Origin of the sequence: Streptomyces sp. A1277 (assembly GCF_004795015.1) — a bacterium.
Taxonomy (GTDB): Bacteria; Actinomycetota; Actinomycetes; order Streptomycetales; family Streptomycetaceae; genus Streptomyces.
The window spans coordinates 1-56,738 of sequence record NZ_SSBI01000039.1 but is presented as its reverse complement, the minus strand read 5'-3'; the positions used below and the strand labels follow the sequence as shown (position 1 = coordinate 56,738).

At 72.0% G+C, this 56,738-nt stretch carries 46 protein-coding genes, 2 pseudogenes and 1 riboswitch; of the genes and pseudogenes, 23 read left to right on the top strand and 25 right to left on the bottom strand.

Annotation, left to right across the window (positions count from 1 at the left end):
- Positions 1–81 precede the first annotated feature (81 nt).
- Positions 82–1,503 (top strand): amino acid permease, encoded by a 1,422-nt coding sequence (locus E6R18_RS24030; protein ID WP_136318984.1) that lies wholly within the window; start codon positions 82–84, stop codon positions 1,501–1,503.
- A 13-nt stretch (positions 1,504–1,516) separates the two neighbouring features.
- Here E6R18_RS24030 and E6R18_RS24025 read toward each other — a convergent pair whose 3' ends face one another.
- On the bottom strand, positions 1,517–1,936 hold the full coding sequence (locus E6R18_RS24025) for an ATP-binding protein (protein ID WP_136318983.1): 420 nt from the start codon (positions 1,934–1,936) through the stop codon (positions 1,517–1,519).
- 47 nt (positions 1,937–1,983) lie between these two features.
- Here E6R18_RS24025 and E6R18_RS24020 point away from each other — a divergent pair, with 47 nt between their 5' ends.
- A complete protein-coding gene (locus E6R18_RS24020) occupies positions 1,984–2,328 on the top strand; it encodes a RidA family protein (RefSeq protein WP_240799838.1) in 345 nt (114 codons plus the stop codon).
- A 116-nt stretch (positions 2,329–2,444) separates the two neighbouring features.
- On the opposite strand, the gene E6R18_RS24015 is transcribed toward E6R18_RS24020, so the two are convergent.
- The 5 genes from E6R18_RS24015 to E6R18_RS23995 are packed head-to-tail and all read right to left on the bottom strand — an operon-like array spanning position 2,445 to position 7,872.
- Positions 2,445–3,578: an FAD-dependent monooxygenase gene (locus E6R18_RS24015; protein WP_136318981.1), complete on the bottom strand. Its 1,134-nt coding sequence runs from the start codon at positions 3,576–3,578 to the stop codon at positions 2,445–2,447.
- Positions 3,579–3,635: 57 nt separating this feature from the next.
- Positions 3,636–4,205 carry an ATP/GTP-binding protein gene (locus tag E6R18_RS24010; protein ID WP_136318980.1) on the bottom strand — a complete coding sequence of 190 codons (570 nt, stop codon included), beginning with the start codon at positions 4,203–4,205 and terminating at the stop codon, positions 3,636–3,638.
- Between the two features lie 6 nt (positions 4,206–4,211).
- Entirely contained in the window at positions 4,212–4,631 is a 420-nt protein-coding gene (locus E6R18_RS24005; RefSeq protein ID WP_136318979.1) for a DUF742 domain-containing protein, read from the bottom strand.
- Entirely contained in the window at positions 4,628–5,065 is a 438-nt protein-coding gene (locus E6R18_RS24000; RefSeq protein ID WP_136318978.1) for a roadblock/LC7 domain-containing protein, read from the bottom strand. Before E6R18_RS24000 ends, E6R18_RS24005 begins: the two co-directional genes overlap by 4 nt.
- Positions 5,062–7,872, bottom strand: a complete 2,811-nt coding sequence (locus E6R18_RS23995) for a nitrate- and nitrite sensing domain-containing protein (RefSeq protein WP_136318977.1) — start codon at positions 7,870–7,872, stop codon at positions 5,062–5,064. Before E6R18_RS23995 ends, E6R18_RS24000 begins: the two co-directional genes overlap by 4 nt.
- Positions 7,873–8,281: 409 nt before the next feature.
- Here E6R18_RS23995 and E6R18_RS23990 point away from each other — a divergent pair, with 409 nt between their 5' ends.
- From E6R18_RS23990 to mnhG, 6 genes are read left to right on the top strand one after another with little or no spacing between them, the layout of a single operon-like run.
- Positions 8,282–11,197 carry a Na+/H+ antiporter subunit A gene (locus E6R18_RS23990; protein WP_136318976.1) on the top strand — a complete coding sequence of 972 codons (2,916 nt, stop codon included), beginning with the start codon at positions 8,282–8,284 and terminating at the stop codon, positions 11,195–11,197.
- The gene (locus E6R18_RS23985; protein ID WP_136318975.1) at positions 11,194–11,877 is read left to right on the top strand and encodes a Na(+)/H(+) antiporter subunit C; all 684 of its coding nucleotides are present in this window, start codon (positions 11,194–11,196) and stop codon (positions 11,875–11,877) included. Before E6R18_RS23990 ends, E6R18_RS23985 begins: the two co-directional genes overlap by 4 nt.
- On the top strand, positions 11,874–13,529 hold the full coding sequence (locus E6R18_RS23980) for a Na+/H+ antiporter subunit D (protein ID WP_136318974.1): 1,656 nt from the start codon (positions 11,874–11,876) through the stop codon (positions 13,527–13,529). The genes E6R18_RS23985 and E6R18_RS23980 overlap by 4 nt, the downstream gene beginning before the upstream one ends.
- Positions 13,526–14,161, top strand: coding sequence for a Na+/H+ antiporter subunit E (locus E6R18_RS23975; RefSeq protein WP_136318973.1), 636 nt, complete (start codon positions 13,526–13,528; stop codon positions 14,159–14,161). Before E6R18_RS23980 ends, E6R18_RS23975 begins: the two co-directional genes overlap by 4 nt.
- Positions 14,158–14,493 (top strand): MrpF/PhaF family protein, encoded by a 336-nt coding sequence (locus E6R18_RS23970; protein WP_136318972.1) that lies wholly within the window; start codon positions 14,158–14,160, stop codon positions 14,491–14,493. Before E6R18_RS23975 ends, E6R18_RS23970 begins: the two co-directional genes overlap by 4 nt.
- Positions 14,490–14,843 carry a monovalent cation/H(+) antiporter subunit G gene (gene mnhG, locus E6R18_RS23965; RefSeq protein ID WP_136318971.1) on the top strand — a complete coding sequence of 118 codons (354 nt, stop codon included), beginning with the start codon at positions 14,490–14,492 and terminating at the stop codon, positions 14,841–14,843. The genes E6R18_RS23970 and mnhG overlap by 4 nt, the downstream gene beginning before the upstream one ends.
- Before the next feature lie 24 nt (positions 14,844–14,867).
- Here mnhG and E6R18_RS23960 read toward each other — a convergent pair whose 3' ends face one another.
- Complete coding sequence (locus E6R18_RS23960) at positions 14,868–15,425, bottom strand: MarR family transcriptional regulator (RefSeq protein WP_206308387.1); 558 nt, start codon at positions 15,423–15,425, stop codon at positions 14,868–14,870.
- Positions 15,426–15,503: 78 nt separating this feature from the next.
- On the opposite strand from E6R18_RS23960, the gene E6R18_RS23955 reads away from it, so the two are divergent.
- Entirely contained in the window at positions 15,504–16,787 is a 1,284-nt protein-coding gene (locus E6R18_RS23955; RefSeq protein ID WP_136318970.1) for a multidrug effflux MFS transporter, read from the top strand.
- Positions 16,788–16,843: 56 nt separating this feature from the next.
- Here the strand turns inward: E6R18_RS23955 and E6R18_RS23950 are convergent, their stop codons facing one another.
- The 3 genes from E6R18_RS23950 to E6R18_RS23940 form a co-directional block, all read right to left on the bottom strand.
- Positions 16,844–17,527 carry a hypothetical protein gene (locus E6R18_RS23950; RefSeq protein WP_136318969.1) on the bottom strand — a complete coding sequence of 228 codons (684 nt, stop codon included), beginning with the start codon at positions 17,525–17,527 and terminating at the stop codon, positions 16,844–16,846.
- Between the two features lie 66 nt (positions 17,528–17,593).
- The gene (locus E6R18_RS23945; protein WP_206308378.1) at positions 17,594–18,880 is read right to left on the bottom strand and encodes a glycoside hydrolase family 16 protein; all 1,287 of its coding nucleotides are present in this window, start codon (positions 18,878–18,880) and stop codon (positions 17,594–17,596) included.
- Positions 18,881–19,115: 235 nt separating this feature from the next.
- The gene (locus tag E6R18_RS23940; protein WP_168712422.1) at positions 19,116–20,264 is read right to left on the bottom strand and encodes an ROK family protein; all 1,149 of its coding nucleotides are present in this window, start codon (positions 20,262–20,264) and stop codon (positions 19,116–19,118) included.
- Positions 20,265–20,424: 160 nt separating this feature from the next.
- On the opposite strand from E6R18_RS23940, the gene E6R18_RS23935 reads away from it, so the two are divergent.
- The 4 genes from E6R18_RS23935 to E6R18_RS23920 are packed head-to-tail and all read left to right on the top strand — an operon-like array spanning position 20,425 to position 24,747.
- On the top strand, positions 20,425–21,729 hold the full coding sequence (locus E6R18_RS23935) for an extracellular solute-binding protein (protein ID WP_168712421.1): 1,305 nt from the start codon (positions 20,425–20,427) through the stop codon (positions 21,727–21,729).
- The gene (locus tag E6R18_RS23930; protein WP_136318966.1) at positions 21,722–22,648 is read left to right on the top strand and encodes a sugar ABC transporter permease; all 927 of its coding nucleotides are present in this window, start codon (positions 21,722–21,724) and stop codon (positions 22,646–22,648) included. Before E6R18_RS23935 ends, E6R18_RS23930 begins: the two co-directional genes overlap by 8 nt.
- 32 nt (positions 22,649–22,680) lie before the next feature.
- Positions 22,681–23,487: a carbohydrate ABC transporter permease gene (locus E6R18_RS23925; RefSeq protein ID WP_136318965.1), complete on the top strand. Its 807-nt coding sequence runs from the start codon at positions 22,681–22,683 to the stop codon at positions 23,485–23,487.
- A 12-nt stretch (positions 23,488–23,499) separates the two neighbouring features.
- The gene (locus E6R18_RS23920) at positions 23,500–24,747 is read left to right on the top strand and encodes a Gfo/Idh/MocA family oxidoreductase (protein ID WP_136318964.1); all 1,248 of its coding nucleotides are present in this window, start codon (positions 23,500–23,502) and stop codon (positions 24,745–24,747) included.
- Between the two features lie 178 nt (positions 24,748–24,925).
- On the opposite strand, the gene E6R18_RS23915 is transcribed toward E6R18_RS23920, so the two are convergent.
- Positions 24,926–26,863: an ABC transporter permease gene (locus tag E6R18_RS23915; RefSeq protein WP_136318963.1), complete on the bottom strand. Its 1,938-nt coding sequence runs from the start codon at positions 26,861–26,863 to the stop codon at positions 24,926–24,928.
- A gap of 65 nt (positions 26,864–26,928) precedes the next feature.
- A complete protein-coding gene (gene modA, locus E6R18_RS23910; RefSeq protein ID WP_136318962.1) occupies positions 26,929–27,747 on the bottom strand; it encodes a molybdate ABC transporter substrate-binding protein in 819 nt (272 codons plus the stop codon).
- A gap of 315 nt (positions 27,748–28,062) precedes the next feature.
- Here modA and cbiE point away from each other — a divergent pair, with 315 nt between their 5' ends.
- Entirely contained in the window at positions 28,063–29,346 is a 1,284-nt protein-coding gene (gene cbiE / locus E6R18_RS23905; RefSeq protein WP_136318961.1) for a precorrin-6y C5,15-methyltransferase (decarboxylating) subunit CbiE, read from the top strand.
- Positions 29,343–30,092 (top strand): precorrin-4 C(11)-methyltransferase, encoded by a 750-nt coding sequence (gene cobM / locus E6R18_RS23900; RefSeq protein WP_136318960.1) that lies wholly within the window; start codon positions 29,343–29,345, stop codon positions 30,090–30,092. The genes cbiE and cobM overlap by 4 nt, the downstream gene beginning before the upstream one ends.
- A gap of 28 nt (positions 30,093–30,120) precedes the next feature.
- Here cobM and E6R18_RS23895 read toward each other — a convergent pair whose 3' ends face one another.
- On the bottom strand, positions 30,121–31,236 hold the full coding sequence (locus E6R18_RS23895; protein ID WP_136318959.1) for a cobalt-precorrin-5B (C(1))-methyltransferase: 1,116 nt from the start codon (positions 31,234–31,236) through the stop codon (positions 30,121–30,123).
- 11 nt (positions 31,237–31,247) lie between these two features.
- Here E6R18_RS23895 and E6R18_RS23890 point away from each other — a divergent pair, with 11 nt between their 5' ends.
- Positions 31,248–31,994: a cobalt-precorrin-6A reductase gene (locus tag E6R18_RS23890; RefSeq protein ID WP_136318958.1), complete on the top strand. Its 747-nt coding sequence runs from the start codon at positions 31,248–31,250 to the stop codon at positions 31,992–31,994.
- On the opposite strand, the gene E6R18_RS23885 is transcribed toward E6R18_RS23890, so the two are convergent.
- The 3 genes from E6R18_RS23885 to cobG form a co-directional block, all read right to left on the bottom strand.
- On the bottom strand, positions 31,984–33,507 hold the full coding sequence (locus E6R18_RS23885) for a precorrin-2 C(20)-methyltransferase (RefSeq protein WP_136318957.1): 1,524 nt from the start codon (positions 33,505–33,507) through the stop codon (positions 31,984–31,986). The genes E6R18_RS23890 and E6R18_RS23885 overlap by 11 nt on opposite strands.
- Positions 33,504–34,130: a precorrin-8X methylmutase gene (locus E6R18_RS23880; protein WP_136318956.1), complete on the bottom strand. Its 627-nt coding sequence runs from the start codon at positions 34,128–34,130 to the stop codon at positions 33,504–33,506. Before E6R18_RS23880 ends, E6R18_RS23885 begins: the two co-directional genes overlap by 4 nt.
- Positions 34,131–34,222: 92 nt before the next feature.
- On the bottom strand, positions 34,223–35,569 hold the full coding sequence (gene cobG / locus E6R18_RS23875; RefSeq protein WP_206308391.1) for a precorrin-3B synthase: 1,347 nt from the start codon (positions 35,567–35,569) through the stop codon (positions 34,223–34,225).
- A 104-nt stretch (positions 35,570–35,673) separates the two neighbouring features.
- A riboswitch (cobalamin riboswitch) is annotated at positions 35,674–35,750 on the top strand.
- Between the two features lie 90 nt (positions 35,751–35,840).
- Between cobG and cobN the strand changes: the two genes are divergently transcribed.
- Positions 35,841–39,557 carry a cobaltochelatase subunit CobN gene (gene cobN, locus E6R18_RS23870; protein WP_136318954.1) on the top strand — a complete coding sequence of 1,239 codons (3,717 nt, stop codon included), beginning with the start codon at positions 35,841–35,843 and terminating at the stop codon, positions 39,555–39,557.
- Positions 39,558–39,647: 90 nt separating this feature from the next.
- On the opposite strand, the gene E6R18_RS23865 is transcribed toward cobN, so the two are convergent.
- Positions 39,648–40,703: a ThuA domain-containing protein gene (locus E6R18_RS23865; protein ID WP_136318953.1), complete on the bottom strand. Its 1,056-nt coding sequence runs from the start codon at positions 40,701–40,703 to the stop codon at positions 39,648–39,650.
- Positions 40,704–41,173: 470 nt separating this feature from the next.
- On the opposite strand from E6R18_RS23865, the gene E6R18_RS23860 reads away from it, so the two are divergent.
- A complete protein-coding gene (locus E6R18_RS23860) occupies positions 41,174–43,312 on the top strand; it encodes an RICIN domain-containing protein (protein WP_136319004.1) in 2,139 nt (712 codons plus the stop codon).
- Between the two features lie 14 nt (positions 43,313–43,326).
- Positions 43,327–44,715 (top strand): chitinase, encoded by a 1,389-nt coding sequence (locus E6R18_RS23855; protein ID WP_136318952.1) that lies wholly within the window; start codon positions 43,327–43,329, stop codon positions 44,713–44,715.
- A 63-nt stretch (positions 44,716–44,778) separates the two neighbouring features.
- Here E6R18_RS23855 and E6R18_RS23850 read toward each other — a convergent pair whose 3' ends face one another.
- Entirely contained in the window at positions 44,779–45,774 is a 996-nt protein-coding gene (locus E6R18_RS23850; protein WP_136318951.1) for an aminoglycoside phosphotransferase family protein, read from the bottom strand.
- 322 nt (positions 45,775–46,096) lie between these two features.
- On the opposite strand from E6R18_RS23850, the gene E6R18_RS23845 reads away from it, so the two are divergent.
- Complete coding sequence (locus E6R18_RS23845; RefSeq protein ID WP_136318950.1) at positions 46,097–46,888, top strand: class I SAM-dependent methyltransferase; 792 nt, start codon at positions 46,097–46,099, stop codon at positions 46,886–46,888.
- Here the strand turns inward: E6R18_RS23845 and E6R18_RS35405 are convergent.
- Positions 46,853–47,017 (bottom strand): annotated as a pseudogene (locus E6R18_RS35405) (transposase); the annotation flags it as partial. The gene E6R18_RS23845 and the pseudogene E6R18_RS35405 overlap by 36 nt on opposite strands.
- 240 nt (positions 47,018–47,257) lie before the next feature.
- On the opposite strand from E6R18_RS35405, the gene E6R18_RS23835 reads away from it, so the two are divergent.
- Positions 47,258–47,530 carry a hypothetical protein gene (locus E6R18_RS23835; protein ID WP_136318949.1) on the top strand — a complete coding sequence of 91 codons (273 nt, stop codon included), beginning with the start codon at positions 47,258–47,260 and terminating at the stop codon, positions 47,528–47,530.
- Between the two features lie 25 nt (positions 47,531–47,555).
- Positions 47,556–47,753 (top strand): hypothetical protein, encoded by a 198-nt coding sequence (locus E6R18_RS23830; protein WP_136318948.1) that lies wholly within the window; start codon positions 47,556–47,558, stop codon positions 47,751–47,753.
- A 123-nt stretch (positions 47,754–47,876) separates the two neighbouring features.
- Here the strand turns inward: E6R18_RS23830 and E6R18_RS23825 are convergent, their stop codons facing one another.
- Entirely contained in the window at positions 47,877–50,267 is a 2,391-nt protein-coding gene (locus tag E6R18_RS23825; RefSeq protein WP_136318947.1) for a UvrD-helicase domain-containing protein, read from the bottom strand.
- Complete coding sequence (locus E6R18_RS23820; RefSeq protein ID WP_136318946.1) at positions 50,267–53,722, bottom strand: DUF1998 domain-containing protein; 3,456 nt, start codon at positions 53,720–53,722, stop codon at positions 50,267–50,269. The genes E6R18_RS23825 and E6R18_RS23820 overlap by 1 nt, the downstream gene beginning before the upstream one ends.
- Positions 53,723–53,746: 24 nt before the next feature.
- On the opposite strand from E6R18_RS23820, the pseudogene E6R18_RS23815 reads away from it, so the two are divergent.
- Positions 53,747–54,983: pseudogene (locus tag E6R18_RS23815) on the top strand (IS3 family transposase).
- 1 nt (position 54,984) lies between these two features.
- Here E6R18_RS23815 and E6R18_RS23810 read toward each other — a convergent pair.
- From E6R18_RS23810 to E6R18_RS23795, 4 genes are all read right to left on the bottom strand, one after another.
- Positions 54,985–55,191, bottom strand: a complete 207-nt coding sequence (locus E6R18_RS23810) for a hypothetical protein (protein WP_136318945.1) — start codon at positions 55,189–55,191, stop codon at positions 54,985–54,987.
- 80 nt (positions 55,192–55,271) lie between these two features.
- Positions 55,272–55,703 carry a hypothetical protein gene (locus tag E6R18_RS23805; RefSeq protein WP_136318944.1) on the bottom strand — a complete coding sequence of 144 codons (432 nt, stop codon included), beginning with the start codon at positions 55,701–55,703 and terminating at the stop codon, positions 55,272–55,274.
- Entirely contained in the window at positions 55,700–55,891 is a 192-nt protein-coding gene (locus tag E6R18_RS23800; RefSeq protein ID WP_136318943.1) for a hypothetical protein, read from the bottom strand. Before E6R18_RS23800 ends, E6R18_RS23805 begins: the two co-directional genes overlap by 4 nt.
- The gene (locus E6R18_RS23795) at positions 55,888–56,262 is read right to left on the bottom strand and encodes a hypothetical protein (protein WP_136318942.1); all 375 of its coding nucleotides are present in this window, start codon (positions 56,260–56,262) and stop codon (positions 55,888–55,890) included. The genes E6R18_RS23800 and E6R18_RS23795 overlap by 4 nt, the downstream gene beginning before the upstream one ends.
- Positions 56,263–56,738: the final 476 nt, after the last annotated feature.

The following is a 56,738-nucleotide window of genomic DNA, read 5'->3' as shown; positions in this document are numbered from 1 at the left end:
CCCCCTTTTCGTGCGCGCGACGGCCCCCACCGCCCGAGCCGCACCACCCCCACGTGTTCCACCAGAGATGAGACCCCCGCCGTGAGCCCCCTGCGCCTCCCCGGCCCGCCCCACCGCGTCAAGGACCCCCACAGGCTGATCGCCGAATCGGGCGCCGACCTGGAGGGCCACGGCCTCAAGCGCACCATGGGCCTGTTCCAGCTGGTGTGCTTCGGGATCGGCGCCGTCGTCGGGACCGGCATCTTCGTGGGCCTGTCCGACAGCGTGGCCGAGGCCGGTCCCGCCGTCGTGGTCTCCTTCGTCCTCGCGGCGGTCACCTGCGTCTTCACCGCGTTCTCGTTCGCCGAGCTGGGCAGCGCGATCCCCGTCTCCGGCAGCTCGTACTCCTTCGCCTACGCCACGCTCGGCGAGCGCCTCGCCTTCCTCGTCGGCTGGTGCCTGCTCCTGGAGTACGGGGTCTCGGTCTCCGCCGTCGCGGTGGGCTGGAGCCAGTACGTCAACGAACTCCTCGACAGCCTCTTCGGGCACCAGCTGCCCGCCGCGCTCTCCGCAGGACCCGGTGACGGCGGCGTCGTCAACCTGCCCGCCGTGATCGTCGTCATGATGGCCGCCACCCTGCTGGTGCGCGGCGTCCGCGAGAGCGCCGGCGCCACCGCGGCGATGGCCGTCCTCAAGCTCACGGTCCTCGCCCTGTTCTGCGTCATCGCCTTCACCGCTTTCGAGCGCGGCCACCTCACCCCGTTCGCCGCCCAGGGCGCGGGCGGCGTCACGGCGGGCGCGTCCCTGGCGTTCTTCTCGTACATCGGCTTCGACGCGATCACCACCGCCGGCGAGGAGGTCAGGAACCCGCGTCGCAACATCCCCTTCGCGATCATGATCTGCCTCGGCCTGGTCACCCTGCTCTACTGCGCGGTCGCCCTCGCCGCGATCGGCGCGCTCGGCCCGGACGCCGTCTCCGGCAAGCCCGCCGCGCTCTCGCTGATCGTCGACCGGGCCACCGGCTCCTCCGTCGGCGGCGGCGTCATCGCCTTCGGCGCGGTCGTCGCCATCGCCTCAGTCGTCCTCGCGGTGATGTACGGACAGACCCGCATCCTGATGTCGATGTCCCGCGACGGCCTCGTGCCGAGGGTCTTCGAGCGGGTCTCGCCGCGCACCTCGACCCCGGTCGCCAACACCTGGATCGTCGCCGCCGTCTTCGCCGTCCCCGCGGCCTTCTCCTCGCTCGGCATGGTGGTGAACCTGACCACCATCGGGACGCTCGCCACCATGGTCGCCGTCAACACCGCCGTGCTCGTGCTGCGCCGCCGCAACCCCGAGGTGAAGGGCTCCTTCCGGGTCCCGCTCTACCCGCTCAGCCCGCTGCTGGGCGTCGGCTTCTGCGTCTACCTGATGTACGGGACCGGCTGGACGACCTGGGTGCAGTTCGCCCTCTTCCTCGCCGTCGGGGCCCTCGTGTACGCGGGCTACGGGCGCGGCCGCTCCAGGCTGGCGGCCGGTTCTTAGCGCCCGGCCAGGCTCACTTCGGCGGCAGGGTGAACCAGACCGCCTTGCCGCGCTCCGTCGTGCGGTGGCCGCAGGACGAGCTGAGCGTACGGATCAGGAGCAGCCCCCGGCCGTGCTCCTGCCACGGGTCCGGTACGTCGCCCGGCCCCGGGCGGGACAGATCCCCGGGCGGGGCCGGATCGCCGTCGTGCACCTCCACCTGGCAACCGCTGGCCAGCAACTCCACCACCAGCTCTATGGGCTCGTCACCGGGCGTGTGCTCCACGGCGTTGGCGACCAGCTCGGCGGTCAGCAGCTCGGCGGTGTCGCTGTCCGCGGGCGCGTCGATGTCCGCCAGGACCGTACGGATCAACGCGCGGGCGATCGGCACGGCGGCCGTGGAGTGCGGCAGGGTGATGCGCCAGGAGGGGGGTGGAGGGCCGCCGGGGGGCACGGGTTTCCGTTCGGGTGGGCGCGGGTGTCCTGGGCTCAGACGTTTCCGTGCTCAAGACTTCTTGGCCTCAACCTTACGGAGCCGCGCGACGCGGACAAGAGCCTGCCGGCCGGTACGAAGGGGACGGTGACACCCTGCCCGAACAGTTCGCGACCGCGCTGGGCAACCTCCTCACCGCCCTGCGCGCGGCCGGCGGCTCTCCGGCGGGCCTGGCCCGGGGCACGGTGTACGCCACCGATGTCGCCGACCACCGGGCGCACGCCGCCGGACTGGGCCGGATCTGGCGCCGGCTGGCGGGGCGCGACTACCCGGCCGTGGCCGTCATCGGGGCGGTGCGGCTCTGTGACGAACAGGCCCTGGTCGAGATCGACGGCATGGCGGTCCTGCCCTGAGCGGCGCGGACCGCACGGCGCCCGGGAGCGAAGCGGCCCCGGCCGGCCGGGAAGTCCGGGCCGGCCGGGGCGAGCGGCAGCGGGCGGTGCGGCTGTGCCGCGGGTGGAGCAGCGGATCAGTACGGCTGCACCAGCACGTGGGCCGCGCCCGGGATGCCCACCTTCAGCAGCTCATCCTCCTCGGGCGTGGTCTCTCCCCCCGTCTCCTGCTTGAGCACGGCGCGCGACATCGCCTGCACCCACATGGCACGGGGACGGCGCCGGGCCTCCCAGGCGGCGAGGGCGGCCGGGACGTCCGCCTCGGCGTCCAGCGACTCGGCGAGCACGAGAGCGTCCTCCACGGCCATCGCCGCGCCCTGCGCGATGTGCGGGGTGCTCGCGTGCGCGGCGTCACCGGCCAGGACCACCCGGCCGACGTGCCACGGTCCCTCGACGGTCACCTGGGAGATCCGCGAGTACACGACCGCCTCCGGACCGGTGACCGCGGCCAGCGCCTCGCCGACCGGACCGGAGAACATCACCAGCCGCTCCTTGAGCTGTTCGTGCGCCCTCGTAGGGTCCGGCCGGAAGTCCGCGGCCTCGGGGAACACCGTGCCCAGGTACATCAGCTCCTCCGTGATCGGGGTGAGCAGCGCCTTGGCGGCCTGGCCCGCGGTGCCCATCACGACGCCCCGCACCTGCTCCTGACGGGGCACGGTGACACGCCAGTTGGCGAAGCCGGTGTACTCGGGGACGTAGCGGTCGCCGTACAGCCGGGTGCGCAGCGGCGAGCCGATGCCGTCGAAGCCGACGACGAGGTCCCAGCGGCCGGCCGAACCGTCGGAGAGGGTGACGTCCACGCCCTCGCCGTCGTCGGTGAGCTCGGCGATGGTCGTACCGAAGCGGATCTTCGCACCGGCCGAGGTGGCCGCCGCGCCCAGCACCTGGGCGAGCGCCGGGCGGGGGATGCCGTTGTTGGACGGGACGTCGCCCATGCGGGGCTGGGGTATCGCGGCCAGGGTGTTGCCGGCCGGGTCCGCGATGGTCAGGACCTCCCACTCGAAGCCCGCCGCGAGGCAGTCGTCGAGCACCCCGATCTCGCGCATGACGTGCAGGGCGTTGGAGGGCTGGATGATGCCGACGCCCAGGGCGTCGAGCTCGTCGCGGAGTTCGGCGACCTCGACGGTGTGGCCGCGCCGGGCCAGAGCGGTGGCGAGCGTCAGCCCGCCGATGCCGCCGCCGTGGATCAGGACGCGCAGAGGTGTTGCCATGTCTGTGTCTCCAGAGCGAGAGGTAGGAGGAAGGCGAGGAATCGGACCGGCGCGGTTTCAGCCGGCTGCCACGGGCAGGCTCATCAGGTGGTCCACGAGGGCCAGCAGCACATCACGGCCGAAGGGCCGCTCGCGTACGTCACCGACCAGCAGCGGGACATGCGGGTCGAGGTCGAGAGCGGCCCGGATCTCCTCCGCGGTACGGGTGTTGTGGCCGTGGAAACAGTTGATCGCGACGACGAAGGGGATGTCCCGGCTCTCGAAGAAGTCGATCGAGGCGAAGCTGGTCTCCAGCCGCCGGGTGTCGGCGATCACGACACCGCCGAGGGCGCCGTTGACCAGGTCGTTCCACATGAACCAGAAGCGCTCCTGGCCCGGGGTGCCGAACAGGTAGACGACGAGCTCCGGACTGACCGTGATCCGGCCGAAGTCCAGGGCCACGGTGGTCGTGTCCTTCTGTCCGATGCCGGCCAGGTCGTCGACGCCGACGCTGGCCTGGGTGAGGAGCTCCTCGGTGCGCAGCGGAGCGACCTCGCTGACTGCGCCGACGAGGGTGGTCTTGCCGACGCCGAAGCCGCCGGCGATCAGGATCTTCACGGCGGTGGGCGCCGCCTGACTGGTGGTCATCTTGGCTCAGAGTCTCCGGAGTCCGTCGCGAACAGCGGCCAGTACGCTCATGTGGGCACCGCCGGACGCCCGGGCCACCGACAGCGGGGCCCGGGCGATCAGAAGGCCGGAGGCGACCAGGTCCGCCAGAAGGATCTTGGTCACCGAGACCGGCAGATCGAGGTCCGCCGATACCTCGGCGACCGCGGCGGGGCGCCGGCAGCGCTCCAGGATCAGCCGGTGCTCCGGCTGGAGCCGGCCCGGACGGACCGGCGCTCCGTGTGCGTCCCGCGGATCGTGCGCGGTCGTCAGCACGGTGATGAGGGTGAGGTCGTCCCGCTCGGGCGCGGTCCGGCCGTGGGTGATGGTGTACGGGCGCACCATCGTGCCCGCCCCGTCCTCCCCGTCGTCGAACTCGTCCTCGCGGTAGGGCCAGTGCGTGGTCACGCGCGCGGCCCGTTCCCGGTGCCGAAGGCGTCGAAGTCGCTGCGCGCCGGGGTACTGAGCTTCTGGCCGACCTGCAGGACGAGGTTGTGCATGGCGAGCGACATGACCTCGGCGTCCACCTCCTGCGAGGCGACGACGGCCAGGTGCGTGCCCTGGCCCGCCGAGATGATGAAGAGCCACAGGTCCGACAGCTCGACGATCACCTGGTGTACGCCGCCGCCGCCGAAGAGCTGGCCCACACCGCGGGCCAGGCTCTGCTGGCCGGTGCAGATCGCTGCCAGCCGTTCGGCGTCGGCCCGTTGGACGGTGCGCGAGTGGCTCACCACCAGGCCGTCGTCGGAGAGCAGCACGGCGTTCCGGGTCTCGGCCACCGAGTCCACCAGGCCGTCGAGCAGCCAGTCGAGGTCCTGGCGAGTGGCGGTTGTGCGTGTCATGTCCGTTCTTCTCTCGTGAAGAGGGGGGCGGAGGGATCGGGCTGCTTCGGCGGCTCGTCGGTCGCGCGCGCGGCGCGGGACCGGCGCTGGAATGCCCCGATGGCGGCACCGGCGCGGTGGGGGGCCGCGCGGGGCGGCGGGTTTTCGGAGCGGCTCGACGGTGGGGCCGCGCCGGCCGGGGCGGCCGGGGCGATCCGCAGTTCGTCCGCGAGGCTGGCCTGGCGGACCCGGCGCGGCAGCGGGGGCTCACCGGCGGGCGGAACCGGGCGGTCGGGTTCGGCCGGCGGCGGGCCGGCCTGTCCGGTGGCCGGTTCCGGCTGCCGGGGCCCGGGCAGCGGGAAGCCGGCCGCGTCCGAGGTGCCCGTCACATACGTGCCCGGGTAGGGCCGCTGGGGAGCCGCGAACGGATCTTCGGACTCCGGATACGGCTGGTGCGGCACCGGGTACTGGCCCTCGGCCGTCATGTACGGCTGCTCGGCGTCCGCGTACGCGTCGGCGTGGGAGCCGTAAGCGGTGCCGTCGTACGTGTCCTGGTGGCCGACGCCGTACCCGCTGTCGTCCTGGTGGCCGTACGCGCGGCCGTCCGTCCCGTCGTACGGGGAGTCGGCCGCGGTGTGGCCGTACGCACCGGCGTAGGACGGGTCCTGGTGCTCCAGGTCGCCGAACGGATGGTCGACGGGGGCCGGCGGCGTCTGCTCCTGCCGGTCGTGGGAGGGCTCCTCTGCCGCTGCGTGAGGCGGGCCGGCGGTCTCGAACGGCGCGCGCGGCGCGTGCAGGGCCGTGACCCCGGCGAGGGCCTGGCCGCGGCCCCGGCTGGGCAGGGCTTCGGTGTCGCGGAGCGGGGCGGGGGCCGGGGCGGTGTCCTCGGCCCCGGGGGACGGGACGGCCACCGGGCCGGAGTGCGGACCGGGGACGGTGAGCGCGTCGGGGACGAGCACGACGACCCGGGTTCCGCCGAAGGCCGAGTTGCGGAACTCCACCCGCAGGCCGTACTGGCCGGCGAGGCGCGCGATCACGTAGAGGCCCAGCCGGATGTCGTCGGCGTGCGCCAGCACGTCCATCCGGGGCGGCCGGCTCATCAGCTCGTTGGCCGCGGCGAGCTGGTCCTCCTCCATGCCGAGCCCGCGGTCCTCGACCTCGATGGCCAGGCCCCGGCTCACCCGGGCCGCCCTGACCTCGACGGGGCTGGGCGGCCCGGAGAAGGTGAGGGCGTTCTCGATCAGCTCAGCCAGCACGTGGGAGACCGGTCCCACGGCCCGCTCGGCGAGCCACGGGGAGCCGTCCAGGTCCAGCACCACGCGCCGGTAGTCCTGCACCTCGCCCTGGGCGGACCGCATGACGTCCAGCAGCGGTACGGGCTTGCGCCAGCGCCGGTGCGGGGAGCCGCCCGCGAGGATCACGAGGTTCTCCTCGTAGCGCCGGAGCCTGGCGGTGAGGTGGTCGAGGTCGAAGAGGCCGTCCAGCACCTCGGGGTCCTCGTGCTTGCGCTCCAGCTCGTCCAGCTTCTTCAGCTGCTGGCCGATCAGCTGCTGCGTGCGTCGCGCGATGCGTTGCAGCAGCCGCTCGAAGCCGCGGTGCTGGTCGGCCTGGTCGACGGCCGCCCGCAGGGCGCTGGTGCGGGCCAGGTCGAGCGCGTTGCCGAGCTGGGCCAGCTCGTCCGACGTACCGCTCCCGCCTTCCTGCCCGATGGCTCGGGCTTCGGCCTCGACGTCGATGCGTTCGCCCCTGCCGAGCCGCTCGACGACGTCGGGCAGCGCTCGCTCCAGCTCCTCGGCCCGCTCCTGGAGCCGGCTGATCCGGCGGCGCAGATTGCGGGAGAGACGCCAGGTGAACCAGATGACCGCGATGACGGCGGCGAGGCCGACGACCGTGGTGACGACGACCTTGATCAGCAGCGAGACGACACTGTCCTTGCCCTCCGCGACCACCCCGTCGGTGCGCTGCTCCATCAGCTTCACCAGCTGGGGCGTGACCTCGTCCATCGCTGCGCGCCAGTCCGCCTCCTTCGCGCCGAGGGGGACGAAGCCGGCGTCCGGGGCGGCCGGCCGCAGCACCTGGGTCTCCACCCGGGTCTTGGCCTTCCAGGCGGAGCTGTCGAAGACCTCCTGCCACCTGGCCTTCTCGTCCGCCGGAAGGTAGGGGACGATCTGGGTCGAGTACTGGAAGGACTGGGCGGAGACCGCCTGCCGGACCTCCTGGAGATCCGCGGTGCTCAGCTTGCCGCCGGCCCATCCGCGGGCGAGCAGGGCATCCGAGCGCGAGATCATCTCCTTCGCCCAGAAGAGGTCGACCAGCGGCTGCGAGACCGTGGTGACCCGGCCGTTGTCCACATGGCTGAGCGCGGTGAAGAGCTTCAGGTCCACGGCGATCAGGTCCGTGTAGTAGCCGTACACGGCCTTCTGCTGGTCGTTGTCGCCCTCGTCGACGAGGGTGCGCTGCGCCGGGAGTTGGGTGATCGCCGAACGGGCCTCACCGACCGCGTCCCGCACCTCGCCGGGGGCGTCGTCGGTGGCGATGTCGGAGAGGGACTGGAAGCCGGCGATCGCGTCGTCGGTCAGCTTGCGCTGCTTGCGCAGCGCGTCGGTGGCACCCCCGCCGCGGGCCAGCGCCTCGGCGCTGAGCCGCCGCTCCTCCTGCAGGTTGTAGTACACGATGTTGGACGGCTGGCCGGCCTTCTGGGCCAACTGCCCCTGGGCTGCCTGCTTCTGGAAGTCGAGCAGAGTCTGACCACTGGTGACGGCCCAGAGGGCGGCCAGGGCTACACCGGGGACGACGGCCAGTACGAGCAGGGCCGTCCTCAGTGACATGGTGGTCGAGCTGCTCCGCCGTGACACGCGCGTGCGCAGGGCATGCTCCTTGACGTGGTGCCAGCCTTACGACTGGTCAAATCCATTGAGAACTAGGACGGATAGATATTAGTCACAGTGCAAAAAGGGAATGAAAGTGGGCTCACATGTGCAACACCGGTCGAGCACACCATCATCACGCATGCGCGCATCCGCCGAGCGTGTGACTCCGTGACCCTTCGCTGCCGCACATGCGGTGCGCCGAGCGACCGCCCCGCCGGCCACCGCAACCGATCCAGCGGGCCGCCCGGGGTGCGGCGCGCCGTACGGGTGAAGCGGGCCCGGGGATATATCTGTATTTAGTGCTCCTTGTCCGCTCTGTAGTCCCGCGCACCCTGCCACCCGCCGCCGCGCCCCGCCTCCCTGCCGCATGACCGCGCTCATCGTCAGCCACTTCCTCCTCGCGGCCTGCGCGCGTCCGCTGGTGCGATGGCTGGGGACGCGCGCCTTCCTCGTCCTCGCGCTGCCGCCCGCCGCCACCACCTGCTGGGCCTTCACCCAGTGGGACACGGCCGCGTCCGGCGCCTCGGTCACCTGGTCGTGGGCGTGGATGCCCGACTACGGGGTCTCCGTGGACCTGCGCCTGGACGCCCTCGCCGAACTGATGGTGCTGCTCGCGGCCGGCGTCGGCACGCTCGTCCTGCTCTACTGCGCCTCCTACTTCAGCGACGACACCCCGCGGCTGGCCGGATTCGCCGGGAACCTGCTCGCCTTCGCCGGGGCCATGCTCGCCCTCGTCCTCAGCGACGACCTGATCTCGCTCTACGTCTTCTGGGAGCTGACCACCGTCTTCTCGTACCTGCTCATCGGGTACGACAGCGAGCAGCGGCACAGCCGCCGCTCCGCCCTCCAGGCGCTGACCGTCACCACACTCGGCGGGCTCGCCATGCTGATCGGCTTCCTGATCGTCGGTCAGGAGGCCGGTACCTACCGGATCTCCGCGATCCTGGCCGACCCGCCCCCGGCCGGCGCCGCCGTCGAGGCCGCCGTCCTGCTGATCCTGTGCGGGGCGCTGTCCAAGTCGGCGGTCTGGCCGTTCAGCCTCTGGCTCCCCAACGCCATGGCGGCCCCCACCCCCGTCAGCGCCTATCTGCACGCCGCCGCCATGGTGAAGGCCGGTGTCTACCTGGTCGCCCGGCTCGCCCCCGGCTTCGCCGACGTGCCCGCCTGGCGGCCCGTCGTGATGGTCCTCGGCGGCGCGACGATGCTGCTGGGCGGCTGGCGGGCGCTGCGGCTGAACGACCTGAAGATCGTCCTCGCCTACGGAACCGTCAGCCAGCTCGGCTTCCTCACCCTGCTCGCCGGCATCGGCAACCGCGACCTCGCGCTGGCCGCCGCCGCGATGATCCTCGGGCACGCCCTGTTCAAGGCCCCGCTCTTCCTCGTCACCGGCATCGTCGACCACGCGGCCGGCACCCGCGACCTGCGCAGACTCTCCGGCGTCGGACGCGCGCTGCCGCACGTCTGCGCCGTCGCCGTGCTCGCCGCCGCCTCCATGGCCGCGCTGCCCCCGCTGCTCGGCTTCGCCGCGAAGGAGGCGGCGTTCGAGGCGCTGCTGCACGGCGACGCGGCGGACCGCTGGGCGCTGGGCGTCGCGGTGGTGGGGTCGATGCTGACCGTCGCGTACACCGTCCGGTTCGTCTGGGGCGGCTTCCTGCGCAAGCCGGGCGTGCCCGACACCCCGGTCCACCGGATCGGCCCGGCCTTCCTCGCCCCGCCCGCCGTGCTCGCCCTGTGCGGGCTGGTGCTCGGGGCCGGCGCCGGCTGGACCGACCGGCTGCTGAGCGCCTACGCCGACGCCTTCCCCGCCTCCCACCACCCCTACCACCTCGCGCTCTGGCACGGCTGGGGCACCGCCCTGCTGCTCTCGGCCGTCGCCGTGGCCGGCGGCGCGCTCCTCTTCGCCGGACGCGACACGGTCACCCGGCTCTCCCGGCGCATCGCCTGGCCCACCGCCGACAGCGTCTTCGGCCATGTGCTCCTGGGCCTGGAACGCCTCTCCCTCCAGGTCACCGGCTTCGTCCAGCGCGGCTCGCTCTCCGTGTACCTCGCCACCACCCTGCTGGTGATGCTCGCAGGACAGCTCGCCGTGCTCGTCGCCGACCGCCCCTGGCACGGCGCGAGGGCCCCCCGGCTCTGGGACGTACCGCTGCAGGGCGCCGTCGCGGTGCTGACCTGCGCGGCGGCCCTGCTCTGCCTGACCGTCAGACGGCGCATGAAGGCCGTGGTGCTGGCCGGACTCACCGGATACGGCACCGCGCTGCTGTTCGTCGTCCAGGGCGGCCCGGACCTCGCGCTCACCCAGTTCTGCGTGGAGACCGTGTCCATGATCGTCTTCGTGCTGGTGCTGCGGCGGATGCCGGTGCACTTCCAGGAATCGGTCAGCTCCTGGCGGCGGGCCGTGCGCATCCCGGTTGCCCTCGCCGCCGCCGCGACCCTCGGCGTGGTCGTCTGGGTCGCGGGCGCCGCGCGCACCGCGCCCCCGGCGGGCGCCGCCATGGTCGAGGAGACCGCGCACCACGGCCTCAAGGACGTGGTCGCCACGATCCTGGTCGACCTGCGCGCCTGGGACACGATGGGCGAGTCAGCCGTCCTCGCCGCCGCCGCGATCGGCGTGACCAGCCTCATCTACCTGCACCGCCGCGCCGAGGGAACGGCGGCGCCCCAGGAGGTACGGGGGCGCACCGCCTGGTCGGTGACCGCCGCCCCGCTGACCGGGGTGCCCCGGGGCGACGAGGGGGCGCCCGAACGCGGCTGGCTGGCGGCCGGCGGCACCCTCGCACCCGAGCACCGGTCGGTCGTCTTCGAGGTGGTGACGCGGCTGCTGTTCCACCCGGTCCTGGTGCTCTCGGTGTACCTGCTGTTCTGCGCCGAGAACATGCCCGGCGGCGGTTTCGTCGGCGGCCTGGTCGCGGGCCTCGCCCTGATCACCCGGTACCTGGCCGGCGGCCGCTTCGAACTCGCCGAGGCCGCGCCCCTGCAACCCGGCCTGTTCACCGGCCTCGGCCTCTTCCTCTCCACCGGGGTGGCCCTGCTCGGCCTCACTGACGGAACGGTCCTGCACGCCTGGACCCACCACGGCCACCTGCCGCTGATCGGCGACTACGAGTTCGGTACGCCGGTGATCTTCGACTGCGGGGTCTATCTGCTGGTCCTGGGCGTCGTCCTCGACATCGTGCGGGCCCTCGGCGCGAAGATCGACCGCCAGATCGAGCGGGCGGCCGCCGAGAAGGCCGCGGGCCGCGCCGCCGGACCCGAGCACGGGACGGGGGAGGCCACCCCATGACCGTCAGCGCCTCGCTCCTCGCCACCGCCGCGGTCCTGTGCGCGGTCGGCGGCATCCTCATGCTCACCCGGCCCCTCACCCGCATCCTGCTCGGCGCGGTCATCGCGGGCAACGGCATCAACCTGCTCATCCTGTCCGCCACCGGGTCGGCCGGACGCGAACCGCTGCTCTACGGCGTCGACCTCGCCCGGGTCACCGACCCCCTGCCCCAGGCCATCGCCCTCACCGCGATCGTCATCACCCTCGCCACCACCGCGTTCCTCCTCGCCATGGCCTACCGCGCCCACCAGCTCACCGGCACCGACGAGGTCCACGACGACCTGGAGGACCGGCGCATCGTGCTGCGCGCCGAGGTGCTGGGGGAGCGCGACGAACTGCGCGAGCGCTTCCGGGCCGACGGCGACCGCTCGGCCGAGACCCGCCGCCGCTACCGCGAGGACCGCCGCAGGCTGCGGGCCCGGCTGCGCGCCGACCGCGCCCTCCAGGCCAGGGGCCGCGACGCCACCGGCGACCTGTGGCACGACGTCCTCGGCGCGGACCCGGAGGACTACGCCGAACGGGACGAGGGCCCGGCGCCCGACACTGAGAACGCGGCAGACCCCGGTGCCGGCAGCCCGGGTGACCCCGGTTCCGAGAACCCCGGAGACCCCGACTCCGAGAGCCCAGGAGGCACCGGATGAACGCGATCGTCCCGCTGCCGGTGCTGCTCCCGCTCTGCGCCACCGGGCTGAGCCTCGCCTTCGGCACCCGGCTCAAGCGGTTCCAGCGCTTCATCAGCGTCGCCGTGCTCACCGCCGTCCTCGGGCTCTCGGTCACCCTGATGATCGCCGCCGACACCGAGGGCCCGCTCTCCGTCCACCTCGGCGACTTCGCGCCGCCGCTCGGCATCACCCTCGTCGCGGACCGGCTCTCCGGCCTCATGCTGACGATCTCCTCGGCCGTCACCCTGTGCGTCCTCGTCTACTCCCTGGGCCAGGGCATGGCCGACCGCGACGAGGAGACACCCGTAGCGGTCTTCCACCCGGCCTACCTGATCCTGGTCGCCGGGGTGTCGTGCACCTTCCTCGCCGGCGACCTGGTCAACCTCTACGTCGGCTTCGAGATCATGCTCGTCGCCAGCTTCGTCCTGCTGACCCTCGGCGGCACGGGGCCCCGCATCCGGGCGGGCTCCACCTACGTGATCATCTCGCTGTTCTCCTCGATGCTCTTCCTCACCGCCATCGCCATGACGTACGCGGCGACCGGCACCGCCAACTTCGCCCAGCTCGCCGGGCGCCTCGCGGACCTCCCGCTGGGCGTCCAGACGCTGATCCAGGCCATGCTGCTGACGGTCTTCGCCATCAAGGCCGCCGTCTTCCCGCTCGCCGCCTGGCTCCCCGACTCCTACCCGACCGCTCCCGCCCCGGTCACCGCCGTCTTCGCCGGGCTGCTCACCAAGGTCGGCGTCTACTGCATGCTGCGCACCGAGACCCTGCTCTTCCCCGGCAACCGGCTCGGCGACCTGCTGATGGCGGCGGCGCTCGCCTCGATGGTCGTCGGCATCCTGGGGGCCGTCGCGCAGACCGACCTCAAGCGGCTGCTCTCCTTCACCCTCATCAGCCACATCGGCTACATGGTCTTCGGGATCGGCCTCGCCACCCGGGAGGCGTACGGCGGGGCGATCGTCTACGTCGTCCACCACATCACCGTCCAGACGACGCTGTTCCTGGTCGCCGGGCTGATCGAACGCCGGGGCGGCACCACCGAACTGACCCGCCTCGGCGGCATCGCCCGCGCGGCCCCCGCGCTCGCCGTCCTCTTCTTCGTCCCCGCGATGAACCTGGCAGGCATCCCGCCGCTCTCCGGCTTCATCGGCAAGCTCGGCCTGATGCGCGCGGGCATCGCCGACGGCGGGGTCTGGGCCTGGATCCTGGTCATCGGCGCCACCGCGACCAGCCTGCTGACGCTGTACGTCATGGCCAAGGTCTGGAACCTGGCCTTCTGGCGGGCCGCGCCCCCGGGCCAGGCCGCCGCCGGCACGGTCCTGGAGTCCGACGACGACAGCGACGACGACGACTCCGACGAGGGCCCCGACCGGATGCCCGGCACCGGCGACGAGGGCGTACGCGTGCGCCACCAGCCGGCCGGGCTCGCGGTCGCGGCGACCCTGCACGGCCGCGCCGTCACCACCACCAGTGTGCTGCCCCGCCCGATGACCTGGGCCACCGCCGCCGCGGTCGCGCTCGGGCTCGCCTTCACCGTGTTCGCCGGACCGCTGACCTCGTACACCGACCGCTCGGCCGCCGAACTCCTCGCCCGTACCCCCTACATCGAGGAGGTGCTCGGCCGGTGAGACGCCTCGTCACCTTCTCCTTCCGGAACAAGGACCTGCCGCCCTTCAGCGCCGCCTTCGGCCGTCGCCGGGTGCTCGACCTCCCGCTCGTCGCCTGGCTCACCGTCATCTGGGTGCTGCTCTGGTCCAGCCCGAACTGGGCCAACCTGCTCACCGGGGCCGTGGTCGCGGTGGCCGTCTGCCTGGCCTTCCCGCTGCCCAAGGTCGACCTCGGACTGCGGCTGCACCCCTGGGGCATCCTGCGGCTGAGCGGCTATCTGCTCTACGACATGTACACCTCCGGCGTGAAGGTGACCCGGCAGATCCACGGCCGGCACCCGCGCCGGGCGGCCGTCATCGCCGTACCGCTGCGCTGCCGCTCGGACCTGATGCTCACCGCGGTCGCCGTCGCGGTGTCCAACGTGCCCGACGGATCGGTCGTCGAGGTGCGCCGCGCCACCGCCACCGTCTTCGTGCACATCCTGGACGGCCGCCCCACCGAGCTGGCGGCGGCCAGGCGGTCCGTCTGGCGCATGGAGGAGCTGATCGTACGGGCCTTCGGCACCCGCGACGAGATCGAGCGGGTCGCCGCACCGCCCCCGGAACCGCAGCACACCGGCGAGCGGCCGGGAGACCAGGAGGAGGGCACATGAGCGCGCCGGAGACCGTGGACCGGGTGCTGCTCGTCGCAGCGGTCGTCGTGACCGTCGTCGCGGGCGCGGCCCTGCTGGCGCGCATCTGGCGCGGCCCCTCGATGCTGGACCGGGCCATCGCGCTGGACGTCTGCGCAGCCCTCATCATCGCCGGGCTCGGCGCCAAGTCGGCCTTCGCGCGCGACCCGTTCTACTTCCCGATCATGCTGGTGCTGGCCTTCCTCGGCTTCACCGGTTCGGTCGGCATCGCGCGCTTCATCGCCGTACGCGACCGGCCGCCGGGCCACCCGCACGGGGAGCGGGCCCGGCACGGCGGCGAGGAGCGGCCATGAGCGTCTGGCTCCAGATCCTCGACACGGCGGGTGCGGCACTGGTGCTGATCGGCGCCGCCATCTGCCTGCTCGGCGTGATCGGCATGCTGAAGCTGCCGGACGTACTCTCCCGCAGCCATGCCGCGACCAAACCGCAGGCCCTGGGCATGCTGATCGTCCTGGCCGGTGTGGCGCTGCGGCTGCGCAGCGGCATGGACCTCGCCACGCTCGCGCTCATCGGCTTCTTCCAGCTGATGACCGGACCGGTGGCGGCGCACCTGGTCGCGCGCTCCGCCTACCGGACCGGGCAGGTCGACCACGACGAGCTGCTCTTCGACGAACTCGACGAGCAGCTCACCGAGGAGCGCTGACCCGGCGCCCGGCTGCGACAGGGCCTACGGCGAACCGGCCGGGCGGATGTTGGCGAGCCCCAGTCCGAGGTCGCGCCCGGTACCGCGCACCCGGCGGGCCGTTCCGTCCTCCATCACCCGGGCGAGGAGGGCGAGCGCGTCGGCGACCCGGGCCCGGTCGTCGCCGAGCCCGGCCAGCAGCTCGGACTCGATGTCCACCTGGCGCGGGAAGATCGCGTCGATCGCCGCCTTGCCGGACTCCGTGATGGTCACCAGAGCGGCCCGCCGGTCGGCCGGGTTCGGGGTCCGCTCGATGTGGCCGCGCTTCTCCAGCTTGGCCAGCGTCTTGCTGACCCCGGCCCGCGACAACCCCATGTCGTCGGCCAGCCGGCGGGCGATGGCGGGCTCCGTGGCGTACCGCAGCGGAATGAGCAGGTCCGCCTCGGGGGCGGTCAGCGGGGCGCCCTCGTAGAGCGGTTCCAGGGCGCGGTCGAACAGCGCGGAGACCTGTTTGACCAGGGCCACGACCTCCATGGCGGAGACGTCTAGCCCGGGATTGTGGCTGACCCACGCATCGCGTACGCCGTCGGTATGGGGCTGCACCGGCACTCCTTCGTCGAGCGGCGAGCCTACCGAACCGCCACTTTGTCAACTAGTGAACCATCGGTTACCTTTTTCGTCATGCTCTCCCGTCCCCCCGCCTCCGACGAGGCGATACAGCAGCCCGCACCACCCGTGCCCCCCGGCCGGACCTCCGCCCTGATCGCCGTTCTCGGCGCGCTCACCGCCGTCGCCCCGCTCGCCACCGACATGTACGTGCCCGGCTTCCCCGCCATGGGCGACGCGCTGCACGCCGGCGGCTCGGCCGTACAGCTCACGCTCACCGCGTTCCTGGTCGGCATGGTCGTGGGCCAGCTGCTCATCGGCCCGGTCAGCGACGGCTGGGGCCGCCGCCGGCTCCTCATCGCCGGAGCGGGCGGCTTCGTCCTCTTCTCCCTGCTGTGCGCCGTAGCCCCGAACGTGGAACTGCTCACCGCGGCCCGCTTCCTCCAGGGCTTCGCGGGAGCCGCCGGCATGGTGCTCGCCCGCGCCGTGATCACCGACTGCTTCCACGGCGCCGACGTGCCCCGCTACTTCGCGCTGCTCTCCCAGATCCTCGGCATCGCGCCGATCGTCGCACCCGTCGTCGGCGGCGCGGTCCTCTCGGCGTCGACCTGGCGCGCGGTCTTCGTCGTCCTCGCCGTGATCGGCGCGCTGCTGTTCGCCGCCGTGGTCAGGAAGGTCCCCGAGACGCTGCCGCCCGAGCGGCGGCACGGCGGGGGCCTCGCCGGCACGTTCCGCACGATGGGCACGCTGCTCACCCGCCGCGCGTTCATGGGGTACGTGCTCGTGCTCGGCTTCACATCGGCGGCGCTGTTCGCCTACATCAGCGGCTCCAGCTTCGTCTTCCAGAACGTGCACGGCGTATCGCCGACCGTCTACTCGCTGATCTTCGCGTCGAACGCCGTGGGCATGCTGATCGGCGGGGTCACCTTCGCGCGGCTCGCCGCCAGGGTCCGCCTGAACACACTCCTGATCCTCGGACTCGCCGTCTCCGGCACCGGGGCCGTCGCCCTGCTCGTGGTCCCCGCCCTGGCCGGGCAGAGCCTCGCCGTCAGCTGGATCTGCCTGTTCGTCGCCATGTCAGGCGTCGCGCTGATCTTCCCCGCCACCATGAGCATCGGCCAGAACCTCGGCCGGGAAGCGCCCGGGGCCGCCTCGGCGCTCATCGGCGGCCTCCAGTTCCTTTTCGGCGCCGCCGCCTCCCCGCTCGTCGGCCTCTTCGGTGAGGACACCGCGACCCCCATGGCCGTCATCATGCTCGCCGCCCTCGCCCTGGCCGGCCTCGCCCTCGTCCTGCTCGCCCAGCCGTGGCGGGCGCACGGCGAGGTCACCGCCGAGCCGCGCGGCGACGGCCTGCACTGACGGCCTCGGCGCGCGGGGGGCCGTACCGGCCTTGCCCGCGCGCCGGCAGGGGCGCCCTACCGCCCGGCCGGCTGCGGGGCCGGGCGCTCCAGCGGTGTGCGCCGGATGCCGGTGATGACCCAGGTGCCGCCCTGTTTGGCCAGGCTCACCGTGCGGTGCTCGGTGTACGGGGTGCCCACCGCGAGCCCGCCCTTCTTGAGGTAACCCGGGTCTCCCGCGGTGAACTCGAAGACGGTGTCCATCTCGGCCTTGGCGGTCCTGCGGTCCCGGTAGACGGTGGACCGGTACCAGGCGACCTTCTCCTGACGGGTGGCCAGCTTGTTGTCCCGGAAGAGCGCGGTCACCTCGGCGCCGTAGTCCTGGGCCTCCAGGGACTTGCGGAACGCGGCGCCGTAGAAGGCGAACTCGCTCTTCACGCTCCCGGCCACCGATGTGCTGCTGCGGTCGTCGACCGTGCCCGAGTGGAGCACCACGGTCCGGCGGATCGCGGTGACGTCGGGGTCGTCGTCCGCCAGGGTTTCGAGGGACTCGCCCCCGTCCCCGATGAGCGTCCAGAGCGACCGGTTCTCCGGGCCGGTGGGCGGTCCGGCCTGTGCTGTGGCGGGCGGTCCGGCCTGTGGTGTGGCGGGGGAGTGCGCCGCGTCCGGGCCCCCGGCGTCACAGCCACTGGCGAGCAGCAGGGCGAGCGCGGGCAGGACGAGACGGGCGGCGGGACGGAGGGCGTGGCGGCGTGCGCGCATGGGCGGAGCTCCTGGGTGGGGGCGCGCCCCGGTGCCCGGGGCGCGCCGTGGTGGGTCAGCGGTGGCTCACGGCGCCGGTTCGGGCGTCCACTGGCTCGTCCAGTAGCCCGCCGGTACGTTGCCCTGCTCGACGTATCCGGTCAGGCCCTCGGTGTGCGCGTAGCCGCCGGTCGCGCGGTTCCTCAGGCGCAGGTAGCCGGCCTCGGACTCCTCCGTCCAGTCGGCCTCGGCCGCGCCGGAGGCAGCCGCGCCGTAGTGGACGTAGCCGTCGGACGCCGACGTCCGCAGGTAGTCGCCCGTCCACCGGTTGCGGAGGCGGGTGTAGCCGGCCGCCGTGGTCTGCGGCGCCCACTGGGAGCTCCAGGCGGTGGCGGGCACGCTGCCGTACTCCGCCTTCCCGGTCTTGTTCTCGATGTGCAGGTACTGCGAGGTCTGGCGGTTCTTCAGCCGCTCGTACCCGCTGTCGCCGTATCCGCCGTCCTTCTTCCACACGCGCAGGTAGTCCACGCTCCAGGACTTGGGCCAGACGTCGTTGTGCTGGCCCGACCCGGCGTCCGTGTAGATGCCCATGATCATGCCCATGGGCATGTTGGGGGCGTCGTTGATGGTCTTGTACAGCTGGTTGTCGTAGTAGAAGTTGAGCTGCGTGGGCGTCCAGTCCATGCCGTAGACGTGGTACTCCTCGGTGGGCTCACCGCTGGGCACCGGGTCCTCGTGCGACACCCAGGAGCCGAGGAAGTTCGGATCGCCCCAGCCGTACGCGGCGATGCGCCAGGTGTCCGGCTTGCTGAAGAACGTCTCGATCATGTCGATCTCGGCATTGGCCGACGCGCTGCTCGTGTCCTTCGTGCCGACCAGCCACAGTGCCTGGTGGCCTCCGCCGCCGGTGTCGGAGAGTCTGGCGCGGGTCTCGATGTAGCCGTACTGCGTGGTGTAGCCGTTGAAGTCGGCCTCGTGGTGGTCATTGGGCATCGCGTAGTTGAAGCGGTGCCACCAGTCCTTGTCGTACGTCTGGATGCTGGAGATCTTCACGGTGCCGTCGTAGGCGGGGTTCCAGGCGGGCGTGTCCTGGTCGACGCGCTCGGTGAGCACCCCGCCCGCGACGGTGTACCGCGCCTTGGCCTTCTCGCGGTCGGAGGCCCAGTGCGGGAGGTAGTACGGCAGCCACTTGTCGGTGTCCAGGGAAGTGCCGTTGAACTCCTCCTGGAAGTCCAGCGTGTACCCGGGCTTGGCCACCGGATTGGCGGGGAAGTCGGCGGCCGATGCGGCCGGGGCACCGGTGAGCATGCCCAGCGCGCCGAGCGCGGCGGCCAGCACCCCCACCAGTGGGGCGCGCAGGCGACGGTGTCTCAACTTGGCTCCTTCGGGACGGAGTTCGGCAGGCCCCGGCTGCCGCTGCGAAGGCAGGCCGTCGCAACCGGGCACTTTCGAAAGAAAGTTTCCTGCGTAATGTGCCGTCAGAGGTACCGGGTGTCAACAGTCGTGCCGACGTGAACCGCCTTCCGCTCCCGGCCGCCGCCGCGCGTATCGGCCGTCGCTCTCAGCCGCCGGGCGTCTCAGCCGCCGGGCGTCCCGGCCGTCGCTCGTCTCAGCCGCCGGGCTGGTCCGTGGCGAACAGCCGGCCGCGCGCCAGGTCCCGGGCGGCCTCCACGCCCCCCACGGCCACCGCGCCCGCGGTGAGCGCGCCGAGCGTCAGGGGCGGGACCTCGTAACAGATGCCGGAGAGCTGTTCGCGTACCGCCTCCAGGACGGCCGGGCCCGCTCCGGCCAGCGCGCCGCCGAGCACGATCAGCTGCGGGTCGACGGCGAGGACCATGGCGCCGATGCCGTCCGCCACCGCGCGGGCGTAGCTGTCCACGGTGGCCCGGGCGGCCGGGTCGCCGTGCCGGGCGCGGGTGAACACCATGTGGCGGGCCTCTCCCGGGCCGCCGCCGAGCTTGGCGGGGGTGTCCTTCCAGCCCAGCCTGGGATGCCTGCCGATCTCGCCCGCCGCTCCCGTGCGCCCGGTGAACGGCCGGCCGTCGACCAGGATGCCCACCCCGAGCCGGTTGTCCAGGTGGACGTAGAGCACGTCGGACGTGCCGCGGGCGGCGCCGGTCCGGTGTTCGGCCAGGACGGCCAGGTTGGTGTCCTTCATCGCCACGACCGGGCAGCGCAGCAACTCGTGGAGCTGGTCGGCGAGGTGGACGCCCGACCACTGGGGGATGGCCACGCTCAGCCGTACGGAGCCCCGCGCGTCCACGATCCCCGGTGTCCCGACGCCGGCGGCCCACAGGGGCGGGCCGTCCGCCGGAAGGTGCTCGCGCACCAGGCCGGCCGCCTCCCGCAGGCGCTCGTCGGGGTCGAGCGCGGCGGGGATGGGGCGGTGGGCCTCCGCCAGTGGTGTCCCGCCGAGATCGGTGATGCGCACACCGATGCCGTCGGAGTCGATGTGGATGCCGGCCAGGCGCCCGGCGTCGAAGTCGAAGGCGTAGCGCTGGGCGGGCCGGCCGCCGGTCCGTGTCGCGTCCTGGCCGTCGAGGGCGAGGCGGCGCTCGGTCACCAGCGCGGTGACGATGCCGCGCACCGTGGGGCGGGACAGGGCGGTGACCTGGGCTATCGCGTTGGTGGTGAGCGGCGTTCCCTCGTAGAGCAGTTGCAGGACGCGGCTGGTGTTGAGGTGGCGCAGAGCGCTCTGGTCCCCGCCCGGCAGGACGTCCGAGTTCTTCATGTCCCCCACTCGCTGCGTGCTTTCCATGTCACGGATCGACATACCCTCCCTTTCCCTCTTGACGGGCGGAGTGGCGTGTCTGATCCTTTCGAAGGAAAGTTTCCTTCGAAACTCGCTGGCTGGCAACCTCGGCTCGACATCCTGCCACACCAGCGATTCCTTCCCGTGTTCACAGGAGAGCAGCGCGATGAAGATCAGCAGAGTCCTGGCAGGAGCCGTCCTGGTGGCGTTGTGCGGGACCGCGTGCGCCCCCGGCGCCTCGTCCGACACCACGGCGGCAGAGCCGTCCGGCCCGGTCAAGAAGGGTGCGGGCGACGAGAAGGTCACGCTCAAGCTGGTCTCCACGCCCGAGTCGGGAGCGGCGGTCAAGTCGGTCATCAAGGCGTTCGAGGCCAAGTACCCCCAGGTCACGATCGACTACGAGGACAACAACGTCGACGACTACAACAAGGCGCTGAACCTCTCGCTCGCCTCCGACCAGGCACCCGACATCGCCCTGCTCAACTCGGTCGGCACCACGGTCAAGGACGGCCTGGTCATCGACCTGTCCCGGTACGCGAAGGCGTACGACTGGGACAAGACGTACCCCAGCACCCAGCTCAACCAGTGGCGGGTCGCCGAGGACGGCAGCACGCTCGGCACCGGCGGCCTGTACGCGGCCCCGGCCGGCTTCTCGCTCGTCGGCGTCTACTACAACAAGGCGAAGGCGGCCGAGGCGGGCATCACCACCCCGCCGGCCACGCTGGAGGAGTTCGAGGCGGCCCTCGCCAAGGCGAAGAAGGCCGGCGAGCTGCCGCTGCAACTCGGCAACCAGCAGGGCCACGCCTCCTTCCCCATCCAGCTCATCGGCCAGTCGGCGGACGGCGCCGAGCAGGCCGCGCGCTGGACCTTCGGCCAGAAGGGCGCCACCTTCGACACCCCGGGCAACCGCACCGCCGCCGACAAGCTCACCGCCTGGAAGAAGAAGGGCTACCTGCCCAGCGGCGCCAACGGCACCGACCTTCAGACGGCCGTCGACAAGTTCACCAAGGGCCAGGGCGTCTACTTCGTCGACGGCAACTGGGACGCCGAGAAGATCGGTGACAAGCTCGGCAAGGACGCGGGCTTCATCGCGTTCCCCTCACCGAAGGCCACGGCGATCGGCACCTCCGTCGCCTACGCCATTTCCTCCAAGAGCCGGCACGCGGACACCGCGGCCTTCTTCCTGGACTTCCTGCACTCGCCCGAGGCATCGGCCGCCGAGTTCAAGGCCGGCTTCATGCCCGCCGACCTCACCGCCGCCGAGCCGCAGGACGGCACCGTGATGAAGGACATCGTCGCGGCCTGGGGCAGGGTGAACGACGACAACGGTCTGGTCGGCTTCAACAACAACGCCACCGCGACCATGAACGACAAGCTCACCGCCACCACGCAGGAACTCCTCGCAGGCCGCACCAACACGGACGGCTTCGTCAAGGCGGTCCAGGACGAGTGGTCCAAGACGCATGGCTGACACACTCGTGCGCACCGAGCGGTCGGTGGCCGGGGCCCGGCGCGGGGCAGCCGCCCCGCGCCGCAAGGGCCGGTTCGTACCCCTGCTGTACGTGGCCCCCGCCCTGGTCTTCTACGGACTCTTCGTCATCGCGCCCTGGCTGCACAGCTTCTGGCTCTCGTTCTGGAACTGGAACGGAATCGGCGTCGCCTCCTGGGCCGGACTCTCCAACTACACCGCGGTGTTCGAAGAACCGGCCCTGCGCGCCGCCCTGACCCACGCGTTCGGCTTCATCGTCTTCTACACCGTCGTACCCGTCATCCTCGGCCTGATCCTGGCCGCTCTCACCTCGGCCGTGCCCTGGCGGGCCATGCCCGTCATCCGCACCATCATCTTCCTCCCGCAGATCCTGCCGCTCGTCGCGGTGGGCGTCGTCTGGAAGTGGATCTACGGCGAGGACGGCCCGCTCAACCAGGTGCTGCGCGCCATCGGCCTCGGCTCCCTGGCCCGCGCCTGGCTCGGCGACTTCACGTACGCGTTCCCGGCCGTCGGCCTGATCGGCACCTGGGTCTCCACCGGCCTGTGCTTCCTGCTCCTGCTGTCCGGCATCGGCAAGATCGAGCCGTCGCTCTACGAGGCGGCCCGGCTGGACGGCTGCGGCAGACTGCGCGAGTTCTGGCACATCACCGTGCCCGGCCTGCGCAAGGAGATCGGCGTCGCCTGCAACGTCACCGTCATCTCGGCCCTCGCCGGATTCGACGTCGTGTACGTGATGACGGGAGGCGGGCCCGGTTACTCCACGATGGTCCCGGGTGTCCAGGTCTACCAGCTCGTCTTCACCGCCGGCCGGGTCGGCACCGCCTGCGCCCTGGCCACGGTGCTCTCCCTCATCACCTGTGCCGTCATGTACGGCCTCAACAGGCTGTCGCGGGAGCGCTGAGGCATGCCGCGCATCTCACTGGAGTACCCCCGATGACCAAGCAACTGCCCAGGCTCGCGCTCATCGTCGCCGCCGCAGCCGTCCTGTTCCCCTTCCTCGCGTTGTTCAGCGCGGCGCTCCAGCCACAGAGCAACCTCTCGCCGGGCCTGTCCTGGCCGTCCGACCCGCAGTGGGGGAACTTCGCCACCGCCTGGTCCACCGCCGGATTCGGCTCGCTGCTGAAGTCGAGCGCCGTCATCGCGCTCGGCGTCGTACCCATCGCCCTCGTCCTCGCGACCCTCGCCGGCTACGGCCTGGCCACCATGCAGCTGAAGGCCAAGGGGCCGCTGTTCGCCCTCCTGATGCTCGGACTGGCCCTGCCGTACGAGGCCATCGTCATCCCCCTCTACTACGACCTGGACTCGGTCGGCCTGCTGAACACCTACTGGGCCGTGATCCTGCCGCTGGTGGGCCTGTTCATGCCCTTCGGCGTCTTCTGGATGCGCACGCACTTCGAGTCGCTGCCGAAGGAGCTGATGGAGGCCGCCGCCGTGGACGGCGCGAACAGCTGGCGCACCCTCACCCGCGTCCTGCTGCCGACCGCCGTCCCGGCACTCACCACACTGGGCCTCCTCTACTTCATGTGGGCGTGGAACCAGTTCCTGCTGGCCCTGGTGCTCATCCAGGACCCGGCGATGCGCACGGCCCCCTCCGGCCTCGGCAAGTTCGTCCAGCAGTACGGCAAGAACATCCCGCTGCTGTCGGCCGGCACCCTCATCGTGATCGCACCGATCGTGCTGATCTACCTCTTCTTCCAGCGCCACTTCATCAAGGGCATCCTCCAGGGTGCCGTCAAGTAAGGGATTGCGTACGTGACCGTCACCCTCGCGATCGTCGGAGCCGGGGCCCGAGGGGCCTCCTACGCCCGCATCGCCGCCGACCAAGGTGCCGCCGTCGTCACGGCCGTCGCCGACCCCGACCCCGTACGCCGCCAGGCCCTCGCGGACGAGTTCGCGCTGCCGTACGACCGGGTCTTCACCGACTGGGCCGAACTCGCCTCCCGGCCGCGCCTCGCCGACGCGGCGATCGTCGCCACCCCCGACCGCATGCACGTCGAACCGGCCGTGGCGCTGGCCGACCTCGGCTACGCCCTGCTGCTGGAGAAGCCGATGGCGCCCTCGGAGGAGGACGCCCGCCGCATCGTCGAGGCGGCGACGCGCAACGACATCCTCCTGGCGGTGTGCCACGTCCTGCGCTACACGCCGTACTCGGTCAAGCTCAAGCAGCTCATCGACAGCGGCCGGATCGGTGACGTCGTCAGCGTCGAACACCTCGAACCCGTCGGCTGGTGGCACCAGGCGCACTCCTACGTACGCGGCAAGTGGGGCGTCGAAGCGGAGTCGTCGTCCATGCTGCTCGCCAAGTCGTGCCACGACATCGACTGGCTCGGCCATGTGGTGGGCAAACCGGTGGAGAAGGTCTCGTCCTTCGGCAGCCTCTTCCACTTCCGCCCCGAGAACAAGCCCGAAGGCGCAGGTGACCGCTGCGTCACCTGCCCCGTCGAACGCACCTGCGTCTACTCGGCCCCGCGCATCTACGAGCGGTTCCTCGGTGACCCCGTCTTCGAACAGTGGCCGCTCGGCGTCCTCACCGACGACGTGACGAGCGCCGGACTGACGAAGGCGCTGGAGGACGGGCCGTACGGCGAGTGCGTCTACAACGGGCGCAACGACGTCGTGGACCACCAGGTGGTGAACCTCCAGTACGAGGGCGGCGCCACCGCCTCCTTCACCATGACCGCTTTCACCGGCCTCGACTTCCGCAAGACCCGGGTGTTCGGCACCCGCGGCTCGCTCGACGGCGACGGCCGCACGCTCACCCTCCACGACTTCCTCACCGACACCCGCGAGGTCTTCGACTTCGACCCCGAGGGCGGGGCGTCGGCGGCGGACGGGCACGGCGGCGCGGACGACGAGCTGATCCGGGCCTTCCTGGCGGCGGTCGCCGGTGACGACCGGGAGCTGGTGAACACCGGCCCGGACGAGGCCCTGCGCTCGCACCTGGTGGTCTGGGCGGCGGAACGCGCACGCCGCAGCGGACAGGTGGTACGCCTGGACTGACGGGCCGCGCGGGGCGCACGCCCAAGAGGCCGCCAATCGCGCCGCATGCTCGCACACCGGCTGCCCGCCCGGTGTGCGGCGAGCGTTACCGCCCATGATCGGCCGGGGCCACACCGGCGCAACGGGCCGTTCCCGATTCCGGCCGGCTCCGCGACAAGAGGGGCGACGACCGCCGGCCTCAGAGCGCCACGAGGGTGACCTCCGTGGCCTTGACGCTGGTCCACACCTGCACCCCGTCGGCGAGCGACAGCTCCGCCGCGGCCTGCGGGGTGATCTCGGCGACGAGGTCCGGCGCCCGGTCCGACTCCACCAGGACCCTGAGCCGGCTGCCGCCCGCGGTGATCTCGCGCACCGTACCCGGCCACACGTTGCGCGGGCTGCCGGTCGGCTTCTCGCGGTGCACGGAGACGGCCTCCGGGGCGATGACCGCGAGCGCGGACGCCCCGGCGGGCAGGGCGTCGGCGACGACGAGGTGTCCGCCGTCCGCCGGTGCGAGCCCGTCGGCGGTGGTGGTCCCGGGCCAGGCGTTGCTGCCGAGCATGCGGGCGACCCAGGGGGAGCGCGGGTTGCGGGTGACGTCGGCGGGCGGGGCGTCCTGGAGCGTACGGCCCTCCTCCAGGACGAGGACCCGGTCGGCGAGCGCGACGGCTTCGACCGGGTCGTGCGTGACGATCAGGCACACGCCGCCGAAGCCTTCGAGGTGGCGGCGCAGGGTGTGCCGGACCTGGGAGCGGGTCGTCTGGTCGAGCGCGGCGAGCGGTTCGTCGAGCAGCAGGAGGCGGGGGCGGGCGGCCAGCGCCCGGGCCAGTGCCACCCGCTGGGCCTGACCGCCGGAGACCTGGGCCGGCCGGCGCGTGGCGAGGTGGCCGACCCCGAGCCGGTCCAGCCACTCCTGGGCGCTGCGGCGGGCCTCGGCGCGCGGCACCCCCCGGGCGCGCAGCCCGTAGGCGGTGTTGGCCAGGGTGCTCATGTGCGGGAAGAGGGCGCCGTCCTGCGGGACCCAGGCCACGCCCCGGCGGTGCGCGGGCAGGGCGGTGACGTCGGTGTCACCGAGCCGGAGCCGGGCGTGGGCGCGCGGGGTGAGGCCGAGCAGGGCGCGCAGGAGGGTGGTCTTGCCCGCGCCGTTGGGCCCGACGACGGCGATGGTGGTGCCGCCCTCCGCGTCGAGGGTGAGCTGATTGAACCCGGTGACTTCGGCGTGCAGCGGCCAGTGCTCCCGGTCGGCGGCGGGCTGCGGGGCGGGCTCCGCCCGTTTGCGTACGGCCGCCGGTTCGTCGTCCGCGTCCTCGGGGCGCGGCGCGCGGGGGCGGGGGGCGCCGCCGGTCCAGCGTCCGCGCAGGGCCAGCAGCACGGCCATGGCGATGACCAGCAGGAGCAGGGAGACCGAGGTGGCGGCCTCCGGGCTGTCCTGGAGCAGCAGGTAGACCTGGAGGGGCAGGGTCTGCGTGGTGCCGGGGAGGTTTCCGGCGAAGGTGATGGTCGCGCCGAACTCGCCCAGCGCGCGCGCCCAGGTCAGCGCGGCGCCTGCGGCCAGCCCGGGGGCGACCATCGGCAGCGTGACGGTGAAGAACACCCGTACCGGCGAGGCGCCCAGGGAGGCCGCGGTCTCCTCGTACCGGGGGCGCAGGCCGCCGAGCGCCCCTTCGAGGCTGATGACCAGGAACGGCATGGCGACGAAGGTCGCGGCAAGCACGGCGCCGGAGGTGTGGAACGGCAGCGTGATGCCGAACCAGTCCTCCAGCCACGGGCCCAGCAGCCCCCGGCGGCCGAAGCCGAGCAGCAGGGCGACCCCGCCGACCGTGGGCGGCAGCACCATCGGCAGCAGCACCAGCGAGCGGACGAAGACCTTGCCGGGGAAGTCGACCCGGGCCAGCAGCCAGGCCAGCGGGACCCCGAGGACCAGGGAGAGGGCCAGCGCCCACCCGGAGACGATCAGCGACAGGGTCAGCGCCTGCGTGGTCCCCTCGCTGGTGAGGTGTCCGCCCAGCTCGCCCCACGAGGTGCGGGCGAGGATCCCGGCCAGCGGCAGCAGCAGGAAGGCGACGGCCAGGAGCGCGGGGACCGCCAGCACGATCGGCGCGCGGGGGCGCGCGGCGCGGCTGCGGGGACGGTTCATCGAGGTTCCCTGGGGCTGGAGGGCAGGGGTGCCCGGCCCGTGCGCGGGCCGGGCGACCGCCTACGTTACGGCTGCTGGAAGCCCGCGTCGGCGAGGATCTTCTGTGCCTCGGGCGTCGACAGCCACTTCACGAACGCCTCGGCGGCGGCGCTGTGCTTGCCGGCCTTCAGCGTCGCCGCCGGGTAGGAGGCGACCGCGTTCTGCTCGTCCGGGATGTCGACGGAGTCGACCTTGCCGTCCGCCGAGGCGACATCGGTCTTGTAGACCAGACCGGCGTCCGCCTCGCCCAGCTCGACCTTGCTCAGGACCGCCCGCACGTTCGGCTCCTGGGAGACCGGCTTCACGGTGATCTTCTGGGCGTCCAGGATCTGCTTGCTGTAACGCCCCACCGGCACCTCGGGAGCGGCGAGGACCACCTTCAGCTTGGTGCCGGAGAGGTCCTTGAGGTTCTCGACCTTCTCCGGGTTGCCCTTGCCGGTGGCGATGACGAGGCGGTTCTCGGCGATGACCGAGGGCGTCCCGGTGTCCGCCTTCAGCCCGTCCATCGTCTTCGTGTCGGCGGTGACCAGGGCGTCGGCGGGCGCGCCCTGCTTGACCTGGGCGGCGAGCTCCTGGGAGCCGGCGAAGGAGAACGTCACCTTCGTCCCGGGGTTCTCCTTCTCGTACGCCGCGCCCGCCTCCTTGAACACATCGGTGAGCGAGGAGGCGGCGAGGACCGTCAGGTCGGCCGAGGGTGCGCCGGAAGCGGACGCGGAGGCGCTGGAGCCGGTGGCCGAGTCCTTCGTGTCGTCGTCGCTGCCGCACGCGGTGAGCGGTGCGAGCAGTCCCACGACGACGAGGGCCGCCGCGGCGTGACGACGGGTGAGGGCGGGGGTGAAGGGCATGAGGGCGGGACTCCTTGGGGACGCGATGGGCCGATGCCGCCGGGCCGGCGAGCGGACCGCCCGGTGGCAGGAGACAGCATGTGCCACAGAATAGGTGTTCTGGGATCGCATTTACAGGTTTCCATGGGAAACCACATGGCAGGTGCATATGCGCCTGGAGGAAGGTCCGAGCCGTGCGCGGGGGGCGGGGCCGCTCCCGGATCCGGGCCCGGGACCTGTCCGGGGCCCGGCCGGGACCGGGACCTGTCCGGGGTCCGGCCGGGACCGGACAGTAGAGTTCGGGTGCGCCAGCCCCCGAGACCCGAGGTACCGTCCGTGACCCCCGAGCCGCCCGTGCACCCGCTTCCACCTGCAGTGACCGTGGTCGGGATCGGAGCCGACGGATGGGCGGGGCTGCCCGAGACGGCCCGCGCGGAGCTGTCCGCCGCCCAGGTCCTGATCGGCGCCGGACGGCAACTGGACCTGCTCCCGCCACAGTGCGCGGGCCGCCGCGTGCCCTGGCCCTCGCCGCTGCGCCCCGCCGTCCCCGGCCTGCTCGCCGCGCACGCGGCGAGCCGCATCGCCGTACTGGCCAGCGGCGACCCGATGTTCTACGGGATCGGCCGCGCCCTCACCGAAGTGCTGGGCGCCGAGCGGCTGCGCGTCCTGCCGCACCCCTCGTCCGTCTCCTACGCCTGCGCCCGCGTCGGCTGGCCGCTGGAGGACACCGAGGTCGTCACCCTGGTCGGGCGCCCCGCCGCCCGGCTCGCCGCCGCCCTGTACGAAGGGCGCCGGCTGCTGGTCCTCAGCGCCGACGCCACCACCCCGGCCGCGGTCGCCGCGCTGCTGCGCGACCACGGCTTCGGTCCCAGCCGGATGCGGGTGCTGGAACAGCTCGGCGGCGAGGACGAGGCGTGCGTCCAGGGCACGGCGGACACCTGGGCCCACCCGGCGGGCGACCCGCTGAACGTCATCGCCGTCGAGTGCCGCAGCGCCCCCGGCGCCCTGCGCCTCGGCGCCGTACCGGGGCTGCCCGACGAGGCGTACGCACACGACGGCCAGCTCACCAAGCGGCACGTGCGGGCCGCCACCCTCGGCGTGCTCGCCCCGGCCCCCGGCGAACTCCTGTGGGACATCGGCGGCGGCTCCGGATCGATCGCCGTCGAGTGGATGCGCACCCACCCCTCCTGCCGGGCGATCACCGTGGAACGCGACCAGGTGCGGGCGGCGCGCATCGCGGACAACGCCGACCGGCTCGGCGTCCCCGGCCTGCGCGTCGTCACCGGCCGGGCCCCCGACTGCCTGGCCGGACTCCCCGCCCCGGACGCCGTGTTCATCGGCGGCGGCCTCACCGCACCCGGCCTCCTCGACACCTGCCGGCAGGCGCTCCCGCCCGGCGGCCGGCTGGTCGCCAACACGGTCACCCTGGAATCCGAGGCGGTGCTCGCCGCTCAGCACCGCGAGCACGGCGGCGACCTGGTCCGCCTCGCCGTGGCCCACGCCGTGCCGGTCGGCACCTTCACCGGCTGGCGCCAGGCGATGCCGGTCACCCAGTGGTCCGTACGCAAGCCCTCGGAAACCCGGGCGGCCCCCGCACAACCCTCAGGAGACGACAGATGACCGTGTACTTCATCGGCGCGGGCCCGGGCGCGGCCGACCTGATCACGGTGCGCGGCGCGCGCACGCTCGCCGCCTGCGGGGTCTGCCTGTACGCGGGCAGCCTGGTGCCCCGCGAACTCCTGGCCGAGTGCCCGGCCGACGCGCGCCTGGTGGACACCGCCCAGCTCGACATCGAACAGATCACCGCCGAGCTGCTGGCCGCGCACCGGGAGGGGCACGACGTGGCGCGGCTGCACTCCGGCGACCCGTCGGTGTTCAGCGCGGTCAACGAGCAGATGCGGCGCCTGGACGAGGCGGGCGTGCCCTACGAAGTGGTGCCGGGCGTGCCCGCGTTCGCGGCGGCGGCTGCGGCGCTCAAGCGCGAGCTGACCGTCCCGACCGTCGGCCAGACCGTCATCCTCACCCGTATCGCCCAGCAGGCCACCGCCATGCCCGAGGGCGAGGACCTCGCGACGCTGGGGCGCAGCGGCGCGTTGATCGTCCTGCACCTCGCCGCCCGGTACGTGGACCGTGTCGTGGAGGAACTGCTCCCGCACTACGGGGCCGACTGCCCGGCCGCTGTCGTGGCCATGGCCTCGCGGCCCGACGAGGTCATCCTGCGCGGCTCCCTGGACGGCATCGCCGAGCAGGTGAAGGCGGCCGGGGTGATCCGTACCGCCGTCATCATGGTCGGCCGCACCCTGGGCGCCGAGCAGTTCCGCGACAGCCACCTCTACTCGCCCGCCCGCGACCGCCACGTCTGCTGACGGCCACCCGGGCCGGGCGGCGCACAGGTCAGCGCACGGAGCTGCGCCCCACCACCGTGCCCGCCCGGTCGACGCAGATGACGTCCACGGCCACCGGGGCGCCCCGCAGGACGGACAGCGCCTCGTCGCGCGCCGCGACGGCCACCAGATCACCCAGCGCAACCCCGCGCGCCTGGCACGACCGGAGCGCGGCCAGGCCCGTGTTGGCGGTGGCCACCTCGGCCGCCAGGGCCTCGTCGGCGCCTCCCCGCCGGGCCAGCTCGGCCAGGTACCCCTTGTCGACCTGGGACCGGCCCGAGTGCAGGTCGAGATGGCCGGCGGCGAGCTTCGACAGCTTGGCGAACCCGCCGCAGACCGTGAGCCGTTGCACCGGGTGGCGGCGTACGTACTTGAGTACCGCGCCCGCGAAGTCGCCCATGTCCAGCAGCGCGATCTCCGGCAGTCCGTACTCGGCGACCACGGTCTTCTCCGAGGTGGACCCCGTGCAGCCCGCCACATGGGTGTGACCGGCCGCGCGTGCCACGTCCACGCCGCGGCGGATGGAGTCGATCCACGCCGAGCAGGAGTAGGGCACCACCACACCGGTCGTGCCCAGGATCGACAGACCGCCCAGGATGCCCAGGCGCGGGTTCCAGGTGGACCGGGCGATCTCCTCGCCGTCGTCCACCCCGATCGTCACCTCGACGTCCCCGGAGCCGCCGTGGGCCGCCGCGACCTCGGCGATGTGCTCGCGGATCATCGTGCGCGGCACCGGGTTGACCGCAGGTTCGCCGACCTCCAGCGGCAGCCCCGGCAGGGTGACCGTGCCCACGCCGGGACCCGCCCGGAACACCACGCCCGAGCCCGGCGGCAGCGCCCGCACACTCACCCGCACCAGGGCGCCGTGCGTCACGTCGGGGTCGTCGCCCGCGTCCTTCACCACACCCGCCGTCGCCCGCCCGTCGGCCAGCTCCTCCACGGCCAGGGCGAACGCCGGGGTCTGGCCCCGGGGCAGGGTGATGGTGACCGGGTCGGGGAAGTCGCCGCCGAGCAGCGCCGTGTACGCGGCGGTGGCGGCGGCGGTGGCGCAGGCACCGGTCGTCCAGCCGGGCCGCAGACCGGTGTGCTTGAGTTGGGCGGCGCGCCCGCCTTTCGCTTCACTCATGGATGGTTCCGATGCACGTACTGATTCTGGGCGGGACGACGGAGGCCCGCCGGCTCGCCGAACTGCTGGAGGCTGAACTGCCCGCCGGGTCCAGGGTCACCAGCTCCCTCGCCGGACGGGTGGCCCGGCCGAAGCTCCCGCCGGGGGAGGTCCGCGTCGGCGGCTTCGGCGGAGCCGGCGGGCTCGCGGAATGGCTCCGCACGCACCAGGTCCACGCGCTCATCGACGCCACCCATCCTTTCGCCGGGACGATCACATTCCACGCGGCCACCGCGGCCGCCGCCGCCCATGTTCCCCTGCTCATGCTGCGCCGCCCGGGCTGGGTGCCCGGCGACGGCGACGACTGGCACCCGGTCGGCTCCCTGGCCGAGGCGGCCGATGCGCTGCCCGGGCTGGGGCGGCGGGTGTTCCTCACCACGGGGCGCATGGGCCTCGCCGCCTTCGCGGACCTGGACGAGCTGTGGTTCCTCATGCGGTCCGTGGACGCGCCGGAACCCCCCTGTCCGGCCCGGATGGAGACCCTGCTCGACCGGGGGCCCTTCACCCTCGAAGGCGAGCGGGAGCTGATCCGCCGCCACCGCGTGGACGTCCTCGTCACCAAGGACAGCGGCGGCGCCGCCACCGCCCCGAAACTGGCCGCCGCCCGCGAGGCGGGCATCCCGGTCGTCGTGGTCAGCCGGCCACCGGTCCCCGAAGGAGGCGCGGTGGCCGGCGGCCCCGAAGAGGCCGTCGCCTGGCTGCGGGTGCTCACGGGGTAGCCGCTGAGCCCTCCGGATAGCGGCGCGGCGTCCACACGATGTGCCGGCCTTCGCCCCGGCGCTCCCACCGGGTCTGCGAGGAGCCGACGATCAGGATCGTGCGCATGTCGACCTCGGCCGGGTCGAGTTCGGCCAGGCGCACGGTCCGTACGCTCTCGGCCGGCCCGCCGACGTCCCGCCCGAGGACCACGGGCGTGTCCGGCGAGCGGTGTTCGAGGAGCAGGTCCCGGGCCTTGCCGACCTGCCAGGTCCGGCTGCGGGAGCCGGGGTTGTACAGCGCGAGCACCAGATCCGCCGAGGCGGCGGCCCGCAGCCGCTCGGCGATGACCTCCCACGGCTTGAGCCGGTCGGAGAGCGAGATCGTCGCGTAGTCGTGGCCCAGCGGCGCGCCCGCCCGGGCCGCGGCCGCGTTGGCGGCCGTCACTGCCGGAAGGACCCGTACCGGCACGTCCGCGTACTCCTCCTGCAACGCCACCTCCAGCACGGCCGTCGCCATCGCGAACACGCCCGGGTCGCCGCCGGACACCACGGCCACCCGCCGCCCGCGCCGGGCCAGGTCGAGCGCGAACTCGGCCCGCTCCGACTCCACCTTGTTGTCGGAGCCGTGCCGTGTCTGACCGGGACGGACCGGCACCCGGTCCAGGTACGTGGTGTAGCCGACCAGGTCGTCGGCGGCGGCCAGCGCCCCGCGTGTCTCGGGCGTGAGCCACAGCGGACCCGCCGGACCCGTGCCGACGACGGCCACCTCACCGTCGCCCGGGGCGCGTTCGGGGCGCGCGTCGATCCGGCTCGGCAGGACGGCGACCGCGAAGTACGGCACCGAATCCGCGTCGGTCTCCGCCAGCTCGCCCAGCCGCTCCCCGGCCATCGTGGCGCGCTCGACGTACCGGGCCTCGGGCAGCCGGCCGGACGCCTCGAAGGCGCGGCGGACGGCGGGGAACGTACGGCCCAGCTTCATGACCACGGCGGCGTCCGTGGCGGCCAGCCGGGCGGTCAGCTCCTCCTCCGGCAGGGTGCCGGGCAGTATCGTCAGGACCTCCTCGCCCTCGGCGAGCGGGGTCCCGAGCCGGGCGGCGGCGGCGCTGACCGAGGTGACCCCGGGGATCACCTCGGTGGGGTAGCGGTCGGCCAGCCGCTTGTGCATGTGCATGTACGAGCCGTAGAAGAGCGGGTCGCCCTCGGCCAGCACGGCGACCGTGCGCCCCGCGTCGAGGTGCGCCGCGAGCCGGGCCGCCGCCTCGGTGTAGAAGTCCTCCATCGCACCCCGGTAGCCGCCCGGGTGGTCCGTGGTCTCCGTCGTGACGGGGTAGACCAGGGCCTCCTCGATGTGGTCGGCGCGCAGGTGCTTGGCCGCGATGGACCGGGCGATGGACCGCCCGTGCCGGGCGCTGTGGTAGGCGACGACGTCCGCGTCGGCGATGACCTCCACCGCGCGCAGGGTCATCAGGGCCGGGTCGCCGGGGCCGAGCCCGACCCCGTAGAGCCGTCCCGTCTGCTGCTCGCTCACGCTCATTCTTCCTCGCTGGCGATGGCGTTGAGGGCGGCGGCCGCGATGGCGCTGCCGCCGCGCCGGCCGCGCACGATCAGGTGGTCGAGCCCGGACGGGTGCGCGGCCAGGGCGTCCTTGGACTCGGCGGCGCCGACGAAGCCGACCGGCACCCCGATGACGGCTGCGGGGCGCGGGGCCCCCTCCTCGATCATTTCGAGGAGCCGGAACAGCGCGGTCGGCGCGTTCCCCACGGCGACGACCGCACCCTCCATCCGGTCGCGCCACAGTTCCAGGGCCGCCGCCGAGCGGGTCGTGCCCAGCTCCGCCGCGAGGCCGGGCACCGCCGGGTCGGACAGGGTGCACACCACCTCGTTGTCCGCGGGCAGCCGCTTGCGGGTGACGCCGCTGGCGACCATGGCGACGTCGCACAGGATGGGGGCGCCCGCCCGCAGGGCCGCGCGGGCACGGGAGACCGCGTCCGGCGTGAAGGCGAGGTCGCGTACGAGGTCGACCATCCCGCAGGCGTGGATCATCCGGACCGCGACCTGGCTCACGTCCGCGGGCAGGTCGGCGAGATCCGCCTCCGCCCGGATGGTGGCGAAGGACTGGCGATAGATGGCCGGTCCGTCCTTCTCGTACTGGTGCACAGTGCTGTCGCTCTCTTCATCGGGCGGGGAAACGGGCTGAAATCGGGCGGGAAACAGTCGTGTGGGGCAGGGACCGGCGGGGGAGCGGCCGGTCAGGTGCCGCTGGCGCGGGCCGTCGATACGGCGGTGGTGAGTGCGGACGGGTCGTCGGTGACACAGGGGGGCGCGTCGCGCCGGCCGTCCCGCACGACGGAGACCCGGTAGCCGTCCGGGCCGGCGACGACGTCGACCCACGCACCGCGGGGATGGCCGCACCGCCGTTCGCACCCGGACCAGTGGACCGGAAGCGTCTCCGCGGCCCGCTCGGCGTCCACAGGCTCACCGCCCCCCACGGCCGCCGCCGCGTCGCCCCGCACATCGGCCAGGGACTTCGCGCAGCCGGGCCGGCCGATGCACGCGCCCACCCCGGTCCACGGCGAGCGCGGACCCGTGACGAGACCGGCGGCGCCCAGCGCGTCGAGCAGTTCGCCGGCCCGCCCCCGCCCGACGCCGGGCACGACGACGCCGCGCCACGGGGTGAGCCGCAGTTCGCCGCTGCCGTACCGCCGGGCGAGGTCCGTCAGCGTCCGCCACTGCGCCGCGCCGGCCCGCCCGAGCGGCAGCCCGACCGACAGCGCGTCCGTGTCGCCGGGGCCGGTCACCGCACCGAGCGCCGGGGGAGCCCCAGCCCCACCCGGCACCGGTACGACCGCGCGGGCGACGGGCAGCCCGGCCGCACGCAACCGCCGTACCACCGAATCGGACAGCGGCCCGGCACCTTCGGGCAGATCCGTCACCCGCCATGCCCCGGAACCGGCCGCCGCCTCCAGGAACACCTTCGCGGCGACCAGAGCCGCCCCGGGCGCCTCGTCCGCCGGAATCCGGGCGACGGACTCCAGGGGCCCGATCCGCAGATCCGCGTCCCCGTCGTCCCGCGCCCGCAGCGTCACATCGGCGCCCAGCGCGTCCGCATCGCCGCGCCCGTCGTCCAGCGCGAACAGGAACCGGCCCGACAGACCGGCCGCCTCCTCGCTCGCGCACACCAGGGCGTCCAGCGCGGACAGCCAGGGGCGCACGTCGCGTGCGCCGAGCCCGTCGAGCCCGGACAGCGGGGAGGCGACCACATTGCGGACCCGCTCATGCCGTTCGGAGGGCAAAAGCCCCATTTCGCTCATCCGGGAGGCCAGTTCACCCCCGCACCCCTGACCCAGACCGCGCAGCTGCACATTGCCGCGCGAAGTGAGATGCACCTCACCATCGCCCAGCCGGCCGGCCAACTCACGCAGGCCGTCCGCCTGGTCCGCGCTGAGCACACCACCGGGCACCCGGACCCGCGCCAGGGCCCCGTCGTCCGCCCGGTGAAGCCGCAGCGCACCGGGGCAGGCGTCGCCACGGGCCCGGGAAACGGCGTCTCCGGGCTGTGCGGGCAGGGTGGCTGGGGGCGGCATGGCGGCGAGCATACCGACCATCTCATCTGATCCGTATGACCCATCGTCGGCCCCAAGCCCTTACTATCCCTACCAGCGGACCATCCGGTCCGCCGTCGCCACAGACGGCGACAGGGGAGGAAGCCCGGTGCGAATCCGGCGCGGTCCCGCCACTGTGAGCTTGGTCCCACCCGGCCGAGCGAGTCAGGAACTCCCTTCCCCGCACCACTCGGCACGCTCGCCGGGCAGGGGAGCTCTCGACACCGCCCGGGGCGTGGACACCCCGAGGAAGGCCAGACGCCGCATGATCCTGCTCCTGTCGACGTCCGACACCGACCTGCTCAGCGCCCGCGCCTCCGACGGACCGGTCAGCTACCGGTACGCGAACCCCTCCCGGCTCCCGCTGCAGGACCTCCCCGAGCTGCTGGACGGCGCCGACCTCGTCGTCGTACGCCTCCTCGGCGGTGTCCGCGCCTGGCAGGACGGCCTCGACCAAGTCCTCGCCGCCGGCCGCCCCGTCGTGGTCCTCACCGGCGAACAGGCCCCCGACGCCCAGCTGATGGCCGCCTCCACCGTCCCCATCGGGATCGCCGCCGAGGCCCACGCCTACCTCGCCCACGGCGGCCCCGCCAACCTGGAACAGCTCGCCCGGTTCCTCTCCGACACCGTCCTGCTCACCGGCCACGGCTTCGAACCCCCCGCCGCCGCGCCCTCCTGGGGCCCGCTGGAGCGCACCCCCCGCGCGACCGAGGACGGCGCCCCCACCGTCGCGGTGCTCTACTACCGCGCCCACCACATGAGCGGCAACACCGCGTTCATCGAAACCCTGTGCCGGGCCGTGGAGGCCGAGGGCACCCGCGCCCTGCCGCTGTACGTGGCCTCGCTGCGCACGCCCGAACCGGAACTCATCGACGCCCTGCGGGACGCCGACGCGATCGTGACCACCGTCCTCGCGGCGGGCGGCACCCGGCCCGCCGAGGCGTCGGCCGGCGGCGACGACGAGTCCTGGGACGCGGGCGCGCTCACCGGCCTCGACGTGCCGATCCTCCAGGCGCTCTGCCTCACCAGCTCCCACAGCGACTGGGAGGGCAACGACGAGGGCGTCTCACCGCTGGACGCCGCGAGCCAGATCGCCGTCCCCGAGTTCGACGGGCGCCTGATCACCGTCCCGTTCTCCTTCAAGGAGATCGACGAGGACGGCCTGCCCGCCTACGTCGCCGACGACGAGCGGGCCGCCCGCGTCGCCGGCATCGCCGTCCGCCACGCCCGGCTGCGCCACATCCCGAACGCCGACAAGCGCCTCGCGCTCGTCCTGTCCGCGTACCCGACCAAGCACTCCCGGATCGGCAACGCGGTCGGACTCGACACCCCCGCCAGCGCGGTCGCCCTGCTGCGCCGGCTGCGCGCCGAGGGCTACGACTTCGGCGACGAGGAGGTCCCCGGCCTCGCCTCCGGCGACGGCGACGAGCTGATCTACGCCCTGATCGAGGCGGGCGGCCACGACCAGGAATGGCTCACCGAGGAGCAGTTGGCCCGCAACCCGGTCCGCATCCCCGCCGCCGACTACCGCCGCTGGTACGCCACGCTCCCGGCCGAACTCCGCGAAGCCGTCGAGGAGCACTGGGGCCCGGCCCCCGGCGAGATGTTCGTGGACCGCTCGCGCAACCCGGAGGGCGACATCGTCCTGGCCGCCCTGCGCCGCGGCAACCTGCTCATCCTCATCCAGCCGCCGCGCGGCTTCGGCGAGAACCCGATCGCGATCTACCACGACCCCGACCTGCCGCCCTCGCACCACTACCTGGCCGCCTACCGCTGGATCGCCGCCCGGGCCGAGGACAACGGCTTCGGCGCCGACGCGATGATCCACCTCGGCAAGCACGGCAACCTGGAGTGGCTGCCCGGCAAGAACGCCGGCCTGTCCGCCGCCTGCGGCCCCGACGCGGCGCTCGGCGACCTGCCGCTCGTCTACCCGTTCCTCGTCAACGACCCGGGGGAGGGCACCCAGGCCAAGCGCCGGGTGCACGCCACGCTCGTGGACCACCTGGTGCCGCCGATGGCCCGCGCCGACAGCTACGGCGACATCGCCCGCCTCGAACAGCTCCTGGACGAGCACGCCCAGATCGCCGCCATGGACCCGGCGAAGCTGCCGGCGATCCGTGCCCAGATCTGGACCCTGATCCAGGCCGCGAAGCTCGACCACGACCTGGGCATCGAAGGACGCCCCGAGGACGAGGGCTTCGACGACTTCATCATGCATCTCGACGGCTGGCTCTGCGAGATCAAGGACGTCCAGATCCGCGACGGCCTGCACGTCCTGGGCGGCGCCCCCGCCGGACCCGCCCGCGTCAACCTGGTCCTCGCGATCCTGCGCGCCCGTCAGATCTGGGGCGGCACCGCCTCCCTGCCGGGTCTGCGCGAGGCGCTGGGCCTGGACGAGTCGGCGGCCACCCGCACCGCCGCCGACGCAGTCGAGGAGCAGGCCCGCGCGCTGGTCCAGGCGATGGAGGACGCGGACTGGGACCCGTCGGCGATCGGGCGGGCCAACCAGCGGCCTGCTCAAGCCCCTGCGGCGATCGAGCAGCCAAATCGAGCCCCTGCGGCGATCGAGCAGCGGGGTCCGGGGCGGAGCCCAGCGCCCACCGGCCGCAACCCCCTGCTCCAAGAGCTCGAAGAGCCTGTCGCCGACATCCTCGACTTCGCCGCCCGCGAGGTCGTGCCCCGCCTGGCCGGCACCACCGCCGAACTCGACCACTGCGTCCATGCCCTGAACGGCGGCTTCGTCCCCGCCGGACCCTCCGGCTCCCCGCTGCGCGGCCTGGTCAACGTCCTGCCGACCGGCCGCAACTTCTACTCCGTCGACCCCAAGGCCGTCCCCTCCCGCCTCGCCTGGGAGACCGGCCAGGCCCTGGCCGACTCCCTCCTGGAGCGCTACCGCACCGACAACGGCGACTGGCCCGTCTCCGTGGGCCTCTCCCTGTGGGGTACGAGCGCGATGCGCACCGCGGGCGACGACGTCGCCGAGGCGTTCGCGCTGCTCGGCGTCCGCCCCGTCTGGGACGACGCCTCCCGCCGCGTCACCGGCCTGGAGGCCATCCCCGCCGAGGAACTGGGCCGCCCGCGCATCGACGTCACCCTGCGCATCAGCGGCTTCTTCCGCGACGCCTTCCCGCACACCATCGGCCTCCTGGACGACGCGGTCCGGCTGGCCGCCTCGCTGGACGAACCCGCCGAGCTCAACCACGTACGCGCCCACACCCAGGCCGATCTGGCCGAACACGGCGACGAACGCCGCGCCACCACCCGAATCTTCGGCTCCCGCCCCGGCACGTACGGCGCAGGGCTGCTCCAGCTCATCGACTCCCGCGACTGGCGCACCGACGCCGACCTCGCCGAGGTCTACACGACGTGGGGCGGCTACGCCTACGGCCGCGACCTCGACGGCTGCCCGGCCCGCGAGGAGATGGAGACGGCGTACAAGCGCATCGCGGTCGCGGCGAAGAACACCGACACCCGCGAGCACGACATCGCGGACTCCGACGACTACTTCCAGTACCACGGCGGCATGGTCGCCACGGTCCGCGCGCTCAAGGGCAGCGCCCCGGAGGCGTACATCGGGGACTCGACCCGCCCCGAGACCGTCCGCACCCGCACCCTGACCGAGGAGACCTCCCGGGTCTTCCGCGCCCGAGTCGTCAATCCCAAGTGGATCGAGGCGATGCGCCGCCACGGCTACAAGGGCGCGTTCGAGCTCGCCGCGACCGTCGACTACCTCTTCGGCTACGACGCCACGACCGGCGTGGTCGCGGACTGGATGTACGACAAGCTCACCGAGGCGTACGTCCTGGACCCCACCAACCGAGCCTTCCTCGAACAGGCCAACCCCTGGGCCCTCCACGGCATCGCGGAACGCCTGCTGGAGGCCGAGTCGCGCGGCATGTGGGCCAAGCCGGACCCGGCGGTGCTCGAAGCGCTGCGCCAGGTGTTCCTGGAGACGGAAGGAAACCTGGAGGGCGAGGACTGACCTGCCGGCCCCAGTGCGCCTTCAGGCGGGACGGGGCCACCCGGGCGGAGGGGCGTGCACGGGCGGGCCCGTCGCCCCTCCGCAGCCGGGTCAGGACGGGAGGGCCCACTGCTGGTTGGCGCTGCCGTGGCAGGTCCAGATCTGGAGCCGGGTGCCGTTGGCCGAGCTGGGGCCGGTCGCGTCGAGGCAGGCTTCGGTGCCGTTGCAGTCGTAGAGCTGCACCGCGGTGCCGTTGGCGGAGCTCGCGCCCGCCACATCGACGCACTTGCCGCCGTATCCGGTGATCCGGCCGGCGCCGCCTCCGGGCGGGGTGACCGGTCCCTCCTGCCCGGCGGCCCAGGCGATCTCCTGGAGCAGGAGCCGGTTCTGCTGGGCGCTGGCGAAGGTGGACGACAGCGCGGTGTTCTTGGCGTAGTCCATCGCGTTGTGGCCGAAGTTGTTGTAGGCCATCCGGTAGTCGCGGTTCGTCCACACGACGGGGTAATCACCGCTGTTCCAGGTCTGGTTGGGGTCCGTGCCGATCGGGAAGGTCGAGGGGTCCATCGAGGCGAGGACGTCGATCGCGGGGTTCTTCCGCAGATCGTTGCGCCAGCTGTACCACTCGCTGACCGACGAGGTGATGGTGCCCGGCCGCCCCGCTGTCACCGGATGACCCGGGTCGTCGATGCGCAGCGTCTCCTGCGTGGGGCCCCAGGTGTTGGACCGGAACGTGCCGGTGCCGAGGAAGGTGTCGTGGTACCAGGGCCAGTCGCTGGTGTCGGTGTTGAACGCGGACACGTGGAAGCCGACGAACCCGCCGCCGTTCTGCATGTACGTCTGGAACGCGGAGCGCTGGGAGGCGGTGTGCGGGTAGTCGTCGAGGAACATGACCACCTGGTAGCCGGCCAGTTCGGCGCTGTTGAGCCGGTTCCAGTCGGTGGTGGCGGTGTAGGTGAAGCCGTGGGCGGCCCCCTGCTGCGCGAACCAGGTGTTCGCCTCGTGGTCGAAGTCGATGTGCGCCGCGTCGTAGGTGCCGTCGTAGAAGGCCAGCACGCGGAAGCCGCCGGCGGCGTGGGCGGGGTGCGCCGGGGCCGCTTGCAGGCCGAGCACGAGCGCGGCCACGGCGAGGAGCCGGAGCAGCGGCGCGATGCCGTGTCTGACGCGCATGGGAACTCCAGGGGTCGGCGACGGAGGAGCGCGGCGGCTGAGCAGACCGGAGTCTGCGCGTGTACACGACAGCCCGTCAAGGTTTCTGTCAGGAAACCTTCCTGGCAGAAAATCGCGCACAACTCGAACGCTGCACGTCTGCTTCGCTGACCTGCGGCTTCAGAAGGCGTACGACAGCCCGGTGGTTTCGTGTGATCACGGCGGAGACGCCTACACAAGGTGAAGTCTTCGTTCACGCAAGGGGGTTGACGAGCGGTCGGCCGCAGCCCTAGCTTCACGGCTTGAAATAAGGCGGCGAGCGTGAACACGTCATGCCTGCCGCCTTCGTCGCCGCCGCCCCCTGTTCCCCGTCGCGCCCCCCGCTCCGCGCAGAGCCGCCGGTCAGCCGCCTCGCGTCCCCCACCACAGGAAGGCCCCCGCCCATGCCTCACTCACGACAGCGCCGCAGACGAAGGACCGCACCCCTGGCCATGGCCCTGACCGCGACCCTGGCCGCCGCCGGAGCCCTGGTCGCCCTGGACACCGGCACCGCCGGCGCCGCCACCCCGGGCGCCCTCACCAACACCGGCAACGGCAAGTGCCTGGACGTCACCGAGGGTTCGACCGCGGACGGAACGCCCGCCCAGATGTGGACGTGCTACCCCGGCAGCCAGAACCAGAGCTGGACGCTGAACAGCGACGGCTCGCTGACCGCCAAGGGCAAGTGCCTGGACCTGGTCGCGGGCGGCACCGCCAACGGCACGGCCGTACACCTGTGGACCTGCTACGGCACCGTCGCCACCCAGAAGTGGCGGCTGACCGCAGCCGGTGACCTGGTCAACACCGCCGCGAACAAGTGCCTGGACATCAAGGACAACAGCAACGCCGACGGCGCACGCCTGCAGATCTGGGACTGCGCCGGCACCGGCAACCAGAAGTGGACCTACTCGGGCTCCGGCGCCCCCACCGACCCCACGACCCCACCCTCGGGCAACGACCCCGACCTCGGGCCCAACACGGTGGTCTTCGACCCGTCCATGCCGGCCTCGTCCATCCAGTCCAAGCTGAACAGCATCTTCAACCAGCAGCAGTCCAACCAGTTCGGCTCCCAGCGCTACGCCGTCCTGTTCAAGCCCGGCACGTACAGCGCGGACGTCAACGTCGGCTTCTACACCCAGGTCGCCGGCCTCGGCCTCTCGCCGGACGCGGTGAACATCAACGGGGCGGTGCACGCCGAGGCGGACTGGTTCCAGGGCAACGCCACCCAGAACTTCTGGCGCGACGCGGAGAACCTGTCCGTCACCCCCAACGGCGGCAGCGACCGCTGGGCGGTCTCGCAGGCCGCCCCGTACCGGCGCATGCATGTGCGCGGCAACCTCAAGCTGGACGACGGCGGCTGGTCCAGCGGCGGCTTCATCTCCGACTCGAAGATCGACGGTCAGATCCAGTCCGGCAGCCAGCAGCAGTTCCTCACCAAGAACACGCAGATGGGCTCCTGGTCCGGCTCCAACTGGAACATGGTCTTCGTCGGCGACCAGGGCGCCCCCGCCCAGTCCTTCCCGACCTACACCACCGTCTCCGCCGCCCCGGTCAACCGCGAGAAGCCCTTCCTGTACGTCGATGACGCGGGCGCCTGGAAGGTCTTCGTCCCCGCCGCCCAGACCAACGCCTCGGCCACCACCTGGAGCGGCAAGAACCAGGCGGGTTCCTCGCTGCCGCTGGACCAGTTCTACGTCGCCAAGCCCGGCGCGAGCGCGGCGGACATGAACGCCGCCCTGGCCGCCGGCAAGAACCTGCTGATCACTCCCGGCGTCTACCACCTCAACCAGACGCTCAACGTCACCCGCCCCGACACGGTCGTCCTCGGCATGGGCCTCGCCACGCTCATCCCGGACAACGGCATCACCGCGCTCACCACCGCCGACGTCGACGGCATCAAGATCGCCGGTGTCCTCGTCGACGCCGGTACGACCAACTCCCAGACGCTGATGCGGATCGGCCCCGACGGCTCGTCCGCGAACCACGCGGCGAACCCCGTCACGCTCAACGACGTGTTCTTCCGCATCGGCGGCGCCACCGTCGGCAAGGCCAACCAGTCCCTGGTCGTCAACACCAGCAACACGATCATCGACCACACCTGGATCTGGCGCGCCGACCACGGCAACGGCGGCACCGTCGGCTGGAACACCAACACCGCCGACACCGGGCTCGTCGTCAACGGCCAGAACGTCACCGCGTACGGACTGTTCGTCGAACACTTCCAGAAGACCCAGGTCATCTGGAACGGCAACGGCGGCCGCACGTACTTCTTCCAGAACGAACTGCCGTACGACCCGCCCAACCAGAGCGCCTGGAAGAACGGGAACACCAACGGCTACCCCGCCTACAAGGTCGGCGCCTCCGTCACCAGCCACGAGGCGTGGGGGCTGGGCAGCTACGCGTACTTCAACGTCAACCCCTCGGTGGTCGAGGACCACTCCTTCGAGGCACCGCAGACCTCCGGCGTGAGATTCCACGACATGGTGACCGTCGTACTGGGCGGCGCCGGAACGATCAACCACATCATCAACGACACCGGGGCGACGGTCACGCCCGGCAACAACGTCGCGTACCTCACCACCTACCCGTAAACGGAGGAACGCTCATGCCCAGATCCCGCAGCAGATGGCTCGCCGCCGTGCTCGGCGTCCTGCCCCTGGCCGCCGCAACCCTGGTCGCCACGGCCGCCCCCGCCTCCGCCGCCGCCAACCCCGGCCCCGGCTTCCCCGCCCACTACGCGGCCCCGTACGCGGAGATGTGGAACAGCCCGTCCACCCTGATGAACGCGTACAACGCGACGGGCAACAAGTACTACACGCTGGCCTTCATCGTCAGCCAGGGCACCTGCAACGCCACGATCAACGGCGACACCCCGGTCACCGACGCGGGCTGGAACAACGCGATCAACAGCCTGCGCGCGGTCGGCGGTGACGTCATCGCCTCCTTCGGCGGCGCAAGCGGTTCCGAACTGGCCTCCTGTAGCTCGGTGTCCGCGATGCAGGCCCAGTACAAGAAGGTCATCGACCAGCTCAACCTGACCCGCATCGACCTGGACATCGAGGGCAGCACGCTCAACAACACCGCCGCCAACGACCGCCGCAACCAGGCACTCGCCAACCTCCAGCAGGAGTACCGCGCGCAGGGCCGCAAGCTCGACATCGACTACACGCTCCCGGTCAGTCCCAGCGGCCTGGAGTCCAACGGCATCGCCCTGCTGAAGAGCGCCAAGAGCCACAACCTCGACGTCAACCTGGTCAACATCATGACCATGGACTACGGCCCCGCCATGGACATGGGCCAGGCCGCGATCAGCGCCGCCAAGGGCCTGCACACCCAGCTCGGCCAGATCTGGACCGACAAGTCCTCCGCCGCGCTGTGGGCGATGGAGGGCAACTGCCCGATGATCGGCGTCAACGACACCGCCGCCGAGGTCTTCACCACCCAGGACGCCCAGGAGCTGGAGGCCTTCGCCGCGAGCAACGGCATCCAGGAACTGACGTTCTGGTCCCTCGGCCGCGACAACCAGGGCTCCAGCGGCACCCCGCAGAGCACCTGGCAGTTCACCAACACCTTCAAGGCCATCACGGGCGGCGGCGGCCCCGTCGACCCGCCGACCGGCACGACCACCATCCGGGGCTACGGCGACAAGTGCGTCGACGTGGCCGGCGCCAACAGCGCCAACGGCACCAAGGTCGACCTCTACACCTGCAACGGCACGTCGGCCCAGCAGTGGACCCGCACCGGCAACACCTTCCGCGCGCTGGGCAAGTGCCTCGACGTCGCGGCCGCCGGCACGGCCAACGGTACGAAGGTCCAGCTCTACGACTGCAACGGCTCCGGCGCCCAGTCCTGGACGACGGGCGCCAACGGCAGCCTGGTCAACGCCGGTTCGGGCAAGTGCCTGGACGTCACGGACTGGAGCACCACGGACGGCAACCAGCTCCAGATCTGGACCTGCGGCGGCACGGCGAACCAGTCCTGGACGCTGGTGTGACGGCAGGCGCGTGAGCGGGCCCGGCTCCCAATACGGGGGGAGCCGGGCCCGTGCCGGTTCGCGTCAGTGGGCGGCCAACCGGTGGGCGAGGTCGCGGATCTCGCCGTAGGTCTCGGCCACCCTGTCGGCCAGGCCGAGCCGGTGGAATTCGAGCAGCAGCGCGGTGGCGTGCCTGGCCTCGTAGACCAGCGCGCGCCACCGAGCGCTCTCGGTCCGGCCCACCCGGCCATAGCTTTCCCAGAAGGCGTCGCGCTCGCCGCCCGGCTTGCGCAGCGCCAGGTAGACCGGCCAGTCCGCCTCCGGGTCGCCCCACCAGAGCCGGTCGCAGTCGAAGACACCCGTGATCAACGGCTCCGGCGCCCCTTCGGCCAGCATGGTGTTCCCCACCCAGAGGTCCCCGTGCAGCAGACGCGCTTCGGTGATCTCGTCGAGCACGGCCCCCTCACGGTCGGCCAGCCGGACCAGCCTCGTGACGTCACCGGCATCGAGCCCGGCGTCGGTGAGGTCCGCGCACGCGTGATCGAACCAGGTGAACAGCGCCTCGCTCCACCGCCCGTGCACCGGGCCGGCGACCCGGCCGAACCCGGGCCCGCGTACGCCGTGCACGGTGCGTGCGATGTCGCCCAGTTGACGGAAGTACGCACCGCGCGCGGGTTCCGGGTACGCGGAGAGCGCCTCCCCGGCGGGCACACCGGCCAGGAACGCCTGGAACATGTAGTCCCGGCCGATCACCTGGTGGGTGAAGTCGATCGCGAGGGTGTGCGGCAGCAGCCCCGCCACCGGCGCCAGATACGGGACCCCCGCGTGCTCGTTGCGCATCATCTCGGGATCGGCCCTGGCCTGCCGGACCGGCTCCGGCGCGACGCGCAGCACGACGGGCCGGTCATCACCGTCCAGGTCGATCCTGTACGTGTTGTTGTAGTAGCCACCGCCGAGTTCAGCCGCCGAGAGCACGACGGCACCCTCGCCGAAGGCGGCCCGCACGACGGCCTCGATCTCGGCCGCGCTCAGGGCCTGCTGGAATTCCCCGGGATCCCGGTCGATCGGTGCGTAGTCCATGACCGGTCGACCTTATCCGCCGAGGCGGCGGGGTACGGCTCCCGCACGTACAGGGGGCGCTTGTTAGTGCCGCATCAGACGACCTTCGCCCTGTGGCGCCGCTGGAAACTCGCTGAAAAAGTCTGCCGAGCGTGGCCGGGGGTGGGCCCTTCCTGGCCCGGTAGGGGCGCTTGGGCGGACGCGGGGGCCGGGGCCTGGAGTGGACCCTCCCGGTCTCCTCCGGGGCGGGTAGCAGCCCACTCCAGGCGCCGCGAAACACCGCCTGACCTGGCCGTTTATTCCCCTCGCTTCTATGATCGCACTCGGTCGAAAGGGGGGCCGGGTGGACCGGACCGTACGCACCGTCGAGGACGTTCTCGCACTTTTGGACGGGCTGTTCGCATCTGAATCCGAGGCTGGCCGCTTGGCGACCGGTGACGGCAAGGACTTCTGGGATCGTTTCTATGCCGACCGGTCAAGGCCGATCCCGTTCTTCGTGGCGAAGCCCGACGAGAACCTGGCCGCCCATCTCGACCAGGGTCTGATCGCTCCCGGTCGGGCCCTGGACCTGGGCTGCGGGGCGGGCCGCAATGCTCTGTACCTCGCCTCGCGCGGCTTCGAGGTGGACGCGGTCGACCTCTCCCCCGTGGCCGTCGCGTGGGGCGAGAATCGGGCTCGCGAGATTGGCGTCGATGTCCGCTTCCTCTGTGGTGACGCTTTCGCTCTCCGCGCAACCGAGTTGAGCGGCCCGTACGATCTGATCGTCGACTCAGGATGCTTCCACCACCTGCCGCCGCACCGCCGGGTCAGCTACCTGAGTCTCCTCGACCGCGCCCTGGCTTCCGGCGGCCATCTCGCCCTCACCAGCTTCGCCGCCGGCGAGGGAGGAATGGGTTCGGAACTCGCCGACACGGACCTCTACCGTGAGCGCGAGTTGCAGGGCGGCCTCGCTTACACGCCCGAATCGCTGCGCTGGATCTTCTCTGGCCTGGTGGAGGTCGAACTGCGCCGCATGCGAGGGGAGCCGCCCGAGTCGGCGCTCTTCGGTGTGACGTTCCTGTGGACCGCGTTGTTCCGTCGGGATGCAGCCTCTGCCACATCAGGCGGCATTGGCCCTATTCACAACCTCGCGTAGGCGCTCGTCCTGAGCATGCTTGTTCCGCCACATGATGTAGCGGCGGATCATGCTGCCCTGCTCTCTGTGGCTGGGATGGCCGGTGCCGTCCAGGGCGAAGTAGCGCAGAGCGGTGAACTGGGCCTCGATCGGGGTCCGGCGCACGGCTCGCTCCCGCTCGGCCGGCCCGAGAGCGGCGAACTCCTCGGGGCCGAGGGCGTCTTCCCCCGGTGGGGTCTGTTCGAGCACGATCACACCGCCGTCCTGACTCGTCCTGCACCACGAGCCATTCCAACGAACGGGCCTGGGGCGGGCCTGGACCCGGAGTGGAAGCCCTCCGGAAACGCGACCGCGCCCGCTCGGCCGCGCGGCGCGGGCCGGGCGGGCGCGATGTCTCCGCGTTCTGCGGGGCGACTGAAGACCCTCGCGGAACCGACCGCCGCCGCGGTCGCCTCCTGCCGCAGGGTGCTGGACGCGGAGGTGGAGGACGTGCCGGACGAGACCGCCCTCACCCGCACACGCGCGCGCGTGGCAGCCGCCGCAAAAGCCCTGCGCCGGACCGGTGAACGGCGTGAGAAGCGGGCCGCCGCCCTCCTCGAGGTGGCTGAGCGGAGCGAGTCGGCGGCGGGCTGCGGGCTCGGTCGAGTCCTTGTCCCCGCGTGAGTTCTTCGACGACCCTCGTTACCTCATGGCGAAGGCATCCTTCGTCGACCTGAACGAATGCCTGCTGATGGAGACGGACCGGACCACCTGTTTCGGCGAGGCCGCCTGTCTGGCCATGCGGGAGGGCACCACCGCGATCACCGCCTTCCTTGCCCTGGCCGTTCACCTGGTCCCCCTGGTGGCGGCGGCTTGGTGGCGGTTCACGCGCCGGGATGTTGGCTGAGGCCGATCTGCTCGCGACGGGCGACACCTGCTCGACTTCGGGCAGAACTTCGAGGAGGCGGTGCTGGACGATCTGCGGCCGACCTCGGGTGAGACGCGGGGCCGGCCCGTCGCGGTGACCGTGTCAGGCCGCGTTCGAACCCGAAGGCGGACCGTCCTCCCGCAGCAGGGACGACGCACGGCCGGCGTCGCGGTCGGCATCCCGGGGCAGATAGCGGCTCGCTCGGCCGTGCCAGGTGACGATCAGCTCGTCCCGTGCCCTGGTCGCTGCCACGAAGAGCAGGGAACGGGCGCGCTGTTCCTCCTGGCGGTACCGATCGGGGCTGCTCAGCCGGAATGCCTCGATGCGCTGGTGGGGAACCATGCCTTCGCTGACACCGGCCAGGAACACCCGCTGGAATTCCAGCCCCTTGAACCGGTGCATCGTGCCGATGTGCACGCTGTCGACGTCACGGGGCCCCTCCCGGCCGATCTCGCTCGCCGGAATCAGGAACGGCTTGCACGCCAGGGTGTAGGCGAGCTGTGTGACGGCGGCCTTGTCGGGCACGCTGACGGCCATGGCCGCGTACGGAGTGCCGTAGCGCTCGTGGCGCTCCTTGAGCAGCGTGGCGATCGCACGCATCTCGGTCTCCCAGTCGGGAGCACGCCAGTACTGAGGAGCCAGCCCGGTCAGTACGGACCGGTACCCGTCCAGGCTGTCCCGGCCGTCGTCGAGGTCGTCGAAGCTTTCACCGCGCACCAGGCCGTGCGCACTGCCCAGGATCTCCCGCGTCGTGCGGTAGTTCAGGGTCAGCCGTCGGGAGGCCCGGCCAGGGGTACTGATGCCGAGCCGGCCCAGCACCACCTGATGCGAGTAGATGCGCTGGTGAGTGTCGCCGACCAGGAAGATGTCGTCCGGCCCCGGCGCTGTCATCGCCCGCAGCATCCGCCAGTGCGAAGCCGACAGGTCCTGAGCCTCGTCGATCACCACGTGCCGGTAGCGGGGCTTGAGCCACATGCCACTGCCGGCCTCACGATGGATGAGGTCCAGGCCGCCGTGTTCCTCCTTGTAGCGCGCCTGCTCGACGGCCTTGGCCATGCGGTGCCCCTCGATCCGCGCGGCCTCGTCGGCGATCAGTGCGTACGTGGTGCGCCGGGGCGGTCCGTCCAGCAGAACGCGGTACGCCTCCACCAGCTCCCACACCCGCTTCCGGTCGGCCCGTTGCAGCACACCCCGGCCTCGCCGCTCCGCGCGCAGGTACAGACGTTCCGTACCGCAGCCCTGCGCGAGGATGACGTGCTTGAACTCCGAGTCGAGGAAGTCGGCGTCGTAGTCGTAGACACCCGCCTCGGTGCATACCCGGTGCCAGAGCGCCATGGCCTCCTCGTCACCCATGGGCGTACCGAGGACCGACCCCGGGTGCTGCTCGACCACTTCACGGGCGAGCTGGTCCACCGACCTGACGTCGACCCGGCGTACGAGCGCGTCACCGCCGAGCCGGTGCAGGCGCTCCCGCAGGTCGGCAGCGAGGTTCGTGTTGTACGTGGTCAGAAGTACGGGCCGGGTCTGTCCCGGAGGGAGCCGGTCGACGAGGTGCCGGACCCGGTGGAGCGCCACGACGGTCTTGCCGGTGCCCGGTCCGCCCGTGACCTTCGCCGATCCCTTGAACGAGGTGGTGGCGAGTCTGTGCTGCTCGGGATGGAGGAAGAGCCGCCATGCCTCGAAGCTGTCCCCGAGCGCGTCCAGGACCGCCGAGTCCTCCGTGCTCACCTGGGAGACGGGGCGTCGTGCAGCCCGGGCCCAGTCCTGCGGATCGACTCTCTCCTCGGCCCGCCACTGGTCGGTGACGAACGTGCGCACCTCGGACGGCTCCATGCCGTCGTGCAGTGCCAGCAGCACCTCCCGGGTGAGTCCGGGGAGGTTGTGACCGAGTACGGCTTCCAGCTGGCGGCTGTCGGTGATCCGTCGCAGGGCGGGCAGCAGGGAGGCGATGACACCGAGCCCGACCAGCTCCTCGTCGCCGTACCGGGCGAAGAGGGGGACCGGGAGGCTGGTCGGAACGGCCTCGGCGGGTGAGGCGGTCTCCGCGGCGACCGGAGCGGAGGGCGGGGACTCCTGCGGCGCGGTGCCCGGTTCCGGACCGGCCTCCGGCCGTGCGGGCATCGCCACCACCTGAGCGCTGACCTCGCTCTGGTCGACGAGCTCGACACCGCCCGAGACCGCGTTGATCTCCACGGTCAGCCGGGCGAGTTCGTCCCGCGCCGCCGGCCCGGTCCGGACCGCCAGGAGACTGAAGCGGTTCTCCTCGGTCTCCAGGAGCAGCCCCATGCGACTGCCGTCGAGGGCGGCGAGGAACAGACGCCCGTTTCCGCCCGCCTCCCGCAGGAATGTCAGCCGCAGCGCCCTGTTGGACCGGTCGGCCCGCAGCCGGCGGACGAAGTCGCCCACCGCGTTCTTCGTGGCCGCGTCGAGGCGCCGGATGTCCTCATTCGCCTGCGGTGTGACCGTGACCTGTGTCCTGACCCCATGGCTCATCACCGGTCCCCTCCCTCTCCTTCTCCGGACGCGCTTTCCCGCCTGCCGTCGAGCAGGGCGGCGAGCTCCTTCTCGTCCCAGGCGCCCGGGGCCCGGACGTGCCACCCCGCTGCCACGCACTGCGCCATGTAGGCGTCGTCGGCCGCGTCCTCGTCCAGGACGACCGCGATTCTGCGGTCCGGCCAGGCGAGTTCCAGTGGCCTGGAGACACCGGGGGCATCCCAGCCCGCCTCGGCTGCCCGCACCCCACCGTGCTCGGCGAGCGCCTTGGCGAGGTCCTCGATCGCCGGATCGCCCACGTACGACAGCTCGCGCAGGACAAGGTCCCAGGCGGCGCGCTCCAGCTCGGTCGGCACCACACGCTCCCCGACGCCTTCGGACACGGCGCTCGGAACAACGGCGGCCGCCGCCTCCGGCGCACCGTCCTCGTCGTCCCGCTCCTGTTCCGGAAGCACGAGTCCGGTGCCCGGCAACTCCTCACGCAGGGCCGTCAGGAGCCCGTCGGCCCGTACGGCCGTGGCCGCCAGCAATCCCGCGTCGAAGGAGTCCAGCTCGCTGCGGGCGAGTTGCAGCCCGTCGGCCCGGCCGGTGCCGGTCGGGTCCAGGAACTGGAGTACGTTGCCCCAGCACAGCCACGCCTTCCAGCGCCGCCGGTGCGTGTCACCATCCCCGGCGACAGCCTCGGCCCGGTCGTCGATCACGGCCAGCGCGCTCAACCCCTGCGGCTTCGCCAGGGCGTCCCCGATCAAGGTCAGCGGCAGACCGGAGGCGTCGCGTACGGGATAGAGCTTCAGTCCCTGACCACTCACCGGCGGCCGGGCGTCGCCCCGCAACGCCGCCTCGATCCACGGGACGGCGGCCTCGGGAGAGGCATCGACCACTTCCTCCCGCTTCGCCAACGGGAGCAGCCCTCCCACACAGAGCCGGGCCAGTGCGTGCCAGCGCCGCAGATCGGGGTCGGCGAGGAAGGCGAGCAGGGCGGGGACCGCACCGGCGAACAGCCGGTCGATCTCGGCCGGGTCCTGCCGCTGCCGCACCCAGTTGCTCCGCGCCCGGCCGCCCGGTGTGCTCTCTCCGTCGACGGCGTACGGCGGCCACGCGGCCCGGGCCGACGACCCGGCCAGGGCGGGGACGAGCGCCTGAGCGCCCTCGTCCCCGCCCGCCGCCGCACCGCGTCCGGCACGGGCCCGCAGCTCCTTCTCCCAGGCCATGACGTCGTCCCAGGTGATCTGCCAGACCAGCATGCCGTCGGCGCGGAGCCGGGCCCGCTTGGCGGCGTCCCCCGCGATCCGGTTCGTCGCCGCGGACGCGTGCCACCGGTAGCCGTCCAGGTAGACGGCCACCGGCATGGGCGCAGCCCCGTCCGACGTGGTCTCACCCGCGACGGGTCGCAGCAGCAGGTCCGGCACCGTGCCCTGGGCGTGCAGCGGCTTCTGCGCGACCGACTCCCAGCGGATCGGTGAGCCGTCCCGCCGGCGCAGCGTGAACTGCTTGCCCTGGCGGCCGGTCGGGGTCTCCTCGTGCTCCACGTCGGCCTGGTTGGCAGGGTCGTCGAGCCAGCGGTCGAGGCAGTCGATGAAGCGCCGCTCCAGGTCGCTCTGGGCCTGCCGGGCGAAGCGCCTGCGGTCCTCCTCCCCGGCCTCGGCACGGCCCGCCCGGTCCTTGCGAAGCGGCTTGACGTCCCACCGGCTGCGCCCGTCCTCGCCGAGCACGTCGTCGAGCATCCACAGGGCTTCGCTCCGGTCCAGGAGCGGGTATTCGCGCTCCGGCGCGTAGCCCAGCAGACACAGGTGACACGCACGCCGGGACCCGCCCTTGCACGGGCAGTCCCGCAGGTACGCCTGAGCCGCCGCCAGCACCGCCCGGAACTCCTCGCCCACGCCCTCGACGAGCCGCTGGAGATACCCCGTGCCGCCGGGCAACGAGTCGTAGAGCACCAGGTAGTTGCGGGTCAGCCCGCTCTCGCGGTCCGGCTCCGTGCTCGGAGTGGACCGGATGTGCGCCGGATCGCCGCCGTAGCGCAGCGCGAGCCCCAGGTGCAGGGCGGCGGAGAACGAGGCCAGCCGTTCCGGCACGTGCAGGGTCGCGGCGGGCAGCAGGATGCGCAGCGCCTCGGTGCGGTGCTCGGTGGCGGTGATCACCCGCCGGTCCTGGGCCTGGACGGTCCGGCCGCGGCGCCGAGTGGGACACCACGGGCGGTGGTGGGCCAACTCCGGGCGGCCGGCCAGGGATTCGGACAGCTCCTCCTGTACGGGGCCGTGCCCGGGATCACGGTCGGTGGCCCCGCCGCACAGCGGACAGAGCACGAAGGGGGTGACGGTGACCTCGGTGCCGGCGAAGTACGTGTCGGGGCGGCGGCTCAGCTTGGCGGGTCCCAGGTTGAACCGCCGGATGACCGCCTCGCGCACGTGGTCGACGCCGAAGGTGGCCCCCGAGTGCCGCCAGCTCTCCTTGACCGCGGCCGGATCGATGTCCACCGCCGTGGCCGTCGAGTAGTAGCGCCGGTTGCGCGAGTCGTTGTCGTCGATGATCCGGGCGTCGTCCCGCTTGTCCCGGGAGGTGACCTTGCGCGGCACGATCACGTGGTGCAGCGCGGCCCGGCCGCCGATGCCGGGTCCGGCGCAGCGGGGGCAGGGCGAGGTGTCGGCCTCGGCACCCTTCGTGCGGACGTGCCCGCACTCCCGGCAGATCCGCCAGGCGGCCACCGCCGAACGCGGGTCCTCCTCGCCGTCCTTGGGGCGCGGGCCGAGATCGAAACCGTCGATGGTGTGGCGGTAGCCGAGGACGTAGTACGAGTTCCCGGGGGCGAGCTCGGTGAGCGCCGACTCGGACGGCCGCGTGTACGTCCGGCTCTCGGTGCGCCACTGCGACGCGGGCGCCTTCTCCACGTCGGCACCCCGGGCACGCCGGGCGGGCTCCTTGCGGGTCAGCGCGGCTTCGAGGCGCACGCCGTCCTCCACCAGGCTGTAGTTCGGCAGCAGACCCCGTTCGACCAGGAACGCCTGCGCTCCGGCCTGCGCGAACTCCTGGAGCTGCTTCGCGACCCCCGCCGCCTCCCGGGTGAGGTTGCGCTGCTCCCGGGCCTCGTCCTCCACGTTCTCGTGCAGCGCCTCGGCCGCCTCGTTGATCCGGGCGCGCCGGTCCACGAGCTCGGCCCGCTCGGCCTCCCACGCCTCCTCGGCGTCCCGCAGGGCCTCGGCCAGCTTCCCCGCCGCATAGCGGTGCAGCGAACTACGGGCATCCCGGGAGACCCCGGAGTCGGGCACACCGTCGATCTCGGGGAACAGCTTCAGGAAGTCGTCGACCAGGTCCCTGCGCCCGGTCACGGCCTGGGAGAACCGCCGCAGCCAGCCGACCCGCCCGAACAGAGCGGTCACCCGGTCGGGCAGCGGGATCACACCCTCCAGACGGCCGCGCGCGGCCAGGTTGAATCGCCCCGGGTTTGATGGAGACATCGAAGACCCGGAAGGATGCCGATCATGGCTGCTCCCCGTAAATACCCCGACGAACTGCGTGAGCGCGCGACGCGTCTGGCGGTCGAGGCCCGCAAGGACCCGGTCGGCCGAGTCGGCGCGATCAAGCGCATCGCCGACCAGCTCGACGTGCACCCAGAGGCCCTGGGGGGGGGTGGGTCAAGCGGGCCGAGACCGACGAAGGCATCGTGCCTGGGGCCGCCGGCGCCGAGGCTGCCCGGATCGCGGAGCTGGAACGGGAGGTGAAGGAACTGCGGCGAGCGAACGCGATATTGAAGTCCGCCTCGGCTTTCTTCGCCGCGGAGCTGGACCGTCCACTGCGATGAAGGTCGCCTACACCGACCAGTACAAGAAACTGTTCGGCGTCCAGCCGATCTGCGACGTCCTCGCCGAGACGGACGCGCCGATCGCGCCGAGCACGTACTACGCCGCCCACACCCGCGCACCATCGGCCCGCAGCCGGCGCGACAAGGAACTCACCGACGAGATACGCCGCATCCACACCGCCAACTACGCCGTCTACGGAGCCCGCAAAATCCATGCCGCCCTGGTGCGCGAGGGCTTCACGGTGACCCGCTGCACGGTCGAACGCCTCATGCGCCAGGCCGGACTGCGTGGGGTGATCCGGGCCAAGAGCCCGCGCACCACACGTCCCGCCCCCGAGACCAACCGGCCCGCCGACCTGGTCGAGCGGCAGTTCACCGCCACCGCCCCGAACCAGCTGTGGGTCGCGGACATCACCTACATCAGAACCTTTTCCGGCTGGGTCTACGCCGCGTTCGTCATCGACGTCTTCTCCCGCATGGTCGTCGGCTGGCAGGTCGCCACCAGCCTCTACACCGACCTCGCCCTCGACGCCCTGGAGATGGCGATCTGGCGCCGCCGGCACACCGGCGCAGACCTCAGCGGCCTCACACATCACTCGGACCGCGGAGTCCAGTATCGAGCTCTGCGCTACACCGAGCGCCTCGAGCAGGAGGCCGCCGTGGCTTCGGTCGGTTCCAGGGGCGATTCGTACGACAATGCCCTCGCCGAGGCGTTCAACAGCCTGTTCAAGGCCGAACTGATCCGCAACAAGAGCCCGTGGACCGGCAAGAACGACGTCGAAATCGCCGTCGCCGAGTACATCGACTGGTTCAACCAGCGACGCCTGCACGGTGAACTCGGCCACATCACCCCCGCCGAACACGAAGCCGCCCACTACGCGGCTGAACCCCCCGCGTCACTCCAGAAAACCAGCTAACTCACTCTCCACGAAACCCAGGGCTTGACACCTTTCCGCCGGTCGTGCAGTACGTGAAGTTGGTGTCGAGGACGCGCGTCGCGTAGTCCGTCGCCGTCTGCTCGCCGAACCGGTAGCCGTCCCAGTACCTCGCGGCCTTGTCCTCCTCGGTAGTGCAGCCGGCCAGCGCGAGAGCGGCGAGGGCGAGCGGAATGAAGGTGCGTCGCATGTGCCGGAGCATACGAGGAGTACCCCGCCCCCCGGCAGGGGGCGGGGTACCGGCCAGACCGCTGAGTCGCACTCGTCGGGTCAGGGCTCCTCACGCAGCCATTTCTTTGGTTTCCGCGCGGACTTGCCGCAGCAGGTCAGCACCTGGTCCATTACGCCCTTGGAGTCCTGGGTGCGGTCGATCTCGCTGAGGACGATCTCCCAGATCTCCCGCCCGCCCGCTGTCTTCTCCTCGTAGTAGGCATTGCGGGCGCCCTCGCGGATCGGGTCCTCGGTGAAGGTGGCGTAGATGCCAAGGAACTGGCGCACCATGAGCCCGCTGGTCTGCCGCGGGTCGTAGACGATGTGGTGGCCGTCGCTGTCGAGCCTGTGAGTGAAGTACTCATCCGGGCCGAGCGAGGCGTGTTCGATGTGGAGATGCTGGTTGCCTTGCCCGTCGGACAGCTGTCCGAGATGGTCGCACATGCGGTTACGGAAGGCGTCGAAGCCGGCGCGCGTGGTCAACGTCGTCATACCGTCACCGGCTTGCTGAGGAGGTTGCGCATCGTCGTTTCGGCGGCGACATTTGGGGACTCGCAGACGATGATGGGGGTGCTTAGTTCGTCGGTGAACTTCTCCAAGCAGAAGCCGAGTTCTCTCATCTTGGGACGGAACGTATCGACCTCGGCAATGGCGCGTTTGGTGTCGGCCGTGTCCCTCATGCCGCAACCTCCGGCGATTTGAGATACGTGGTGCGGACGTTGACGAGATGAGCGTGGGCCTCGCGCAAGGAGCCCACCTGCTTCTGCAGGTGGCTGATGACCATTTCCAACGTGTCCGGATCGAGGTACTCGATGTAGTGGTCGTCGATGGCCTCGATGGAGACGAACGGCAGCCGCTCCGACGGCCGTCCCGAGTAGGGGCGGGACTGGATACTCCAGCTGAGGAAGCGGAAGTCCTCAGGGCGGCCCGTGTCGCACAGCGGGCCGTAGAGGGGCAGCTCGCCAGCGGTGCCGGGGATGTTGCAGTAGATGTCGTGCGGGTGCTCGGGCCTGTCGCTGTCCGCCTCGTGGTCGATTGTGCAACCGGGCATGCAGGTCGCGGTCACATTTTCACCGGTGATGGAGTTAGTGAAGGTGAACGTGCGTCCGACAGCGGGCGCTCCCATGGCAGGCGCACCGTCTGACAGGGCTGCTGCGGGGACGGGTTGGAGCCGGGTGGTTGGGCCGGTGCTACCGAGAGGATGGGTGGTGTGGTCCTCGGGACCGCCGTTGTCGGTGGCCGTTGGTAAGCCTTCCATGCTCTTTCTCCTTCATTACGGGAGTCGGGCTATGGCCTTACTTCCGGTGTTGCACCCACCGGCCAAGGCATCTTGCCTTGGTGATACGCGTCCTGTGGAAACCGGGGCAAGAGCGCTCTCCCGTTCGAGGGGTCCAGGTTAGCCTCAATACCGGTAACTTAGCGCTTTGGTGTGCGTTTGACTCGTTTTGGTTTGGTGGCGCCAACGAGATTGATGGTCACGGTGGTTGGGCGGTCTGCAGTCCGGTGGGCGGCGCGTTTGAGGGGCCA

What these genes read in the sequence shown, in the direction of transcription:
- E6R18_RS23850 (WP_136318951.1), bottom strand. Translation starts at nt 45,774, where the DNA reads ATGGACTACGCACCGATCGACCGGGATCCCGGGGAATTCCAGCAGGCC.
- E6R18_RS23800 (WP_136318943.1), bottom strand. Translation starts at nt 55,891, where the DNA reads ATGAGGGACACGGCCGACACCAAACGCGCCATTGCCGAGGTCGATACG.
- mnhG (WP_136318971.1), top strand. Translation starts at nt 14,490, where the DNA reads ATGAGCGTCTGGCTCCAGATCCTCGACACGGCGGGTGCGGCACTGGTG.
- E6R18_RS23990 (WP_136318976.1), top strand. Translation starts at nt 8,282, where the DNA reads ATGACCGCGCTCATCGTCAGCCACTTCCTCCTCGCGGCCTGCGCGCGT.
- cobN (WP_136318954.1), top strand. Translation starts at nt 35,841, where the DNA reads ATGATCCTGCTCCTGTCGACGTCCGACACCGACCTGCTCAGCGCCCGC.
- E6R18_RS23970 (WP_136318972.1), top strand. Translation starts at nt 14,158, where the DNA reads ATGAGCGCGCCGGAGACCGTGGACCGGGTGCTGCTCGTCGCAGCGGTC.
- E6R18_RS23835 (WP_136318949.1), top strand. Translation starts at nt 47,258, where the DNA reads ATGTCTCCGCGTTCTGCGGGGCGACTGAAGACCCTCGCGGAACCGACC.
- cobG (WP_206308391.1), bottom strand. Translation starts at nt 35,569, where the DNA reads ATGCTCGCCGCCATGCCGCCCCCAGCCACCCTGCCCGCACAGCCCGGA.
- cobM (WP_136318960.1), top strand. Translation starts at nt 29,343, where the DNA reads ATGACCGTGTACTTCATCGGCGCGGGCCCGGGCGCGGCCGACCTGATC.
- E6R18_RS23955 (WP_136318970.1), top strand. Translation starts at nt 15,504, where the DNA reads ATGCTCTCCCGTCCCCCCGCCTCCGACGAGGCGATACAGCAGCCCGCA.
- E6R18_RS23935 (WP_168712421.1), top strand. Translation starts at nt 20,425, where the DNA reads ATGAAGATCAGCAGAGTCCTGGCAGGAGCCGTCCTGGTGGCGTTGTGC.
- E6R18_RS23985 (WP_136318975.1), top strand. Translation starts at nt 11,194, where the DNA reads ATGACCGTCAGCGCCTCGCTCCTCGCCACCGCCGCGGTCCTGTGCGCG.
- E6R18_RS23820 (WP_136318946.1), bottom strand. Translation starts at nt 53,722, where the DNA reads ATGTCTCCATCAAACCCGGGGCGATTCAACCTGGCCGCGCGCGGCCGT.
- E6R18_RS23950 (WP_136318969.1), bottom strand. Translation starts at nt 17,527, where the DNA reads ATGCGCGCACGCCGCCACGCCCTCCGTCCCGCCGCCCGTCTCGTCCTG.
- E6R18_RS23930 (WP_136318966.1), top strand. Translation starts at nt 21,722, where the DNA reads ATGGCTGACACACTCGTGCGCACCGAGCGGTCGGTGGCCGGGGCCCGG.
- E6R18_RS23865 (WP_136318953.1), bottom strand. Translation starts at nt 40,703, where the DNA reads ATGCGCGTCAGACACGGCATCGCGCCGCTGCTCCGGCTCCTCGCCGTG.
- E6R18_RS23925 (WP_136318965.1), top strand. Translation starts at nt 22,681, where the DNA reads ATGACCAAGCAACTGCCCAGGCTCGCGCTCATCGTCGCCGCCGCAGCC.
- E6R18_RS23895 (WP_136318959.1), bottom strand. Translation starts at nt 31,236, where the DNA reads ATGAGTGAAGCGAAAGGCGGGCGCGCCGCCCAACTCAAGCACACCGGT.
- E6R18_RS23860 (WP_136319004.1), top strand. Translation starts at nt 41,174, where the DNA reads ATGGCCCTGACCGCGACCCTGGCCGCCGCCGGAGCCCTGGTCGCCCTG.
- E6R18_RS23855 (WP_136318952.1), top strand. Translation starts at nt 43,327, where the DNA reads ATGCCCAGATCCCGCAGCAGATGGCTCGCCGCCGTGCTCGGCGTCCTG.
- E6R18_RS23885 (WP_136318957.1), bottom strand. Translation starts at nt 33,507, where the DNA reads ATGAGCGTGAGCGAGCAGCAGACGGGACGGCTCTACGGGGTCGGGCTC.
- E6R18_RS23805 (WP_136318944.1), bottom strand. Translation starts at nt 55,703, where the DNA reads ATGACGACGTTGACCACGCGCGCCGGCTTCGACGCCTTCCGTAACCGC.
- E6R18_RS23940 (WP_168712422.1), bottom strand. Translation starts at nt 20,264, where the DNA reads ATGGAAAGCACGCAGCGAGTGGGGGACATGAAGAACTCGGACGTCCTG.
- E6R18_RS23830 (WP_136318948.1), top strand. Translation starts at nt 47,556, where the DNA reads ATGGCGAAGGCATCCTTCGTCGACCTGAACGAATGCCTGCTGATGGAG.
- E6R18_RS24010 (WP_136318980.1), bottom strand. Translation starts at nt 4,205, where the DNA reads ATGACCACCAGTCAGGCGGCGCCCACCGCCGTGAAGATCCTGATCGCC.
- E6R18_RS23890 (WP_136318958.1), top strand. Translation starts at nt 31,248, where the DNA reads ATGCACGTACTGATTCTGGGCGGGACGACGGAGGCCCGCCGGCTCGCC.
- modA (WP_136318962.1), bottom strand. Translation starts at nt 27,747, where the DNA reads ATGCCCTTCACCCCCGCCCTCACCCGTCGTCACGCCGCGGCGGCCCTC.
- E6R18_RS23915 (WP_136318963.1), bottom strand. Translation starts at nt 26,863, where the DNA reads ATGAACCGTCCCCGCAGCCGCGCCGCGCGCCCCCGCGCGCCGATCGTG.
- E6R18_RS23810 (WP_136318945.1), bottom strand. Translation starts at nt 55,191, where the DNA reads ATGCGACGCACCTTCATTCCGCTCGCCCTCGCCGCTCTCGCGCTGGCC.
- E6R18_RS23825 (WP_136318947.1), bottom strand. Translation starts at nt 50,267, where the DNA reads ATGAGCCATGGGGTCAGGACACAGGTCACGGTCACACCGCAGGCGAAT.
- E6R18_RS23980 (WP_136318974.1), top strand. Translation starts at nt 11,874, where the DNA reads ATGAACGCGATCGTCCCGCTGCCGGTGCTGCTCCCGCTCTGCGCCACC.
- E6R18_RS24000 (WP_136318978.1), bottom strand. Translation starts at nt 5,065, where the DNA reads ATGACACGCACAACCGCCACTCGCCAGGACCTCGACTGGCTGCTCGAC.
- E6R18_RS23995 (WP_136318977.1), bottom strand. Translation starts at nt 7,872, where the DNA reads ATGTCACTGAGGACGGCCCTGCTCGTACTGGCCGTCGTCCCCGGTGTA.
- E6R18_RS23795 (WP_136318942.1), bottom strand. Translation starts at nt 56,262, where the DNA reads ATGCCCGGTTGCACAATCGACCACGAGGCGGACAGCGACAGGCCCGAG.
- E6R18_RS24015 (WP_136318981.1), bottom strand. Translation starts at nt 3,578, where the DNA reads ATGGCAACACCTCTGCGCGTCCTGATCCACGGCGGCGGCATCGGCGGG.